Below are 41,036 nucleotides of genomic sequence, written 5' to 3'. Positions count from 1 at the left end.
AGTTGCAACTTTTCTAAAAAGCTCGAAAATCATTTTAAAGCCTTTGATTTGACTTTCTTTTACCTTAATAACGGATTTGTTTAACGCTAGCATACTTTTTGAAACACCACCGATTTTCTCGTAGGTAATCTTTCGCACTTACTTTAATACAATATGTAATATTTCATAATCATGAAGGTTTAAATCTACTTACTTCGTCAAGAAAAATAACTCATGTGATTTTTTTAAATATACAAATTTAATATTCATTCAATTAAAATCTCATGTTAATTAGCCAGGTATTAAATATAATGAATTTATATCTATTTTTTTAAATTTTAGTTATATAAATAACTACGTCATTTGACCAGATTTTTAGAAACCCACTACCATGAGTATAAAAAAATCACTCATTATTACTTATTGATTTTCCTCAACCCGATTTAACAAGCCATCTTTTACCTGATAAACCTGCCCATAACCAAAATCAACTTGTTGTTTTTCTCCCTGAATGGCAGGAAATCCAGCAATATTTTCTAATTGGGGAGAACGCTGGAATTGATGAGTTTTAGGATTATACATCCAGTAAATAAAGCGCTTATCTTCAATTTTCCGTTCATTTGACGTGTCTGAAAGCACGATGTCATAGTAGCCATCTAGATTAATATCCATATAACCAATACTTTTGGGATAAGCTGTAAATCCTGTCAGACTTTGAACGACTGTATTGGTGGTTTTATTCCACACATCCACTTGTTTTAAGGCTCTTCCATAAGGCTGTTGGGCATTTTCAAGACCATAAAATTTAAATATGAACAGCGGCTTTTCTACTGCTGTAAATGCAGGCCCAAACTGAATTGGAATACTTTCATTATTCTTTGCTGTAATTAAAACTGATGACATCTGTCCTGTATTGGCATTCAAGTTTCCATTTAACTGATATTGTTCAGATGTAGTTGCTTCCCCATTGACACTGACCGATTTAAGATTCAGCTGATCGCCCTTTTGCAAACCTTTAAAAGCAATCGTTTTTTGCGCATTCAAATCATGAAGTTTACCGTGTGGATTCCAGATCCCTGCATATAAATCCAGAAAATAGCGTCCATCGTCTGAGCGTAGCATTCGCTGCATAGACACCCGAACATTTGTGAAAGGTTTAAGATGGTCCGTCCTGGTTACAGGCACTATTTCTGCAAAACTTAAGCATGCAAAAGATAAAGTGGTAAGACATAGTAGGATTTGAGTTTTCATTGCTCAGCCACACTTAACAATAAATTATGTCTACTCTATCACACTTAAAATTACATCTAATCTATCTCCAACCGCTGTGTTTTGTTGCGAATTATTAATAGACTGATCTTCATAAAAAAACGAAAAATACTTTTTGCAATAAAAAACCCACTCAAATGAGTGGGTTTTCGCATTCAAATCAATTGATTCGAAAAATTAGTTTTTCTCTTTATCAACGATTTTGTTCGCTTGGATCCAAGGCACAAAAAGGGATGAAAGCACTGCTTTCATCCCTTTGAGGCACGAAGTTTTTAACCATTAAAAAGCCCCTGTTAAAAATAAGGGCTTTTTGACTTAGAAATTAGAACTTAGTTCTTTTCTTTGTCTACGATTTTGTTCGCTTGAATCCAAGGTACGAAAAAAATGGGAAAGCACTGCTTTCCCAATTTTTAAGGCACGTAACGCAACCTTAGTTCTTTTCTTTATCTACGATCTTGTTCGCTTGGATCCAAGGCATCATTGCACGCAACTTGTTACCAGTTACTTCGATACCGTGAGCCGCGTTTTGACGACGACGAGCAGTCATAGATGGGTAGTTCAATGCACCTTCCTGGATGAACATCTTCGCATATTCACCAGACTGGATACGTTTAAGTGCATTACGCATAGCTTCACGAGACTGTTCGTTGATCACTTCAACACCAGTTACGTATTCGCCATATTCAGCATTGTTCGATACTGAATAGTTCATGTCCGCGATACCGCCTTCAAACATCAAGTCAACGATCAATTTAAGCTCGTGCAAGCATTCGAAGTAAGCCATTTCAGGCGCATAACCCGCTTCAACAAGAGTTTCAAAGCCCATTTTAACCAGTTCAACAGCACCACCACAAAGAACTGCTTGCTCACCGAATAGGTCAGTTTCAGTTTCTTCACGGAATGAAGTTTCGATGATACCTGTACGGCCACCACCTACGCCTGAAGCGTAAGAAAGTGCTACGTTACGCGCGTTACCAGAAGCATCTTGGTGAATCGCGATTAAGTCAGGCACACCTGAACCACGCTGGAATTCAGAACGTACAGTGTGACCTGGCGCTTTAGGTGCAACCATGATTACGTCAAGGTCAGCACGTGGCACAACTTGGTTATAAAGAACAGAGAAACCGTGAGCAAATGCTAGAGTCGCGCCTTGCTTGATGTTTGGCTCAATCACGTCACGGTAAAGTTGAGATTGGAACTCGTCTGGAGTCAAAATCATGACCAAGTCAGCTTGAGCAACAGCAGCAGGAACTTCTGAAACTTTAAGACCAGCATTTTCAGCTTTTTTCCAAGAAGTCGAACCAGCACGTAAACCTACAGTTACGTCAACGCCAGAGTCTTTAAGGTTAAGCGCATGCGCGTGACCTTGTGAACCATAACCAATGATCGCTACTTTCTTAGATTGGATGATCGATAAGTCTGCGTCTTTATCGTAAAAAATTTGCATTGCTGTCTCCGCTTAAATGCTTATGTTTCCTTTTATCCAGGTCAATGATGTTATTGGTATTCATTGACCTGGATACTCATCTTAACAATGAGTAGAATGTGTTAAAAAAATTAGACTGTTAAAACTTTTTCGCCACGCGCGATGCCCGATACACCAGAACGCACCACTTCAAGAATGGTATTTTCTGCAAGTGCATCAATGAAACCGTCGAGCTTTTCAGTTGTACCGGCAATTTGAATGGTATAAGTCGTTGGTGTTACATCCACAATTTGCGCACGGAAAATGTCAGCGGTACGCTTGATTTCGGCACGTGCCGATCCAAGTGATTTCACTTTAATCAGCATCAGTTCGCGCTCGATATGTGCACCTTCAGACAAATCAACCACTTTCACCACTTCAACCAGTTTGTTCAACTGCTTGGTGATTTGTTCAATTTTATGGTCATCACCATACGTGGTCAGCGTCAAACGCGACATGGTCGGATCTTCAGTTGGCGCAACGTTCAAAGTCTCAATGTTATAACCACGTTGAGAAAACAATCCAACCAAACGTGAAAGTGCACCCGCTTCGTTTTCTACGAGAACAGAGATGATATGTCTCATTGAGTGCGCTCCCCTTTTCCTAACCACATATCTTGCATAGACTGACCGGCAACCAGCATTGGATATACATGCTCGCTACGGTCAACCATTACGTTAATAAATACGCATTTATCATTGATTGCCATGGCTTCTGCAAGCTTGGATTCAAGCTCATCGGCATGGTTAATCTGGATGCCAACATGACCATAAGCTTCCATCAACTTGGCAAAGTCAGGCAATGATTCAACATAAGAGCTTGAATGGCGACCTTCGTAGTTCATATCCTGCCACTGTTTCACCATACCCAAGGCACGGTTGTTGAGGCAAAGAATTTTCACATTTAAGCCATATTGCTTACATGTTGATAATTCCTGGATACACATCTGAATCGATGCTTCACCAGTAATACATACTACTTGCTGGTCCGGGAACGCGAGTTTTGCAGCCATGGCATAAGGCAGGCCTACACCCATGGTTCCCAAGCCACCTGAGTTAATCCATTGACGTGGACGCGTGTATTTGTAATACAACGCACCAAACATCTGATGCTGACCAACATCAGACGTAATAATGGCCTGGCTATTGGTGATTTTATCTAAAGCGGCAACGACTTGTTGTGGCTTCATAGAGCCATCAGTTGGTGCTACAACTTTTAAGCCGTGTGCTGCACGCCACTCATCAATCTGTTTCCACCATGCTGCAATATCTTCCGGATTCGGTTTTGAAACATTCATTTGTTTCAACTGTACCAGCATCTCCTGAAGTACCGGCTCAACCGCACCCACAATTGGAATGTGCGCCATGATGGTTTTAGAAATGGTTGCCGGGTCAATATCAATATGAATAACCTTGGCATTTGGACAGAACTTAGCCGGATTATTGGTCACACGGTCATCAAAACGTGCGCCTACACACAGGATCAAGTCCGCATTATGCATACTCATGTTGGCTTCATAGGTACCATGCATACCGAGCATCCCCAAAAATTGAGGATCGTTACCCGGGAATGCACCCAAGCCCATCAAGGTATTGGTTACCGGATAGCCCAACAAGTGCGCAAGTTCAGTCAATAATGCTGATGCATTACCCTGCACTACACCACCGCCCGTATAAATCACTGGACGTTTGGCACTGATCAATTCGTCAATTGCTTTACGAATCTGGCCTGAGTGACCACGATGCGGTGGCTGATAAGAGCGCATCTTCACTTTTTCAGGATATTCGTAAGCAAATTTTTCTGCAGGATTAGTCGCATCTTTAGGAATATCGACAACCACAGGACCTGGACGGCCTGAAGAAGCAATATAGAATGCCTTTTTAATAATCGCAGGAATTTCGCTGGCATGACGCACTTGGAAACTGTGTTTTACGATTGGACGAGAAATACCGACCATATCGGTTTCCTGGAACGCATCCTCACCGATTAAATGGCTTGCAACCTGACCAGACAAAATCACCATTGGGATTGAGTCCATATAAGCCGTTGCGATTGGCGTTACGGTATTTGTCGCGCCTGGACCTGATGTGACGAGTACCACACCAGTTTTACCTGTTACACGCGAATAAGCATCTGCCATATGACCGGCAGCCTGTTCATGACGTACAAGGTAATGATTGATTTTGTCTTGTTGAAAGAGCGCATCGTAAATATGCAATACTGCGCCGCCTGGATATCCAAAAACATGTTCAACGCCTTCGTCCGCCAATGCGCGAACAAGCATTTCACCACCAGATAAAAGTTCCAACGTGATTCACCCTAATCTTTTTTCACGCACAAATGGAGGGCATTTGTGGTGATTCATTCATTCACTGTGCGCTCTGTTATAGCACACAAATTTCATAGTTTTCATAGCAATAAGAAAAAAATCTGACCTGGTTGCCGTTTAAGCAATATGAGGTCTAAAACATGTTGGGATAAACATATTTTGTTGGCTTTGTTCAGCTTCTCGGCTAGAGAAGAAGTCCATTGCTAAAAGGCTCTTATTCGAAGGGTGATCGATCTAAGGCATATAAAACTAAAGCAGCATTTTTGTGGTTTCGAGTATTAAAGTCAAGTTTAAAAATTAGCTTTTTATAGCTTAATTTTAAATTATTCATTTTTTATTCATCTGTTTTGTCTTTCACTGTGCATGCAACCCTCACAAAAAAATATAATATTATTATTTTTCAATAAATTAAAAATATTTTCATAAAAAATAAATATAAAAATTATAATAAAATGGAATGAATATTTATTTTATCAAAAAATGTTTTTATTAATTTCATTCTATTTTTCATCCTCTGATTTTGTATCTTGATATATTTTTATATTCAGATTCACGCTACCGCACCTGCTCAGGGAGAATTCTTTCTGATTAAATGAAGATCAAAGAGTACAATTGCCTAACTACAGTTTATCTGCGTTTTGGGACAGTTTATCTTTTTTCTCTGCAAAACGATCAAGATCATATAAAATACTGAAGCAATCAGGAGCTCTATTTCTCCCCCACCCTATCCAACTGATTATGACAATAAGGACTTGATTATTATGGCATCATCTTTCATCAAAATTGGATTTATAGCGACTGGCTTAATCTTAAGTTTAAGTTCAACCACAAGCTTTGCCAAAGAATATTACAAATGGGTGGATGCCAAAGGGTCTACGCATTACACCACCACGCCCCCACCGAAATCGGCAAAGAAAAAAGGGAAAGTGGACACTTATGGCACGGCACGTTCTGCTAGTCTTGCATCTCAGGACAATAATAATGCCGCGAAAGAAGCCAAGGATACCGCTCAAGAAAACAAGCCTGTTAATCCAACAATTCCCGCAATTCCAGAAGGCAGCATTCCTGCAACACCTAAAGTTCAATAATATTATATTGTGAGCAAGAGTGATTACGCACCGGGTAATCACTCTTGGTAATCTAAAAAACTATAAAGATGAAAAGAGAAGCAACAAAGCCCATATAGTCACCTTAGAAAAATCGTGGCAAGTGTTTACCTTTATTCGCTATGGTAAATAAATGAATTTTTTCTTTTTATTTAGCTATCCAGTATTGAGCCTCATATTATTATCTCCCATCCAATCATGCTGAAGATATAAAGGAGTAGATACCAAGGATTCAACACATGCTAGCAACGCATCTCCGCTGAACAAGCATAGAGACCAGACTTATATCAACCTTTCAGCATAAAACTGAACAAGCTGAAAAATCAGCATTGTCCAGACGACATATAACAAAGATTGAATTAACAACAGCAAAACGAACTGCAATTAAAGTGAAAGTTAAGCAGCAACTTCAAGAAAATAAGAAAAATCCTGTATGCAAGCATGGTTGGTGCAGGCACAGACCAAGACCTCCGCTTATCATTAGAATTAGCTTATTTACAAAACAAAGAGAAACTCGCAAATTTAAAGGCATCCCTGCATTAAATGACATTTCCAAAAATTTCATTTCTAATGACCAGGAAGATAAAATCCTGATCTGGAAACTGACATTGCATAGCATTTTGCGCTATGCTGTGTGCTAAATTTTTTAACCGTTCTCTTGTATTACGTATATGACTACTCACATTGACTCAGAATACCAAGCCAGTGCGATTGAGCCTCAAGTCCAACAGGACTGGGAATCTCGCAAAGCCTTTAAAGTTGCCGACACTGTAGAAGGTCCACATCGTTATATCCTCTCGATGTTCCCTTACCCAAGTGGCAAACTGCATATGGGTCATGTGCGTAACTATACGATTGGTGACGTGATCAGCCGTTTCCACCGTTTAAAAGGTGAAACTGTGCTACAACCAATGGGTTGGGATGCCTTCGGTCTTCCTGCTGAAAACGCAGCGATTGCGCATCAGGTTGCGCCTGCAAAATGGACCTTTGAAAACATTGATTACATGCGTAATCAGTTGAAAAAGCTTGGGCTGTCTATTGATTGGGATCGTGAATTTGCTACCTGTACACCAGAATACTATCGCTGGGAACAATGGTTATTTGTTCAGCTTTATAAAAAAGGCCTGATCTACCGTAAACTTTCAACCGTAAACTGGGATCCAGTCGATCAAACCGTACTTGCCAATGAACAGGTTGAAAACGGTCGCGGCTGGCGTTCAGGTGCATTGGTCGAAAAACGCGATATTCCAATGTACTACTTCCGCATCACGGATTATGCGCAAGAATTATTGGACGACCTAGACACGCTTAAAGACGGTTGGCCACAACAAGTCTTGACCATGCAACGTAACTGGATTGGTCGCTCACAGGGTATGGAAATTACCTTCCCTTCAGCGAACCCTGACGTTTATGCAGACGGTTTAACGGTATTTACAACTCGTGCTGACACCTTAATGGGTGTGACCTATGTTGCCGTTGCAGCAGAACATCCAATGGCGCTGAAAGCTGCGGAAAATAACCCAGAACTTCAAGCATTCATTGAAGAATGCCGTATGGGTTCGGTGGCAGAAGCGGATCTTGCGACTGCTGAGAAAAAAGGCATGGCAACAGGTCTTTCTGTGAAGCACCCTGTAACAGGTGAAGAAGTTCCTGTTTGGATCGCAAACTATGTATTGATGTCTTACGGTTCAGGTGCGGTGATGGCGGTGCCTTCACACGATGAACGTGACTTCGAATTTGCCAACAAATATGGTCTGACTATCAAACAGGTGATTGATGCCAAAGGCGCAGACGATGCTGACTTTGACTCAACTCAATGGCAAGAATGGTACGGTTCAAAAGAAGGTAAACTGGTTAATTCAGGTGAATTTGATGGTTTAGACTTCCAGGGTGCATTTGATGCATTCCTTGCAAAACTTGAACCACAAGGTCTTGCCAATGTAAAAGTTCAATTCCGTTTACGTGACTGGGGTGTTTCTCGTCAGCGTTATTGGGGTTGTCCAATTCCAATGATCAACTGTGACACCTGTGGTCAAGTGCCAGTGCCTGAAGACCAACTTCCTGTTGTTCTTCCAACGGATGTCGTTCCAGATGGTTCAGGCAATCCATTGAACAAAATGCCTGAGTTCTATGAAACGAAATGTCCATGCTGTGGTGGCGACGCACGTCGTGAAACAGACACGCTAGATACCTTCGTAGAATCATCTTGGTACTATGCGCGTTATGCATCACCTGACTTTACTGATGGCATGGTGAAACCTGAAGCAGGTCAAACCTGGCTGCCTGTAAACCAGTACATCGGTGGCGTTGAACACGCGATTCTGCACTTGTTATACGCACGTTTCTTCCACAAATTGATGCGTGATGAAGGCGTAGTACAAGGTAACGAACCATTCACCAACCTTCTTACTCAAGGTATGGTGCTTGCAGATACCTATTACCGTGAAGCGGAATCTGGTAAGAAAGCATGGTTTAACCCTGCAGATATCGAACTTGAACGTGACGAAAAAGGTCGTATTCTTTCTGCCAAATACAAAGGTGATGGTCAAGAAGTCATTGTTGGCGGTCAGGAAAAAATGTCGAAATCGAAAAACAACGGTATCGACCCGCAAGCGATTATTGACCAGTACGGCGCAGACACTGCACGTGTCTTCATGATGTTCGCTGCTCCACCTGATCAATCTTTAGAGTGGTCTGATGCGGGTGTGGAAGGTGCAAACCGCTTCTTGAAACGTGTATGGCGTTTGGCGACAGGTTTCCTTGAACAAGGCAATGCTGCTGCAAACATCGACAAAGCGACACTTTCAACTGCTGCGCAAGACTTACGTCGTAAGACACACGAAACCATCCAAAAAGTGGGTGATGATATCGAACGTCGTCACGCCTTTAACACTGCTATTGCAGCGATGATGGAATTATTAAACGCAAACAATAAGTTTGAAGTGAAAGATGACAATGACGTTGCTGTTGCACGTGAGTCGATCACCACACTTCTGACATTGCTTGCCCCATTTGCACCGCACTTAAGCCAGACTTTATTGGCTCAGTTCGGTATTGAATTGACTCAAGCTCAATTCCCACAAGTGGATGAGTCTGCATTAACACGTAATACGCAAACCATCGTGGTTCAGGTAAATGGTAAGCTTCGTGGTAAGTTAGAAGTCTCTGTTGATGCATCTAAAGATGACATCTTGGCACAAGCCAAAGCATTGCCTGAAATTCAGCAATTCCTGACCGGTCCAACCAAGAAAGAAATTGTGGTGCCGAATAAGTTAGTGAACTTGGTGGTTTAATCTCCTTTAAGCCCCCCTTTACAAAGGGAGGTTTGGAGGGATTTCATAAAAGGAATCTCCCCTAACCCCTCTTTAAAAAAGAGGGGGACATAAGGATTTCACAATTCCCAAACAAAGCCCGTTGCCAGTCAACGGGCTTTGCACATACAATCACTACATATTTTTAGATCTTCCTTTTTTGCTTTGAAGAACAATACAGAGGACAACACATGCATTTGGGCAAACGTTTAGCAGCAATTGTTTTAACTTGTGGTCTAAGTGCAGGCTTAGTGGGCTGTGGCTTTCATTTAAAAGGCACCAATCCGGCGACGGCTCCTGTGGCTTACTCTAAAATGACATTGGCATTGCCGGATAATGCAGGACAATTGCATGAAAAACTTGCAATTTATTTGGGCGCAACAGGCATTCAGCTGAGCAATAGTCCCGATGCTTATGTGTTGCGTGTACTGGATTACACTCCACAGCGTCATGAATTAAATGGCAAACTGGTCGAAACCTTGCTGCGCTTAACCGTGACTTTCCGTATTGACGATGTGCAAGGTAATCCTGTAACTGAACCGCGTACCATCACCGCTTCACGCAGCTATCAATATGACGTGGCCACGGTCAACACGGATGACCAGGAACAGAAGTATCTTAATCAGGTGATTGTTGATGATGTGGCACAGCAAATTGTGCGTCAGATTTCATCCAACCGTTTACCCCAAGTCGTGACCAAACCAGCGGCTTCTACAACCCAACCTTAAATATAGAAAATCGCGCGATGAAACTTGACTATCCCCAAGCACTCAAACGTGTTGATGAAGCTCGCGGTGCCTGGATTATGTATGGTCAGGAACCCCTGCTCGAACAAAATTTACTCGATGCTTTCCGGCAGAGTTGGCAAAAGCAGGAAATTGAACGTCAGCGTTATGACATTGGCAATGTCAGTGACTGGAAAAATGTGTTTAATGCTTTAAATAGCCTGTCCTTATTTTCCACGCAACTGGCTGTTGAAGTGCATGGCAATATCAAGCCAGATGCCAACGGCATCAAGCAACTGAAAAGCTATATCCAGCACAATGAACAAAACCTGCTGCTGGTGGTAATGCCCAAACAGGACAGCAGCAGTCTGAAATCCAGTTTTTTCCAGGTGGTGGATGCCAATGGGGTCACTGTGCCGCTTACGGCCAATTATCCGCAAGACCGGCAGCGGATTTTAAGCATTGAGGCAGAAAAGCTGGGCATTAAACTGGCGAATGATGCCTGGGCCTGGCTGGAACAGCACCATGAACACAACTTGCTGGCAGCCAAAAACAGTTTAATGCGTGTCAGCGATACTTTTGCCGATGTGGAGATCATCCAGATTGAACATTTGTATTCATGTCTACAAGACCAGTCGCGCTATACTACATATGACTTAAATGATGCCCTGCTTGCAGGAAATCTGGCTCAGGCAATTAAAATTTTCCAGTATTTAATTGCTTCGGGTGAACCGATGAGCCTGATCTTGTGGAGCATCAGCAAAGAAATGCGCTTACTGATGCAACTGTTTGAACAGCCACAGAATGCCTTACAGCTGGGCATCTGGAAAAATAAAGTCAGCCAATATCAGCAGGCTTTAAGACGGCTCAATCCGAACTGTTTTCTTAGCTGGCCGTCACTTTTGTTGCGCATTGACGCTTCAATAAAAGGTTTAGGCAAAGAAAACCCTGAACATCTGGTTCTGCAAGCCATTAGCAGCATGTGCGGTCAAACCTTATTTTTATCGCCAAGCGTTTAACTAAAGAAACGTGCAAACCAGCCTTTGCCTTTTTTCTGTTCTTGTTTACGTAGATAGCTCAACATATTGTCTCGCACTGCATCGACATAGTCCTGATCATCATGCTGAATATGGTTGATCAGCCACTTGGACAGCAGACGATACAAGTCGTTTTCAATGGCTTCACCTTTTTCAAATTTCAGGCGGTAATCATTCAGACGCTTTACAAATAATTCATGGATGCCACGATGTGATGGTAAATATTGATAACTGACCTGCTCCAGCAAATTTTCTTCAAAGCTAAAATGCGACTGGGTGTAGTCAATTAAATCCTCCAAAACCTCTTTAATTTTATCGCGCTGCCCGGTGTTTTTTACCTGCTCCAAAGCATTAATGTAATCCAAGATCTGACGATGCTGATTATCAATCACATCAATCCCAATGTTATAAGTTTCATTCCATTCCATCATTCTACCCCTTACAAATTTTCATATTAAAGTTATGATCTTTTTCGCATAATCATGGGGATTAATGCTTTTATTATTAAACCCATAATTATTTTATGGATTTAATACTACAAACTTTTTTTATTTAAATCTAGAGATAAAACAAAGATTTTTAAAATTATGTCTACCAGTTGGAAACTCAGGGGGCGGAGAGAAAAAAGAAAACCACACCTCGATCATAAAAAATTATTTAAATAAAAATCATTAAATAAATCCATTATCATCAGGCTAAAATCAAATACATCTTGATAGCCCGGATCAGTGAAAAAAAGTTCTGTTTTCTCAGCAGTGTTTTGAAAAAACTCAATCATCAGGCTAAACATCATCTTTCAGAAAATTGATGGAATTAAAATTGAATAACATGTCTATCCTCTATTAAGTCATGCTAAAAAGTTTGTTAAAAATGACTTCATCCTCTGTCTAGAAAATTTTTCAAGACAACCTAAAAAGAAAATAATTCTCATTTGTTTTTAAAAAGTTCACGTTTTATCCTTATTTAGCTTTTATAATTGCTGCAATTTTCCTCATTTATCAGCTCACTATGCCAAAAATAAAACCGTCCAGAATAGTTGTCGCCATAGTCAGTATTCTTGCTATTGCAGTCACCGCCTGGTTCTTTTTAAAACCCAAAGAGCAAGCACCGCAATACATTAGCAGTGAAGTCACGCGTGGTGATATTGAAGACTCAGTTCTTGCAACCGGTGTGCTGGAAGCCACCAAAATGGTTAGCGTCGGTGCACAGGTTTCAGGTCAGGTGAAAAAGATGTATGTACAATTGGGAGACCAGGTGAAACAGGGTCAGCTGATTGCGCAAATTGATTCGATCCGTCAGGAAAATGATCTGAAAACGGCTGAAGCGAGTATTAAAAACCAGCAGGCTCAACTGGCAGTCAAGCAGGCAAACTTGGCGAAAGTCCAAGCTGAATATCAACGCCAGCAAGCCATGTATGCGCAAGATGCGACTTCGCGTGCAGAACTTGAGGCTGCATTGGCCAGCTATAAAACTGCACAGGCGGAAATTTTGGCGATTAATGCCCAAATTGAACAGTCCCGTTTAACCCTGGCAACAGCCAAAGAAGATTTGGGCTATACCCGGATTGTTGCGCCTATGGATGGCACCATTGTGGCCATTGTGACTGAAGAAGGCCAAACCGTAAATGCCAACCAAAGCGCACCGACCATTGTCAAACTGGCCAAGCTCGACAACATGACCATTAAAGCTGAAATTTCAGAAGCTGACGTGATGAAAGTCGAAGAAGGCCAAACCGTGTATTTCACTACCTTGGGCAATAGCGACAAAAAACATTATGCCAAACTACGCCAGGTAGAACCGGCACCGAATTCCATCAATACGGAAAGTAATAATTCATCCACTTCGTCTTCAAGCACGGCGGTGTATTACAACGCCCTGTTTGATGTCCCCAATGAAGATGGCAAACTGCGTATTGATATGACTGCGCAGGTTTATATTGTGCTGGCTGAAGCAAAAAATGTATTGACTGTCCCTGCAGCAGCCTTGCAAAGTTCAAACCGTCCGCAAGGCAAACGTGCTGATCGTAATGCAGACCAGGCAAAACAACAAAATCCGACTGATCATGATCAAGCGCAAACTGAGCGTCCAAAACGCTTGCAACTGTCTACCGAAGAAAAAGCACTGATTGAACAAGGTAAAGCCTCTATGTCGATGGTTCGCGTAATTCAGGCAGATGGTACAGCCAAACCGCAACCGGTCCTGGTCGGCTTGAACAATCGTGTCACTGCTCAAGTGATTAAGGGCTTAAAACAGGGTGACAAGGTGGTCATTGCCGATGCTTCGGATACCTCAAATGATGCTGCCAAACGCAGTAACCGTGTAGGTGGTGGTGCCGGTCCAGTGAGAATGTAATCATGAGCCAAGATCAACAGCCTTTGCTCAAGGTCACAGATCTGACCCGTGAATTCCCCGCCGGGGAAAGCACCATTCAGATTTTAAAGGGCATTAATCTGGAGATTTACCCGGGAGAACTGGTCGCGATTGTCGGGCAGTCCGGTTCGGGAAAATCCACCCTGATGAATATTTTGGGATGTCTGGATCAGCCAAGCTCAGGAAGCTATCAGGTCAAAGGGCGTGAAACACGTCAATTGGAAGCGGATGAACTGGCTCAACTGCGCCGTGAATATTTCGGCTTTATTTTCCAGCGCTATCACCTGTTGGGCGATTTAAGCGCGGCAGGTAATGTTGAAGTTCCGGCCATTTATGCAGGTGTCGATGCTTCCGCCCGTCAACAGCGCTCGACCCAGCTGCTTTCGGACCTGGGTTTGGCTGAAAAGACCCAGAACCGTCCCAGCCAGCTTTCCGGTGGCCAGCAGCAGCGTGTATCGATTGCCCGTGCTTTGATGAACGGCGGCGACGTGATTCTGGCCGATGAACCAACCGGTGCACTGGATAAAAACAGCGGCATTGAGGTGATGCGTATCTTGCGCGAGCTGAATGCCAAAGGCCATACCATCATCCTGGTTACCCACGATCATAACGTTGCCAAAAATGCCTCGCGTATTATTGAAATTAGTGATGGCAACATTATTTCAGATAAACCGAATGTGCCTGAAGTTGCCGCAGATGAGGTTTTAGAAAAACAGACCTTAGAACAAACCGCACAGAAAAAAACGCCTTCCTGGCGCTCTGCTGCGGACCGGCTAGGCGAAGCTTTCCGTATGGCGCTGCTGGCCATGAACGCCCACCGCATGCGGACCTTCCTGACCATGCTCGGGATTATTATCGGGATTGCCTCGGTGGTGTCTGTAGTGGCTTTAGGTAACGGTTCACAGAAACAGATTCTGGAAAATATCAGCAGCCTCGGAACCAATACCATTACCGTCTATCAAGGCCGTGGCTTTGGCGACAATTCCAAAACAGCCCAGGTCAAAACACTGGTTCCTGCCGATGCGGATGCCCTGGCAGAACAGCCCTATGTTGATGGGGTCAGTCCATCGGTCACCAGCAACATCACCGCACGTTTTAAGGATACCGAAGCATCTGCAACGGTGAATGGCGTCAGTGAAGACTTCTTCTATGTTCGAGGGATGAACTTTGCTTCAGGACAGCCTTTTGACAAAGAAGGCGTGACTGAACGTGCCCAAGACGTGGTGATTGATGACAATACCAAAAAGACATTTTTTAGTGATGGTACCAACCCTGTCGGTCAGGTCATTCTGTTGGGCAGTGTTCCCAGTCGTATTATTGGGGTAGTTGAAGCACAAAAATCGATGATGGGTAATTCAGACAGCCTGAATGTTTACCTACCCTACTCTACGGTGATGAGCCGCATGTTAGGCCAGGCGAATGTACGCAGCATCATTGTCCGGGTCAAAGACGAATACCCAAGTGCGGCAGCTGAAAATGCCATTTTAAATTTATTGGTACAACGCCACGGCACACAAGATGTGTTTACCCAGAATGCAGACAGTATTCGTGAAACCATTCAGCAAACCACGCAAACCATGACCCTGTTAGTCTCTGCGATTGCGGTGATTTCCCTGATTGTCGGCGGTATTGGGGTGATGAACATCATGCTGGTCTCTGTGACTGAACGTACTCAGGAAATTGGCGTGCGTATGGCCGTCGGTGCCCGGCAAAGTGACATCTTGCAGCAGTTCCTGATTGAGGCGGTACTGGTCTGTATTTTAGGCGGGATCCTGGGGGTGCTTCTATCTTTAGGCATTGGCCAGCTGATTAGCCATTTTGCCAGTGGTACCTTCCAGATGGCCTATTCAACCACTTCGATTATTGCAGCCTTTGTCTGCTCAAGCATGATCGGGATTATCTTCGGCTTTATCCCTGCCCGTAATGCAGCACAGCTTAACCCTGTGGATGCACTTTCTCGCGAATAAGGATAAATAGAATGCAAATGAATTTTACCAAGCTTATTGCTAGCCTTATTTTAACTGGCTCACTGGCCGGTTGTGCTGCGGTGGTTAAAACACCGTACGAACAGCCTGCCGTGAATATTCCAGGCAGCTTCCAGAATAGCAAAGCACTCAGTCAGCAGGTGCATGCCGATGTCTATGCCGATCAATGGTGGACCTTGTTTGGTGATGCGCAGCTGAACCAGCTGGTCAATCAGGTTCTGGCCAGCAATCCCGATCTGGCTGTTGCAGGGATTAATTTGCAGCAGGCACGTTTACAGGCTGGTTTGACAAAAAACCAGCAAGGTCCACGGGTCAGCTCAAGTGTTTCCGCTGGACATACCGTTGATCTGAATTCCGGTGATGATGCTTCGCGTGGCCTGTCTTTAAGTAGCGGCGTGAGTTATGAACTGGACTTGTTCGGAAAGCTGGCTCGACAAACTGAAGCCAGCCGATGGGAAGCCTTAGCAACTGAACAGGACTTGCAAGCCACTGCACAAAGCCTGATTGCCACTACGGCAAATTTATATTGGCAGTTGGGTTACTTGAATGAACGCTATCAAATTGCCAGTCAAAACCTGGCCAGCACACAAAAAGTCTTTGAGCTGGTCCGCAGCCAATATCGTGCCGGTGCGGTTTCCGGTCTGGACTTAACCTCAGCGGAACAATCTGTACAAAGCCAAAGAGCGACATTAAGCCAGATTGAGCAGCAGAAAGTCGAAACCCGAACAGCATTGGCAGCGCTGATGCATCAACCTCTACAGCAACTGAACATTCAGGAGCCTTCTCGTTTACCGCGTATTGCCCTGCCGGCAATTTCTGCAGGTTTGCCGGCAGAGCTGTTGTCACGCCGTCCGGATTTACAGGCCAGTGAACTGCGTTTACGCAAGGCCCTTGCCACTAAAGATGCAACCAAGGCTAGTTATTATCCTTCCATTAACCTGACCGGAAACCTGGGCTCTTCCAGCACATCTTTAACCAGTCTATTGCAAAACCCGGTATTAACTTTAGGTGCCAATCTCAGCCTGCCATTCCTGCAATATAACGACATGAAAAAAGATCTGGCGATCAGTGACCTGGATTATGAAAAAGCGATTGTGCAGTATCGTCAAACCCTGTATCAGGCCTTTGCCGATGTGGAAAATGCCTTATCTGCCCGTACCGAATTAAACAAACAGGTGGCCCTGCAAGAACGCAATGTACAACTTGCAGAGAAAACCGAGCGTCTAACTGAAGTACGTTACCGTAACGGGGCCATTGCCCTAAAAAACCTGCTGGATGCGCAGGAAACCACGCGTAACGCCCGTTTGTCTTTGGTTCAAACCAAACAGAGCCAGTACAATGCCTATGTCACTTTGATGCAGGCTTTAGGCGGCAGTCCAGTCAAACAGCTGCCTTAAGTTAAAGGTAAAATAAAAAAGATGCCATTTCGGCATCTTTTTTTATTTCAGAAAAATTCCTGAGAAAATGTTCTGTTTGGCTATTTTTAACTTTTTAAAGGTTAAAAACTCGGACGGTAATATTTATAGGTCAGGCCTTTTTCATTATAAACATCATAACTTTTTTGCTTAAAGTCAGAGACCCATTGCTTGCCGTTAAATCCGGCAATGTGGCCATACACATGCTTGCCGGTTCGATCAATAATATAAATATCACCTTCTTTAGGTGCATCGAACTTGGGATTAATTTGTCGATAACCAATTTTCGTCAGGGTATTTCCCCAGTCTGCCGCAGCAACGGGATGACTTTGAAACCTTGCACCCGCCGATTCCAGAGCAAGTCGGATACTTTTGGCACATTTTTGTGTACTGCTGGTTGAAGAAACCGCCTGCAAGAAATCGGTAAATTTACTGATATCAATTCGCTGTCCATTCTTTGCCAGCATATTCTTTTTGGGTATTGCCTGATCAGCCTGAAATTCCGAAGATTTTTTTGAATTTTTACCCGATTGGGAACGAATTATGATGTTTGCCTGAACAGGAGCGTGAACTTCACTCATGTTTACATTATGATCATAAACCATTCTTTAACCAACACTCCTAAGCTTAAGACTAACAGCTTTTCAATCATTTCGACGGCAAGATGGTAACCTCTAAAATGTGATTTTTCATATAACAAATGTAATTAAATATAAATAAATTATCGATAAGTGAGTTAACTGACTATTTTTTGTTGATTTTTATAACCAGCTACGACTAAAAATTTATTTCATACGTACCCAATCAATAAAAGTCATCATTGGTTTTCAGGCCAAACCCTAATGGAATGAAAATGAACAGCAAAGGGCAAGATCTGCTCTTGACTGCATTTTGTAAATCTCTCTTAAACCATGCTTATTTCAGCAGGATCACAACCCCTATTTTTAGTCTTTGATACTGGCAGACCTATAAAGTTTTTTGGATGTTAAAAAAATGCATTCAATAAAATGCGATCCATTTTCCTTCTACCTATCATTTCTAACCAAACCCCATCAAGATTAAGCCTTATGATTTACATGGCTTTAAAATAATCAACAAAATATATATAAATCATTTATTTATAAAAATTATCACCAGGATTTAGACTTACTTTCACCTTTAATGGATACAGTTCCCTCCCCGGTAAAAAAAGGCTAATATGTGCCACAAGAAATTCACAATATTATGAGAGAGACATGCGTCAATACTTAGACCTTTTACAACACATCCTTGACAACGGTGGCGATAAAGGCGACCGCACAGGCACAGGTACTCGTTCAGTATTCGGTCATCAAATGCGCTTTGATCTTTCTCAAGGATTTCCTTTATTGACCACTAAAAAAGTACATTTCCGTTCCATCGTGATTGAACTGTTGTGGTTTTTAAAAGGTGATACCAACGTCAAATATCTGCAGGACAACAAAGTCACGATTTGGGATGAGTGGTCCACTGCAGAACAAACGGCGCGTTTTGGTCGTCCTGAAGGCGAATTGGGTCCGGTTTATGGTCATCAGTGGCGTAATTTTGGCGCAACCAAAAAAGAAAATGGACTCTATGAGCAGGATGGTTTTGACCAGATCACCTGGCTGATCAACGAAATTAAAACCAATCCCAATTCACGCCGTTTAATTGTGTCGGGCTGGAACCCTAAAGAAGCAGGAACGGTTGCCCTGCCACCCTGCCATACCCTGTTCCAGTTTTTTGTACAGGATGACAAACTTTCTTGCCAGCTTTATCAACGTAGTGCTGACGTGTTCCTGGGCGTTCCCTTTAACATTGCCAGCTATGCCCTGCTCACGCACATGATTGCGCAAGTTTGCGGTTTGGGTGTCGGCGACTTTGTCTGGACCGGTGGCGACACGCACTTATATGTGAACCACTTTGAACAGGCTCAATTGCAACTCAGCCGTCAGCCTCTACCTCTATGTCAGCTTAAATTAAACCCTGAAATCAAAGATATATTTGATTTTAAATTTGAAGATATTGAAATTATCGGCTATGAATCGCATCCCGGCATTAAAGCGCCAGTAGCGGTTTAATTTTCCTTTTTAGAGTTCCCTCTCCTGAAGAATTGTTTAAGCACTGCTTTAAACAATTCTGTCAGTGAGGGTTAGGGAGAGGTAAATTACCCCTCATCCTCTTACGGAATATATTCCCATCCCTGAGCCATATATGGCGCAAGAGAAGGAATTGGAAATCAAAACTTTAAATCCCTCTTCCCTCCTTTACTAAAATGGAAAAATTGTAGGAAGGATTTTGGAATTATTCACAAGGATTAAATAAATGAGCTTCCAAAATTTAGAAGTTGTGCATGTTGTGGCCATGGATCAACAGCGCTGCATTGGTAAAAATAATGACCTGCCTTGGCACATTTCAGCTGACCTGAAACACTTTAAGGAAATCACCCAAGGCGGTGTGGTGGTCATGGGACGCAAGACCTTGGAGTCTATGGGCCGCACTTTGCCAAAACGGGTCAACTGGGTGATTACCCGGGACAAGGACTGGTCGTTTGACGGCACCAAAGTAGCCTACTCGATTGAAGATGCCTTGGCTCAAGCCATTGCCGATGTTAAGGCATCAGAAAAACCCGAAGCAATCTTTGTGATTGGCGGTGGTGAAATTTTTAAACAGACCATGAACATTGCCGACCGCCTGGAACTGACCCATGTTGAACTGGATGTTCAAGGCGATGCCTACTATCCGGAAATTCCGGCTGAATTTAAAAAGGTCGCCTCAGAACAACATATTGACGACAAAACCGGGATTGCTTTTGAGTTCGCAACTTACCGAAAATAAAGGTAATAATTACTTATAACAGTCAAATATGCATAATACTGGAACAAGAGAATTCCTTCTTGCTTTGGGCATGGTATTAGTCCATACCGTGTTCGGCCTGTTCGTTATTATGTCCTCTATTTGGCTGTGTCTGGCCTTATGGTTTCAGGAACCTTTGGGCAGCTTTGGCACCCGCATACTGATCGGCCTCTGGATCGCTTTTGCCTTAAGCATCCTCGGCATTTACCTCACCCAATATATCTTGAACCGTCAGACCGATGTGCTGATCTATGTTCTGTTTTTTCTTGTCGGCTTATTCTGGTATTTTAGCCTAGAAGCCCGGCAAGATCGCGAGTGGAATCCGGAAGTTGCCCAAGTGCTGTCTTATCGGCAGCACGGCGATCAAGTGACATTAAACAATGTACGCAATTTTAACTGGCATGCAGATGGCAGTTATGATGAACGTTGGGAAACCCGTCAGTTTGATTTAAACCAGATCACGGGGGTAAATATTATTACTTCCTACTGGATGGGACCACGCATTGCGCATACCCTGGTCAGTTTTGATTTTGCCAACAGCCCTCCGCTGACCTTCTCAATTGAAATTCGCAAACAAAAAAATGAAGAATTTTCCACTTATGGCGGATTTTTCAGAAAATACGAACTCAGCCTGATTGCAGCAGATGAAAAGGACCTGATCTATACGCGCAGCAATATTCGTAGTGAACAGGTCTATTTCTTCCCTATTAACATGTCGAAAAGCGAAAGACGTGCCCTGTTTGAAGAATATCTGCACAAAGCCAACGAATTAAGGCAGCAGCCGAGATGGTACAACAGCCTGACCAGCAACTGTACCACGCTGGTATTTGATATGGTGCAGACCATATCAAAAAGGCCTTTCCCGGCAGATTACCGCCTGCTCGCTTCTGGCTATTTGCCGAATTATCTCTATGACTTAAATGCCATTTCACATGATTTAAGCATCACACAATGGTACAACATTGCTTATATCAACCCGCGCGTGAGTCAATTTAAGCATCTTTCCAGTAGCCAATATTCAACCCTGATTCGCCACGGCATCCCCCAGCCAATAACGGATGAATTAACTGAATTTTAAAAGTAAAAATATAAAAACATCCCATTTAATCCTAGTGAAAAGCCTATTTTTTTGTTTATATAGACTCTAAGTTAAACCAAGAATGAGAACTCAAATATGTTAAAAAAAATGTTTGCTGTCGGCATACTGGGCGCTGCAATTGCTTTTACCGGTTGTCAAACCACACCGAATGCCGCATCTCCTATTGAGGCTGCAAACTTGGTACAACTGCAAAACCGTACCTGGATTGCCACCCATATTGGCAATACCGAAATCAAGACAGCACCGACCGCCCATAATATTCCGAGCTTGCAGTTTGATGCTGCCAGCAAACGGGTCAGCGGTGCCGATGGTTGCAATCGCATTATGGGCAGCTATGAAGCAGGGCGAGATACGCTCGTGCTCGGTCAAATGGCGGGCACCAAGATGGCCTGTCTGGATAGCAACAATGTAGCGCCACAATTTAATGAAGCCTTGGCGAAAGTCGCAAACTATCAGGTGTTTGGAAAAACGCTAAAACTGCTGGATCGTCATGGCAATGTAGTGCTGCAATTTACAAGCCCCTTGCAACCACGTTAATTGTTTAAATAAAAGCCTGAAATCTCAGGCTTTTGTGTTTAAAATGTATAAATTCATTGTCGCTTCATAGAAAGCCCCTATATTAAAAATAATAAGCAAATACAGGATAAGATCATGCAACAAGCATTATTGGGTGGTGGATGTTTCTGGTGTGTCGAAGCCGTTTTTTTACAGTTAAAAGGTGTGGAAAAAGTGGTCAGCGGTTATGCTGGCGGTCATACTGAACATCCCAGTTATGAGGATATTTGCCGTGGTGACACCCAGCATGCGGAAGTGATTCTGATTGATTATGACGAAACGCAAATTAGCTTTGCCCAGCTTTTGGATGTATTTTTTACCACCCATGATCCAACGACCTTAAACCGTCAAGGTAATGACATCGGCACTCAATATCGTTCAGTCATTTATTATTTTAATGATGAACAGCAGCAGCAGGCAGAACAGACTATTGAGCATTTAAAAGCGCAAGGTTTAAATATTGTGACCGAGCTGAGCCCTGCACCGCAGTTCTACCCTGCGGAAGAATATCACCAGAATTTCTTTGCCCGCAACCCTTCCCAAGGCTACTGCAATTTCACCATTCCACCGAAGCTAATGAAATTGCGCAGCAAGTTTCAGGACTTGCTGAAATCTGAATAATCTGGTCCAGCCAATATTAGACATAAAAAAAGCGACCATTAAGGTCGCTTTTTTTAAAAGATCAGATTAGTTATCGGTTGCAAAAGCAATATCGCTGAGCCCGGCTTCACTCGCACGAGACATCACTTGAGCAACAGTGTCATAACGTGATTCTTTATCTGCTTTCAGTACAATTGTCGGTTGGCGTTCTTCTTGACCAGCTTCGTTAAATTTTGTCTGTAACTCATCAAGCGTGAGCACCTTGCCATTCCAGGCAACTTCCCCACCTGCATTAATACTGATGGTGACGTTTTTAGGTGGCAAATCCATAATATCTGCCGTGGTTTTAGGTAAGGTTAATGGAATTGATGGGTTAGCAACGGTTGCTGTCACCAGGAAGATGATCATCAATACCAACATAATATCGATCAGTGGAATGAGATTCATCTCATTCATACCTACATCGTTGTCTTCACCCAATTGAAAGCCCATTAAGCTTGACCTCCAACCAGATTGTTTGTTGTTGCTTGAGTCGCTACCTGAGCTGCACTGTCCTGTTGCAACATGGTGTCAATCAACAGACTGTGTGCCTGATCTTGTAACTCATGTGCCAAACCACGGTTCACACGGGTACAAATGTTATAAGCCAGTACTGCAGGAATCGCGACAGCCAAACCCAGACCGGTCATAATCAGGGCTTCACCCACCGGTGTTGCCACTTGTGCCAGACCAGCCTGACCACTTTTACCGACCGCAACCAGCGCGTGGAAAATACCCCAGACCGTACCAAACAAACCGACAAACGGTGCCAGTGAAGCAATGGTACCCAACACTGCAACACCTTTTTCAGCATTGGCTTTTTCAGCTGAGATTTGACGCAACAAAGCCTGTTCTGCAACAGCTTTACGCTGTTCAAAATTTAAAGGCGCAAATTTTGCCTTTAACTTGCTTAACGCTTGAGAGAGTTGAGCATAAGCTTGTTGCTTCAGTTGGCGAGTCCCCATTATACGTAAAACGAAGATGGTCCATGTCGCAATCGACATTGCCAATAACACGAAATACAGGGTTTTACTCACTGCATCTGCATGTTGCCAATAAACTGAAAAGTTCATACTCGAACTCCTAATAAATGTTAGCCGCGTGGATTCACTGTCAATTCCAATGGTAGGTTAGCCTTGATTGGATAAGCCACGCCATTTTCTTTGTACGGTTTGAATTTGGAACTACGCACTGAGCGTAAAATCTTTTCATCTAAAGCAGGAACACCGGTCGAACGGACCATACGTACTGAAGTAATTACACCTTTTTCATTCGCTTCAATATACACCATGGCAGTACGCGTTTGGCCTTCCAAGTCGCTGTTGCTATAGGATGGCTTTGGCGAACGGCTCCATTGTACTCCTGAACCACCAATAGAAACATTTTTTGGTGATGGCGGCGCAGGAGGTGCTACCGGAGCTGGTGGTGCAGGCGGAGTTGGCGCAGGGGGTAGAGTCACCGGAGCAGGCTTCACCACTCTCGTTTCAGAAATCGTCGTGCTCACTGTAGGTTTAGGCGGTGCTTCCACCGGTTTGATCACGGGTTTCGGTACTTCTGCTTTTTTAACTTGTTGAACCTTTTCTACCTTCTTCGGTGGTGGTGGAAGCTGTTTTTTTACAATTTCAACCTGTTTCACTTCTTTCGGTTTTGGTGGTTCTTTTTTGGGTTCCGCTTTAGGCTTCGGTGGTAACGGTTTTGGTGGTTCTTGAATTTTTACAAAACGTACCTTTAACGGTTCTTTTTCAATCGGTTTGAGTTCCGGGGCTTTCATTTGCCCTACCGCCCACAACACACCCATGTGACCCACCACCACCGCAAGCAAGGCAGTGATCACTTTCTTTTTCATTGGATTGGGAGTTTGCATATTTAGAGCGGAAGATTGACTCATTAAAATCAGTTACCTAATTTAAGCGATTGTAGATCTATAAAGATTTTAGCAATCAGGCTCATCGGTTAGTACAATTAAAGCACGCCAATAATAAATGAGAAGTGTTTTCATTTGCAACTATTAAAATGCCCGTTTTGATGAGTTTTTTGAATCAAAAACGAAAAAGGCATGCCTGAAACATGCCTTTTTAATCGGTATAAATGACAATACTTATTGAAAAACAACCGTTTTGTTGCCATCCACAATAATACGGTCTTCCAGATGCCATTTCACGGCACGGGCCAAAACATTTCGTTCCACATCTTGTCCGAGTTCACGCAGCTGCTCAACGGTGAAATCATGATTCACACGTTCCACATCCTGTTCAATAATCGGTCCCTGATCGAGGTCAGCAGTCACATAATGTGCTGTTGCACCAATCAGTTTCACCCCTTTGTCATATGCCTGTTGATACGGGTTTGCACCAACAAAGGCTGGCAGGAAGGAATGATGGATGTTGATGATTTTCATTTCCCACTTTTGCACGAATTCTTCGTCCAGAATCTGCATGTAACGCGCGAGGATCAGTAAATCGTTGCCCTGCATGATTTCATCAATTTTGGCATAGGCTTCACGTTTATTTTCTTTATTCACCGGTACCACTTCAAATGGAATGCCGAAGTTTTCTACCGCTTCACGCAAAGTTTCATGGTTGGAAACCACTTTGGTAATTTCACACGGTAAGCCGCCACGCGCATGACGCCATAACAGCTCAAGCAATGCATGATCCACTTTAGAAACCAGAATCCCGACTTTTTTCACATCACTGACCAGTGCCAGACGCCAGTGCATGTCATAGCGTTCTGCCACATTGCTGGCAAACGTCTGGGTTAAACTTTCTTTACGGCTTTGCAAGTTGTCCAGTTCAAATTCAACACGCATGAAATAGCGCCCGCCCTGAGCTTCAGTCGCGTATTGATCAAGTGCGGTAATATTTGCTCCCTGATGATACAAAAAGCTCGAAACAGCCTGCACGATACCTGGTTTATCTGCACAAGTAATCAGTAAACGTGCTGTGTTAGCAGTGGACATATTCATGTTGGTTAATATCACTAATCAGTTAAATTGAAAAACAAGCCGAGTATTCTAACGCTTTTTTCAGGCTTTCTAAATAGGCTAGCCCGCATCGTGTTTTTTACTGGACGATAAACTTTCAAAAAGCTCTGAAGGGCCGAGCGTTTCAAGTAAATGTTCATAGGTTTGACGGCTTTCACCACGCAGGTAAGCCCCTTCCAGGAAAACCATCTGGCGCAATGCCTGCCAGACCCATTTTTCTTCCAGATGGTTCGAATCGGTAATATGACCCGACATGTACAGGAAGTTAGTCCAGTTGGTCAAAACAATCCACAAGTTAATAATCAGGGCTTCAATTTCTGAATCTGTCATTTCCATTAAGCCTGCATTCACGAAAGCTTTATAGATTTTTTGCCCCTGCTGCATCACCTGTCCGGCAAAACGCGGATACATTTTGCGAAAATCTTCATTATTTTCAACAAGATGATAAACATCACGATGCAAAAAGCGATACGCCCAAAGCTGGCTGCTCAGCACCTGAAAATAACGAATTTTATCGTTAGCATCAAGCGGACGATCATCAGGCAATGCCAGCATCTCCAGAGTTTCGCCTTGATACTGCTCCATCAACTCTTTGATGATTTCGTTCTTATTGCGAAAGTGGTAATACAAATTACCTGGACTCATATTCAGTTCAGCTGCAATATGATTGGTTGTTACAGAACGCTCACCGCGCTCATTAAATAACTGTAAGCTGAGCTGTAAAATACGTTCTTTGGTTTTCACCGTTTTGGAGTGAGACATCCTAAAGTAACCATTCATTCAATAGGTTAGCGAGCTAACACATAAAGTAACTTGACTATTTAGAGCTTTTACTCTAAAAATTAAATTAATCGCTTTTTATTTAATGGTAGCAGGTCATGAACAGTCAAACAAAAACAACTTCAATGACACCACATTCGTTTAATATTCAGCACTTATACGACGTGCTAGAACAGCAAAAGCACGCTTATCTACGTCATTCTTTTCCATCGGCAAAAGAACGTATTGACCGTTTAGCGCGTCTCAAGCGTATCTTAGTTAAATATCAAGATCAATTTGCCGAGGCAATTAATCAAGACTATGGTAACCGTTCTGTGGGTGAAACCAAAATCGGCGAACTGCTCACCTGTCTTGAACAGATTAAATATTATAGCAAGCATTTGACCGGTTGGATGAAACCATCGAAACGCCATGTTGGAATTATCCATCAGCCGGCAAAAGCCTGGGTGCAATGTCAGCCCTTGGGCGTGATCGGGATTATTGCCCCGTGGAACTATCCTTTATTATTGTCGGTGGGTCCGCTGATCTGTGCAATTGCAGCCGGCAACCATGCCATGATCAAAATCTCCAGTGCCTCCAGCCATTTTGGCCGTGCCTTGGAAAAAGCCCTAGGCGAAGCGTTTCCGACCGAACTGGTGGCCGTGATTAATGGCGGTGGACCCGTTTCCGATGCTTTTAGCCATTTAGCCTTTGATAAAATTGTTTTTACAGGTTCAACCGAAATTGGTAAAACCGTGATGGCGGCAGCTGCAGAAAACCTGGTGCCGGTAATTTTGGAGCTGGGGGGAAAATCACCGGTACTGGTTCATCCTTCTATTGATTTGCAAGATGTGGCACAGCGTCTGGCTGCAGGTAAACTCTGGAATTCAGGTCAAACCTGTGTGGCACCGGACTATATGTTCCTGCCTAAAGGTAAAACGGCCGAATTTATTGAACATTTTAAAGCCTGTGTAGAAGAGATGTATCCGAGTATTGAGTACAATCAGGATTACACCTCGATTATTAATGACAAACAATACAACCGCCTGCAGGGCTATCTGGAAGATGCCCGTACCCAAGGTGCTAAAATTATTGAATTAAATCCGGCACATGAAGATTTAAGCAAAGTTCGTAAAATTGCGCCAACCATCGTGACCGGTGTCACCACGGAAATGCGGATTATGAAAGAGGAAATTTTCGGCCCGATCCTTCCTATTCTGGAATATGATCAAATTGACGATGTAATTGACTTTATTAATAGCCGTCCTCGTCCACTTGCATTATACTATTTCGACTTTGATCAGGCGCGTGCCGACTATGTCGCACAGCATACTCATTCAGGGCATTTCGGGCAGAATATGGTATTGACCCATGTGGCACAGGATGACTTACCTTTTGGTGGAGTCGGTGCTTCAGGTATGGGCAAATATCATGGTCCAGAAGGTTTCTTCAGTTTGTCGCATGAACGGTCAGTGATGTCTAATCCAAAGCTGTATAGCTTAAAATTCATTCTCCCACCGTTTAACAAGCCGATTCACAAACTGATTTCCAAGACCCTTCTTCGATAACTGATCAAGGCATGATCTATTACACATGATCATGCCGCGTTTTTCTTAAATTCGCTTGTCTTTTAAGCGTATTTTTGGTATAAAACGCCCCTTGAATGATTTCATCCGTTTACTTTTAATGACTAGCCGCACAATCGGTGCTGTCTAGCAATGGAGTTCACCATGTCTAAGGTTTGCCAAGTTACCGGCAAGCGTCCAGTCGTTGGAAACAATGTCTCGCACGCCAATAACAAAACCAAACGCCGGTTCGAGCCGAACCTGCATCACCACCGTTTCTGGTTAGAAAGCGAAAAACGTTTCGTACGTCTTCGTTTAACCACTAAGGGTATGCGTATTATCGACAAATTGGGCATTGAAAAGGTTGTTGCTGATCTTCGTGCTCAAGGTCAAAAGATCTAAGGAGTCAGTACAATGCGTGATAAAATTCGCCTAGTTTCTTCAGCTGGTACAGGTTATTTCTATACTACGACTAAGAACAAACGTACTATGCCGGAAAAAATGGAAATCAAAAAATTTGATCCAAAAATCCGTCAACACGTAATCTTCAAAGAAGCTAAAATTAAATAATTTTGACTTCTTGAAAAAAGCGGCCCTCCGGGTCGTTTTTTTTTGCATTTTTTTTATTCGACTTGCTACACTTCTTGTTATTCTTTTTTTGGCATTTTTTGTGCTTATTCTTTTTTACCCTTAACTTTGGCTCAAGCTTAAGGAGTTTTTAGTGCCTCATGATGTAGATCTGATTATATTACTTGCCGTTGGCTTTGGACTGGCACTCATTTTTGGCTATATGGCTGCGCGTATTCGTCTCCCCCCTCTGATTGGCTATTTGGTCGCCGGTATTGTGATTAGCCCGAATACCCCCGGTATCGTAGGGGATATTCATCTTGCCAACCAGTTGGCTGAACTTGGGGTCATGTTCCTGATGTTTGGTGTCGGGATGCACTTTTCCCTAACCGACCTGATGCAGGTCCGCCGCATTGCCTTACCGGGTGCAGTACTGCAAATTGCGGTAGCAACCTTACTGGGCATAGGCGTTTCCATGATCTGGGGCTGGAACTTTGGCTCGGCCCTGGTGTTTGGCCTGAGCCTGTCCTGTGCCAGTACGGTGGTGTTACTCAAAGCTTTGGGTGACCGAGGCTTAATCAACTCCGTAAACGGTAAAATTGCGGTGGGCTGGTTATTGGTTGAAGATCTGGTCATGGTGCTGGTTTTGGTCCTTCTTCCTGCCACTGCTGTTTTACTGGGTGGAACAGCAATTTCCGGCTCAGACCCGAATGCCAATATCTGGATGACCTTAGCTGTCACACTATTGAAAGTGGCTGGCTTTATTGCCTTTATGCTGATTGTGGGTAAACGCCTGGTTCCCTGGATTATGCAGATCGTTGCCCGTCTGGGATCACGTGAACTGTTTACCTTGACCGTAGTGGCCGCTGCGGTTTCGATTGCCTTTGGTGCTTATAAGGTTTTTGGCGTGTCGATGGCGCTAGGCGCATTTTTCGCCGGGATGGTGGTCAAAGAATCCGATTTCAGCCACCGTGCAGAGGAAGAAACGCTCCCGCTACGCGAAATTTTTTCCATTTTATTCTTTGTCTCGGTGGGCATGCTGTTTGATCCCATGATCTTAGTGCAGCAGCCTTGGCATGTCCTGGCCGTGGTGGCGATTATTATGGTGGGGAAAACCATCGCAGCAATGGCACTGGTACTGTTCTTCCGTTATCCAATTAACACCGCTTTAACCGTGGGTGCCAGCCTTGCACAAATTGGCGAGTTTTCTTTTATTTTGGCGACCTTAGGCGTTTCACTACATCTCTTGTCTTTAGAAGGACAAAATCTGATTTTAGCCGGTGCACTTATCTCGATTACGCTAAATTCATTTGTGTTCTCTGCCATTGAACCGGTACAGAACTGGATTCGTGAACGCTCACATTTGGCCCGCTTGCTTGAACGTAGCGGTGACCCGCTGTCCATGTTGCCAGATGAAGTCTCTCAAGAATACTTGCGTGATCAAGTAGTGATTGTCGGTCATGGTGAAGTCGGTCGTCGCATTACCAAAGCCTTAATGAAGCAGGATATCAAGGTAGTGATTGCCGAAGAAAACCGCGAGATCGTTGAAAGTTTGCGTGACAAAGGCATTGCAGCGGTATCGGGACGTGCAACCGAAGCTGGGGTACTCATTCAGGCCCATATCCAGCATGCCCGCCTGCTGGTGCTGTCTCCGATGGATATTCTGGATATTCATAAAATTGTCGATATTGCCAAAACATTGAATCCACAGATCCAGGTTCTCGTCTGTGCCGAAAGCAAGGAAGAAGCTGAAGTGATTCGCCGTGAAAATATCGGTCAGGTTTATTTTGCCAAAGAAGAAATGGCCATCAACATGACCAATCATATTTTAAACCAGATCCAGATTGCACATCATCAGGCACCGACACACTGATCTTCATTGCATAAAAAAAGCGCACTTCAGTGCGCTTTTTTAGGTTCAAATAAGCTTAGCTCATATACTTCGGCTGTTCATCCACAATTTCAGCCTGCCATTCATTGACCTGCTTTTCCATCATGGCAAACAGAGCCGCCTGCATCATGTGCTGGGCAATCACCGGCGTTTGATCACCAAGTAACGCTTTGACCTGATCATTAAACTGAATCTTGACCAGCGGTTCTTTTTCAGAGCCTGCATTTCGCAATGCCAACTCACCACCTTCAAGTTGAACAAGTTCTAAAATCGCTTCTTGACTACCAAATAATTCTTTCAAATGTTCTATAGACATATATCCTCCATGTTCAACATGGTGGCAAAGGGCTGTTGCACTTTGCATTACTTAGACTATTTATATAAGGTCAATGACAGAAACTTCAAGAGCACTGGTCGTAAAGTTTAAAATTCAACCATTTCATTGCGAAAACCGTCAATTAACTGGGTCAGGTCACGATGCCATTCACGCAGGATTTTGGTATCCGGCAACCAGGCTTGAGGGGTTTGAGTTACTTTAATAATTAGGTTGGAAGAGGTTTCATCTTCAGGTTCTGGCGCACTTGGTTCTGGTGCATATTGACACATACGGTAGGCACGTTTTAGCTCGGCAATAAAGCCCTGTTTCGCTAACTGCTGCATTACAGTCACTTCAGGCGAGATCTGCCCTTTTTCTGCCATATGTTCTTCAATGGATTTCAGGGTCGGAGCAAAGTCATTTAAACGGTAGTAACGCACCAACTCTTGCAAAAATGCCAATACTGCACCATGCAAATGAAATACAGCCGCTTCACGATGTGCCTGAGCCTGCTGAATGTGATCGGTTTGTTCCGCTTGTTGACATGCAAGACGTGCAAAATACAGTTTTTGATTGGTACGATCGGCATGAAAGCGAGCAACACGAGACATGGTGATTTCCTAAGTTTTGGCGTGATTACACTGTTAAGATTAAACGGTCTTTCAGAAAAATGACAATAAAAATTATGGAAGATTAATTTCAATGCGTGAAAGATCTGCTGTCACTTCAATAATCATGGGTGATTTCAGCCAGAATAATTTACATCCTTCCAGATCAAGAGATGGGGATTCAATAGACCAATTCAACCTGATTCAAGCCTGGTTATTTTGTCCATAAAAAAAGGAGCCTTGCTCCTTTTAATCTTTAGTTTGCTGCTGGCTTGTCTTCTGCCTGTTTCACACGAATCCCTTGTCCATGCAAACGCAAAGTATTTAAGCCTTTAATCGCTTTCACCGCTTCACGGCCATGTGGCATTTCCACAAAAGCAAAGCCTTTTGATTTACCTGTTGCAGCATCTAAAACCAAAGTGCATGAATCTACCGTGCCATATTGCTTAAACAATTCCAGCAATTCAGCTTCTGTCACTGTACGTTCTAAATTACGAACTAAAATTTTCATCTGATGACCTTTAAATAGGCTAAAAAAACCAAAAAGCACTCGCCTACTTACTTTTTGCACTTCACTATTGAGATAGTTTAATCGAGATCGATACCAAAATCTAAATTAATCGCTTGCCGCTCAATCAAGGCACTTTTTACGGTTTGCTGACGCGGCTTGTAATGGGTCTCGGTCGTGCACAGGTTGCGAGTCAGGTCATTCAGGAAATAACTTTCAATTTTTCGTCCCTGTTCATCGACCTGATCGCGCGCCCAGAGATTCAGATTTTGCTTGGTTAAAATCAGTTCATTTTTGGCCCGGGTTAAAGCCACATATAATACCCGGCGCTCTTCTTCCACTTCGTCAAAATTGCCCTGCGCACGTGCATGCGGATACTGTCCCGCAGACACATTCGCGACATAGCAAATCTTCTGTTCTGTCCCTTTGGCAGAATGGATCGTAATCAGCGTCATCACATCATCTTCAGACTGGCGTTCAATTTCAGAAATCGAGACCGGATCGAGCACATATTCTTCCAGAAATTCACTCAGCTGATCATGCTTGGTGGCCAGCTGCTTGACCAGGTCAAAATCGCCCAGGCGTTTCGACCAGTCTTTCTTGGCGTAGTTTTCCTCCAGCTGCTCCAGCAGTGCTTCAATTCCCAAAGTCACACAAGCCTGCACCTGATCTTTTAATACTGACATCTGCTTCATGATCAGCAGCGTTTTTTCGGGAATTCGTCCGAATTTTTCCAGTTTCTCGAAAATCAGGTCTTGATCTGGCTGTTGCAATAATTGCTGCGCCAGCTTGCTGGCCCCGACATCTCCCACCCCATTCCATAAGGTCAGGAAACGCATCCAGGCAATATCATCCAGCGGATTGGCAATCACCCGCAATAAACTGAGCAGGTCTTTGACATGCGCAGTTTCCAGCAATTTCATACCGCCGATAAAACGGTAAGGCACATTGGCCTGAATAAAGGCCGCTTCGATGTGGCGTGCCGCAAAACTGGAACGCACCAGCACCATATGGTCATGCCACGGTGTGCCTTCCAGAAAATGCCGCTCTTTGATATCAATGGCAATCCATTTGGCTTCATCAAACTCGTTCGGGAAGATATGCAGTTTGGGTTTAATGCCCTCGCCACGATGTGCATCCAGACGCTTGTCATACTGAATAGGGCTTTGATAGAGCAACCAATTCGATAGGTCTAAAATTTCCTGAGTCGAACGATAGTTTTGTTCCAGTCTAAAAATCTGCGCATCCGGTACGCGCTCTTTAAAATGATGGATATTTTCAAAGTCCGCACCACGAAAACCGTAAATGGACTGGGCATCATCCCCGACACAGAACAGGCTGACTTTATCCTTTAAAGGTTCCAGCAAAGCCCATTGCAGAGGGTTGGTATCCTGCATTTCATCCACCAGCATGTGTTGGCAAATGGAGGCCACATAATCAGTAAGCCCTTCCGATTGCGCCAGTGCGGAAGCCACTACCGCCAAAATATCGTCATAATCCAGAAAGCTGCGGGCACGTTTTCGTGTTTCGTATTCTTTCATGATGTCCGCGATTTGATCTTTATATTCTAAAAATTCAGGCAGCTGTTTTTCTAAGGCAATACTCAGTTTTTGTCGGGTATTGCGGGCAAAGGAATACAGGTCACAAAGCTGCTGCGGCTTGGGCAGTGCATTCGGATTTTTTTTATCATCCTTGCCGCGAATTAAACGGAACATCATGAGCTGATCATCACGGTCGATAATCGAAAACTGTTCCAGACCAAAAGCTTTGGGAATTCGGCGCAGCAGATACATGCAAAAGGTATGAAAGGTTGAAGCACGCAAGCCTTTGGCTTGTTCGCCCAGCGCCAATTCGACCCGCGCCACAATTTCACTGGCTGCACGGCGAGTGAAGGTCAGAATCTGGATTTGATTGGCCGGCACACCTTGATCAATCAAGTAAGCTGCACGAGCCACAATGGTTTTGGTTTTGCCACAGCCTGCCCCTGCAAGTACCAGACTATGCTTTGCCTCGGTGGTGGCAGCCTGTTTTTGTTGCGGGTTTAATTCATTAATCAGGGTGGCTAAACTCATGGTGTCTCATCGTGTTTAATAGACGAATAGTTTAACAGAGCTGACCCTAGAAAACTTGATAAGCAAACATGAGTATATATTTTCAACGCAACGCAGAACTGCTTTGTTGCTGTCACGACTCATCTAAATTCACGACCAGGATGACATGGATGCCGTCAGTTGGATTGGGGTACAGGGAAATACCCTCAATCCAGCAAAGGATTTTTGTTACTTTTCATCCCTGAAAAGTAAAATTTGCCTACGCGTTAGTATTTACCTATTCACATCCTTTCGGGGCCGTGATGCTCTCCGCTTTTAGAATTTAGCATGATCACTTTTCAAGTTTGTTTAACACTGTAACTACTGTATCTTCCAAATGCCTTTCAGCATTTTTCATCGCATCTTCTAAATCAATATGAGGGGGATTAATCCCGATAATTTGACTAAAACCCAAGTCATATAGTTCCTCAATGCCATCGCCAACTACACCCGCAAAAGCAATCACAGGCTTATTCAGTCGCTTCGCGACCTGCGCCACCCCAAACGGGGTTTTGCCAAATTTGGTTTGAAAATCAATTTTGCCTTCACCCGTCAACACATAATCGGCTTGGGCAATTTTTTCAGCCAGATGAGTTTCTTCAATCACCAGTTCAACGCCGGATTGAATGGAAGCACGGGCAAAAGCCATCAGACCAAAACCCAGACCACCTGCCGCACCTGCTCCCGCAATATTTTGTTTACTGACGTTTAACTCTGCTTCAACCACATCGGCAAAATGTGCAAGGTTCTGATCCAACAACCTCACCATTTCAGGCGTAGCCCCTTTCTGTGGCCCAAAAATATATGATGCGCCATTTGCACCACATAAGGGATTATTCACATCAGAAGCAATCAGGATTTCAACCTGTGTTAATCTGGCATCCAAGCCTGAAAGATCAATCTTTTGAATCTGGTCAAGCTGACCACCACCTACAGCAACATCGCAGCCTGCAGCATCGAGAAATTTCACACCCAAGGCCTGTGCCATACCGGCACCGCCATCATTGGTCACGCTGCCGCCCAAACCGATCATGATTTTAGACACGCCTAAATCCAGTGCAGTTTTACTCATCTCCCCAGTACCCAAAGTGCTGGTGAATAAAGGATTACGCTGTGATTTGTCCAACAAATGAATGCCATTGGCTTTGGCCATTTCAATGACCGCCGTTTTACCTTGGTTCACCAGACCGAAATAGGTTTTTATTTTGTGCTCTGCTAAAGGGCCACTGACTTCACAATCAATCTTTTGTCCACCTTGTGCAGTAATCAAGGCATCCACGGTACCTTCACCCCCATCTGCCATGGGCACCGAAATACACATGGCATCTGGATATACTTTCCGAATGCCACGCTGCATGGCCTGACAGACCTGCTCGGCAGTCATACTTTCTTTAAAGGAATCGGGGGCAAGAACAAAGGTTTTAGGCATAATCTTGAAAAAGTGAAAGCAATAAATCTTTATACAATAAAAAAGAGCGCTCTATGCGCCCTTTTCTCCCAGTTCACTGTTATACATCTGCCGAACTTTGCGGTACTTCATGTTTGATATAAGACGCCAAGGTCAGATAATTAATTCCCTGGAACAAAATATCTATAGCAAGAAATAGTCCCAATACCCAGAAGGATGCATCCGGTGAGATTAAAATAATGATACCTGTAATCAGGGTCAGCAAGCCGGAAAATAAGATCCAGCCCCAACCTTGATAGACTTTAAAAATAATGGCACTAAAAATACGGATGATACCTGCCACAATTAATACAATGGCCAGCAGATTGGTCAGCACAACTGCGGTTTTTACCGGTGTGCTAAAAGCATAATAACCAGCGACCAGATACAGTACGCCAAATAATGCCCATAACCAGCGGGTGCCCCCTTCAAAAATTTTAAAAGCTGCAACAAAGTGCAGAATACCGCCAGTCATCATCAGTATGCCGAACAGGAACACCACAGAAAGCGTGGCAAAAGGCAGCGAAGCAAGCAATACAAGACCAAATAGGGTCAGCACAATACCCAGACCTAAATACCACTTTCGATTTTCATGCAGCTGATGTCGAACTAAATCATTTCCTACTGTTCTCATGTTTTTTCTCAAGTCTTTTGTTTAGGAACAGCTTTCGTTTTAGCTGATTTTCGGTCAAAAGTCTGTTATTTCTCTGCATTTTAATCCACAGCTCGATGCTCAGCTGTGGATAAAAGCATCGTTATCCCCAAGGATTATTTTTTCCAGCCCACTTCAATTGCGGTCATTTCATTAATCAAAGTCTGCTTCAATGAATCCGGCATTTTGCTTTTTTGTTCCGAAACCGGGATATATCCCGCCATCAGCTCGGCCTTGACTTGCGGAAATAAAGGCTGCTGCTTTGGATAGGCATAACCCAGTGGATAAATGGGCTGACCCGTCGTTAAATCATATTTGTCACTTGCACCAAAAGCATGGAGCAACTCATGTACCAGTACAATCTTGTTTTGTTCAGCCTGTTTTTTCGACGCAAATAAATTCACCGAGCCAATGCGGCCTTTTTGCAAGGCAGTGGAATGTTTCAACTCTTTAATTTTTTCGGGATCATAATAATTTAAATACAGGGTCACACTGGGTGAACCGTCAGCACGTTCATGCTGTTTCCATGCATAAAAACGGAATTTCAGACTCCATAAAATATTATCCAGCATGGTTGCCTGTTGCGGCACTTTCGGGGGCAATTGTTTCAGTTCACGTCCCAACTGAAAATAAATGACAATTGGCTGTCCGCGATACTGTGCCGACATCTGCTGGAGATATGCTTGTGCTCCATTCAGTTCAGACAAATTCAGCGATTGAATATAGCTTTGAGTCGCAGCTCGCCCATCTGCATTGACAGGATGCAGCATGACAATAATGGGTTTGGACCAGTCCTGGTTCTGGTCACGGTAGGCATTGACTGCAACAATCAACAGAATGATGAGTAAACACAGTATGCGAATGTTTTTCCACATGAAAAGACCACTTCTAAAATTTAAATATTCGTTATTGCATCTCTTTGAGTGTGCGAACAAATTTCTTATTTTTAATTTGTTTAACCTCTATCCAACCACTATGAATTGATTCAATTGCCTCTTCATAATTTCGTATATTTAGATCAGATTTCTTTAAACAAGAAATAACATCGTCTATATCAGCCCAATTATTTTTATCCGCATACTGGTTAATTGCCTTTTGTACTAATTTGATAAAAGTACTAAAACTACTTTTCCGTAAATACATTTGGCTACCTTGCATTTTCGTCTCAAACACATCTAATGCTTTTATTAAACCAGATAACTTATCATGACCATAATTTCGTGTATCAAAATCAGGCTTCACTGTATTTATATATGTTCCTACTAAACCAAGATATGCCCAACCACTATCATCTGAATTATCTTTAACAGCCTTATATATTAAATTTAAAGTAGCCTTATCTATTTGTTGCTTAATAGAATCTTTATCATTTAATTCAATTTTTATTGAGTCTTTCACCTCATTCTCTTTTTTAATTATTGAATTTTGTTTAATTTCCTCTTTTTCTTCAAAACTCAAATTTTCTACTGAAATAAATTTATCACATGCTTTTTTAAATGGTTCTGGCGTTGTTTTCCTCCCAAATCCATAAACTATCAAACCATTTTCACGAATACGTGAAGCCAAAGGAGTAAAATCACTATCACTTGATACAATACAAAAACCGTCTAATGCACCTGCATACAGTAAATCCATAGCATCAATAATTAAGATCATATCTGTGGCATCTTTGCCTTTTGTATAAGCAAATTGCTGAACAGGAGTTATTGCATGAGGCAGTAGAACATCTCTCCATTTTTTTAACGCTTCACTACTCCAATCTCCATACACTCTTTTTACACTTGCAATTCCATATTTAGCGACTTCTTCAAGTACAGATGAAATGGCGTTAATTGATGAATTATCTGCATCGATTAATACTGCAAACTTTTTTGTTTGAATTTCCACTCTTACCCCAATTAAAAATTTGATTCAGTTGTTATATAAATTATTTTGGCATAAAAAATGCCGACTTCCGTCAGCATTTTTTGCATTTCTTAAAACTTAAGCTTCAACCCATTTTCCATCATTGAAAACCAATGACCATTTGGTTTGCTTGCCTTCAGGCGTTTCCGAACCAATATATTGCGCCTGATTCTTACGACTGAATTTCACCAAGGTTGGGTTGCCTTCAGGGTCGACATCCGGTGCTTGCAAAATAAACTGGTATTTTGGATCCAGCTGCTCAGCCACGGTACGGAGTTCAGCCACTTTCGGTGCGCGGGTTTCACGCACTTTCGGGAACTTGCTGGCCGCCAGGAATAAACCTGCTGCGCCATCACGAAGGACAAAGAAGTCATCATGCTTGGTCGAACGCAGGTGTTCCATTTTAATTGGATCTACACGCGGAGGTGCAGGCTGACCATTCTTTAACACTTTACGGGTATTGTCACAACTGGTGCAGGCAAAGTAAGGTCCAAAACGACCGGTCTTGAGCTGCATCTCGCCATGACATTTATCACATGGAATGGTTGGACCATCATACCCCTTAATCTTGAACTCGCCTTCTTCCAGTTCAAAACCGGCACAGTCCGGATTGTTCCCGCATATATGCAGTTTACGGCCGCCATCAATTACATAGCTGTCCATGGCTGTACCACAAATCGGACAGCGTTTTTTCGACATCAAGTCAGCCGTTTCTGCTGCGTCGTCATCCGACAGCGCGGCCAGAGACTCAACCGGGGTTAAATTCAGCGTGCCTTTACAACGCTCTTTAGGCGGCAGGTTATAGCCTGAACATCCCAAAAATACGCCTGTGGTTCCAGTACGAATCTGCATTGGACGCGAACATTCAGGGCAATGTACCGCTTCCACTTCCACAGGCAGGTTACGGCGCATGCCGTGTTCGCCTTGTGCTGTGGTCAAGCGCTTCTTAAAGTCGCCGTAGAAATTATCCAGCAACTCTTTCCAGTTCCGCTGACCATCGGCCACTTTATCCAGCTGACCTTCAAGATCTGCGGTAAAGTCATAGTTCATCAGGTTATTGAAACTTTCATCCAGACGATCGGTCACAATTTCGCCCATCTTTTCGGCAAAAAGACGACGATTATCCAGCTTCACATAGCCACGATCCTGAATGGTAGAAATAATGGCTGCATAAGTCGAAGGACGGCCAATACCTTTTTTCTCTAATTCTTTTACCAGTGAGGCTTCAGTGAAACGTGCCGGCGGTTTGGTAAAGTGCTGTGATGGATCCAGTTTTTCCAGTTTCAGTATTTCACCCACTTTCACGGCAGGCAATAACACATCATCATCCGACTTGTTTTGTCCGCGCACTTTAGTGAAACCATCAAAGACCAGAGTACGGCCTTTGGCTTTCAGTTCCACCCCATTGGCATCGACCAAAATGGTCGAAGACAGATATTCTGCCGGAGTCATCTGACAGGCGACAAACTGGCGCCAGATCAGGTCATACAAACGCTGTGCATCACGTTCTACACCTGCAAGGCTGTCGCCTTTCAACGCCACATTTGAAGGACGAATGGCTTCATGGGCTTCTTGTGCACCCGCCTTGTTGCCATAACGGTTTGGCTTGGCAGGCAAATATTTTGCACCAAACTCCGACTCAATATGACCACGCACCATATTGACTGCATCATCGCTCAGGAAAGTCGAGTCGGTACGCATGTAGGTGATAAAACCCGCTTCATACAGACGCTGCGCCAGCATCATGGTTTTCTTTACAGAAAAGCCTAAACGTGTGCTTGCAGCCTGTTGCAGGGTTGAGGTGATATACGGGGCGCTTGGATTGACCTTGGTCGGTTTATCTTCACGACTGGCAACTTTATATTCAGCATCTTTAATCAGATTCAATAAGGCATCGGTTTCAGCCTTATTGTGCAGCTTGAGGGTTTTACCGCCCTGCTTCACCGCTTCAAGGCGGATATCATCTTTTTGAGATTTGGTATCTGCAAAAACCTGCCAGTATTCTTCAGGAATGAAGGCACGAATTTCACGTTCGCGTTCCACCACCAGTTTGACGGCAACCGACTGTACACGACCTGCTGACAAACCGCGGGCAATTTTTTCCCATAACAGTGGCGAGATCATGAAGCCCACAACACGGTCGAGGAATCGACGCGCTTGCTGGGCATTGACCTTATCGATATCCAGGCGTGCCGGCTGTTTAAAAGCTTCCTGGATGGCATTTTTGGTAATTTCGTTAAACACCACGCGCTGATAGCGTGAATCATCCCCACCAATCACTTCTTTTAAATGCCAGGCAATCGCTTCCCCTTCACGGTCCAAATCCGTTGCGAGATAAACTTCATCGACTTGCGATGCCAGTTTTTTCAGTTCTGCAACGACATTTTCTTTACCCGGAAGGACTTCATAATGTGCTTTCCAGCCGTGTTCAGGATCAACCCCCATACGGTTGACCAAAGCTAACTGTGCCTTTTCCGCTTTTTGTTCATCGGTCAGTTTGGCACGCGATACAGGCTTTTTTTCTGTACTTTTAGATCCGCCCGTCGGCAAGTCACGAACATGCCCCACCGATGATTTTACGATGTAATTTGGACCCAGATATTTGTTGATTGTTTTCGCTTTTGCAGGCGACTCCACAATCACTAAGGCACGTTTGTTCGCAGCACTCGGTGATTTTGCTGTGGTGCTTTTGGATGTGGACCGAGGAGCGTTCGCCATAGTTAATCGTTAATCCTGTTTGATTGGTTGATAAATTAAAGTTCAGCCAAAGATGTTAAATAAGCTTTGATGTCATCTAACTGTGTTGCTCGGAGGTCTGATTCTTCATCCCAATAGAGTCCTACACAGTTTGCCTGCATATCAATAGCATAAATGCCCTTTAATGCAATGGGCAAATCGTTAAACTTGTCATCACCTTGCACAACTTTGAGTTTCTGCTCTTCCACGCGTGCGCGCATCAATGGAAGTCTAGCATCTGGAATGAGAACACTGTAATAAGCCACCATGCTGGCACGGTTTTCCGTTGCCATTGGAATTTTGGTCCAATCGGGAGCTGCAACTAAACGCGGATGTAAAGCCATCTTGCGCGCTTTTTCACGCATCAGGCCTAATGCTTTTTCTCTTGGGCTGACACGTAGCCCAAAAATTGAGCCAAGCACAAACAGCACAATGAAGACTGTAATCCAAATTCCAGTATTTTCCATAGTACAACCTTATTATTCCTTTATTAGAGTTGCATAAGCTGAATGTAAAACGCAAGCATGCTTAATGAATTATGTTCGTTAACAATATTGGGTTATAACTAACTTGTCTTTTACTATTAACCTCAATTAAACCGTATTTTTTTAATAATTCTAACGAGTTAACAACTTCATTTTCAGGTAAACATCTCTTTAATACACTTGTAAAGCCAGTTAAAGATTTTGGTGGTGTATTATTATTTACGTCAATATGCGCTAACAATCTATTTCTTATCTCGGTTAATTTTTTTTCAATTTTTTCAGCAGTTTCAGCAGTTTCAGCAGTTTCAGCAGTTTCAGCAGTTTCAGCAGTTTCAGCAGTTTCAGCAGTTTCAGCAGTTTCAGCAGTTTCAGCAGTTTCAGCAGTTT

General features: G+C 43.4%; 38 protein-coding genes and 1 pseudogene. 17 read left to right on the top strand and 22 right to left on the bottom strand.

The window, feature by feature from the left end:
• Positions 1-84 (top strand): annotated as a pseudogene (locus ACPUEY_RS10690) (IS1 family transposase); the annotation flags it as partial.
• A 315-nt stretch (positions 85-399) separates the two neighbouring features.
• On the opposite strand, the gene ACPUEY_RS10685 reads toward ACPUEY_RS10690, so the two are convergent.
• From ACPUEY_RS10685 to ACPUEY_RS10670, 4 genes are all read right to left on the bottom strand, one after another.
• Positions 400-1,230: an XAC2610-related protein gene (locus tag ACPUEY_RS10685; RefSeq protein ID WP_425122063.1), complete on the bottom strand. Its 831-nt coding sequence runs from the start codon at positions 1,228-1,230 to the stop codon at positions 400-402.
• 448 nt (positions 1,231-1,678) lie between these two features.
• Positions 1,679-2,695 carry a ketol-acid reductoisomerase gene (gene ilvC, locus ACPUEY_RS10680; protein WP_425122062.1) on the bottom strand — a complete coding sequence of 339 codons (1,017 nt, stop codon included), beginning with the start codon at positions 2,693-2,695 and terminating at the stop codon, positions 1,679-1,681.
• A gap of 110 nt (positions 2,696-2,805) precedes the next feature.
• Positions 2,806-3,297, bottom strand: a complete 492-nt coding sequence (gene ilvN, locus ACPUEY_RS10675; protein WP_086195356.1) for an acetolactate synthase small subunit — start codon at positions 3,295-3,297, stop codon at positions 2,806-2,808.
• Positions 3,294-5,021, bottom strand: coding sequence for an acetolactate synthase 3 large subunit (locus tag ACPUEY_RS10670; RefSeq protein ID WP_131273943.1), 1,728 nt, complete (start codon positions 5,019-5,021; stop codon positions 3,294-3,296). The genes ilvN and ACPUEY_RS10670 overlap by 4 nt, the downstream gene beginning before the upstream one ends.
• 782 nt (positions 5,022-5,803) lie before the next feature.
• Between ACPUEY_RS10670 and ACPUEY_RS10665 the strand changes: the two genes are divergently transcribed.
• The 4 genes from ACPUEY_RS10665 (at position 5,804) to holA (ending at position 11,203) form a co-directional block, all read left to right on the top strand.
• Positions 5,804-6,130: a DUF4124 domain-containing protein gene (locus ACPUEY_RS10665; RefSeq protein WP_092819031.1), complete on the top strand. Its 327-nt coding sequence runs from the start codon at positions 5,804-5,806 to the stop codon at positions 6,128-6,130.
• A 689-nt stretch (positions 6,131-6,819) separates the two neighbouring features.
• Positions 6,820-9,441, top strand: a complete 2,622-nt coding sequence (leuS, locus tag ACPUEY_RS10660) for a leucine--tRNA ligase (protein WP_425122061.1) — start codon at positions 6,820-6,822, stop codon at positions 9,439-9,441.
• 209 nt (positions 9,442-9,650) lie between these two features.
• A complete protein-coding gene (gene lptE / locus ACPUEY_RS10655; protein ID WP_425122060.1) occupies positions 9,651-10,187 on the top strand; it encodes an LPS assembly lipoprotein LptE in 537 nt (178 codons plus the stop codon).
• A gap of 17 nt (positions 10,188-10,204) precedes the next feature.
• A complete protein-coding gene (gene holA, locus ACPUEY_RS10650) occupies positions 10,205-11,203 on the top strand; it encodes a DNA polymerase III subunit delta (protein ID WP_425122059.1) in 999 nt (332 codons plus the stop codon).
• On the opposite strand, the gene ACPUEY_RS10645 is transcribed toward holA, so the two are convergent.
• Entirely contained in the window at positions 11,200-11,649 is a 450-nt protein-coding gene (locus ACPUEY_RS10645) for a bacteriohemerythrin (protein ID WP_092819035.1), read from the bottom strand. The genes holA and ACPUEY_RS10645 overlap by 4 nt on opposite strands.
• 580 nt (positions 11,650-12,229) lie before the next feature.
• Here ACPUEY_RS10645 and ACPUEY_RS10640 point away from each other — a divergent pair.
• Genes ACPUEY_RS10640 through ACPUEY_RS10630 form a run of 3 tightly spaced genes read left to right on the top strand, consistent with a single transcriptional unit; the run spans position 12,230 to position 16,973 of the window.
• Positions 12,230-13,573, top strand: coding sequence for a MacA family efflux pump subunit (locus ACPUEY_RS10640; protein ID WP_425122058.1), 1,344 nt, complete (start codon positions 12,230-12,232; stop codon positions 13,571-13,573).
• Between the two features lie 2 nt (positions 13,574-13,575).
• Entirely contained in the window at positions 13,576-15,558 is a 1,983-nt protein-coding gene (locus tag ACPUEY_RS10635; protein WP_425122057.1) for a MacB family efflux pump subunit, read from the top strand.
• An 11-nt stretch (positions 15,559-15,569) separates the two neighbouring features.
• Complete coding sequence (locus tag ACPUEY_RS10630) at positions 15,570-16,973, top strand: efflux transporter outer membrane subunit (RefSeq protein WP_425122056.1); 1,404 nt, start codon at positions 15,570-15,572, stop codon at positions 16,971-16,973.
• A 101-nt stretch (positions 16,974-17,074) separates the two neighbouring features.
• Here the strand turns inward: ACPUEY_RS10630 and ACPUEY_RS10625 are convergent, their stop codons facing one another.
• Complete coding sequence (locus ACPUEY_RS10625; protein WP_425122055.1) at positions 17,075-17,596, bottom strand: CHAP domain-containing protein; 522 nt, start codon at positions 17,594-17,596, stop codon at positions 17,075-17,077.
• Between the two features lie 630 nt (positions 17,597-18,226).
• On the opposite strand from ACPUEY_RS10625, the gene thyA reads away from it, so the two are divergent.
• The 5 genes from thyA to msrA all read left to right on the top strand — a co-directional run bounded on the left by thyA (position 18,227) and on the right by msrA (position 22,119).
• Entirely contained in the window at positions 18,227-19,069 is an 843-nt protein-coding gene (gene thyA, locus ACPUEY_RS10620; RefSeq protein ID WP_425122054.1) for a thymidylate synthase, read from the top strand.
• Positions 19,070-19,313: 244 nt separating this feature from the next.
• The gene (locus tag ACPUEY_RS10615; protein WP_425122053.1) at positions 19,314-19,826 is read left to right on the top strand and encodes a dihydrofolate reductase; all 513 of its coding nucleotides are present in this window, start codon (positions 19,314-19,316) and stop codon (positions 19,824-19,826) included.
• 28 nt (positions 19,827-19,854) lie between these two features.
• On the top strand, positions 19,855-20,922 hold the full coding sequence (locus ACPUEY_RS10610) for a DUF4105 domain-containing protein (RefSeq protein WP_425122052.1): 1,068 nt from the start codon (positions 19,855-19,857) through the stop codon (positions 20,920-20,922).
• Between the two features lie 96 nt (positions 20,923-21,018).
• Entirely contained in the window at positions 21,019-21,480 is a 462-nt protein-coding gene (locus ACPUEY_RS10605) for an META domain-containing protein (protein WP_425122051.1), read from the top strand.
• A 114-nt stretch (positions 21,481-21,594) separates the two neighbouring features.
• Positions 21,595-22,119 (top strand): peptide-methionine (S)-S-oxide reductase MsrA, encoded by a 525-nt coding sequence (msrA, locus tag ACPUEY_RS10600; RefSeq protein WP_425122050.1) that lies wholly within the window; start codon positions 21,595-21,597, stop codon positions 22,117-22,119.
• Between the two features lie 66 nt (positions 22,120-22,185).
• Here msrA and ACPUEY_RS10595 read toward each other — a convergent pair whose 3' ends face one another.
• The 5 genes from ACPUEY_RS10595 to ACPUEY_RS10575 form a co-directional block, all read right to left on the bottom strand.
• The gene (locus ACPUEY_RS10595) at positions 22,186-22,590 is read right to left on the bottom strand and encodes an ExbD/TolR family protein (RefSeq protein ID WP_092819045.1); all 405 of its coding nucleotides are present in this window, start codon (positions 22,588-22,590) and stop codon (positions 22,186-22,188) included.
• Positions 22,590-23,210 carry a MotA/TolQ/ExbB proton channel family protein gene (locus ACPUEY_RS10590; protein ID WP_092819046.1) on the bottom strand — a complete coding sequence of 207 codons (621 nt, stop codon included), beginning with the start codon at positions 23,208-23,210 and terminating at the stop codon, positions 22,590-22,592. Before ACPUEY_RS10590 ends, ACPUEY_RS10595 begins: the two co-directional genes overlap by 1 nt.
• A 20-nt stretch (positions 23,211-23,230) precedes the next feature.
• Positions 23,231-24,025: an energy transducer TonB gene (locus ACPUEY_RS10585; protein WP_425122049.1), complete on the bottom strand. Its 795-nt coding sequence runs from the start codon at positions 24,023-24,025 to the stop codon at positions 23,231-23,233.
• Between the two features lie 210 nt (positions 24,026-24,235).
• Positions 24,236-25,102 (bottom strand): formyltetrahydrofolate deformylase, encoded by an 867-nt coding sequence (purU, locus tag ACPUEY_RS10580; protein WP_131272849.1) that lies wholly within the window; start codon positions 25,100-25,102, stop codon positions 24,236-24,238.
• Between the two features lie 78 nt (positions 25,103-25,180).
• Positions 25,181-25,882: a TetR/AcrR family transcriptional regulator gene (locus tag ACPUEY_RS10575; RefSeq protein WP_086195336.1), complete on the bottom strand. Its 702-nt coding sequence runs from the start codon at positions 25,880-25,882 to the stop codon at positions 25,181-25,183.
• 116 nt (positions 25,883-25,998) lie between these two features.
• Here ACPUEY_RS10575 and ACPUEY_RS10570 point away from each other — a divergent pair, with 116 nt between their 5' ends.
• The 4 genes from ACPUEY_RS10570 (at position 25,999) to ACPUEY_RS10555 (ending at position 29,884) form a co-directional block, all read left to right on the top strand.
• Positions 25,999-27,447, top strand: a complete 1,449-nt coding sequence (locus tag ACPUEY_RS10570) for a coniferyl aldehyde dehydrogenase (protein ID WP_092819049.1) — start codon at positions 25,999-26,001, stop codon at positions 27,445-27,447.
• A 162-nt stretch (positions 27,448-27,609) separates the two neighbouring features.
• On the top strand, positions 27,610-27,846 hold the full coding sequence (gene rpmB, locus ACPUEY_RS10565; protein ID WP_000048256.1) for a 50S ribosomal protein L28: 237 nt from the start codon (positions 27,610-27,612) through the stop codon (positions 27,844-27,846).
• A gap of 12 nt (positions 27,847-27,858) precedes the next feature.
• A complete protein-coding gene (gene rpmG, locus ACPUEY_RS10560; protein WP_001205031.1) occupies positions 27,859-28,014 on the top strand; it encodes a 50S ribosomal protein L33 in 156 nt (51 codons plus the stop codon).
• Positions 28,015-28,165: 151 nt separating this feature from the next.
• Positions 28,166-29,884 (top strand): cation:proton antiporter, encoded by a 1,719-nt coding sequence (locus ACPUEY_RS10555; RefSeq protein ID WP_425122048.1) that lies wholly within the window; start codon positions 28,166-28,168, stop codon positions 29,882-29,884.
• 55 nt (positions 29,885-29,939) lie between these two features.
• Here ACPUEY_RS10555 and ACPUEY_RS10550 read toward each other — a convergent pair whose 3' ends face one another.
• The 11 genes from ACPUEY_RS10550 to ACPUEY_RS10500 all read right to left on the bottom strand — a co-directional run.
• The gene (locus ACPUEY_RS10550; protein ID WP_092819051.1) at positions 29,940-30,218 is read right to left on the bottom strand and encodes a hypothetical protein; all 279 of its coding nucleotides are present in this window, start codon (positions 30,216-30,218) and stop codon (positions 29,940-29,942) included.
• A 107-nt stretch (positions 30,219-30,325) separates the two neighbouring features.
• Complete coding sequence (locus ACPUEY_RS10545) at positions 30,326-30,829, bottom strand: DUF6586 family protein (RefSeq protein WP_086195331.1); 504 nt, start codon at positions 30,827-30,829, stop codon at positions 30,326-30,328.
• A gap of 253 nt (positions 30,830-31,082) precedes the next feature.
• Complete coding sequence (locus tag ACPUEY_RS10540; protein WP_092819240.1) at positions 31,083-31,337, bottom strand: RNA recognition motif domain-containing protein; 255 nt, start codon at positions 31,335-31,337, stop codon at positions 31,083-31,085.
• Between the two features lie 77 nt (positions 31,338-31,414).
• Positions 31,415-33,406, bottom strand: a complete 1,992-nt coding sequence (locus ACPUEY_RS10535) for an ATP-dependent helicase (RefSeq protein ID WP_425122047.1) — start codon at positions 33,404-33,406, stop codon at positions 31,415-31,417.
• A 310-nt stretch (positions 33,407-33,716) separates the two neighbouring features.
• Positions 33,717-34,853 carry a glycerate kinase gene (locus ACPUEY_RS10530; protein WP_425122046.1) on the bottom strand — a complete coding sequence of 379 codons (1,137 nt, stop codon included), beginning with the start codon at positions 34,851-34,853 and terminating at the stop codon, positions 33,717-33,719.
• 79 nt (positions 34,854-34,932) lie between these two features.
• Positions 34,933-35,505, bottom strand: coding sequence for an HdeD family acid-resistance protein (locus ACPUEY_RS10525; protein WP_425122045.1), 573 nt, complete (start codon positions 35,503-35,505; stop codon positions 34,933-34,935).
• A 134-nt stretch (positions 35,506-35,639) separates the two neighbouring features.
• Positions 35,640-36,398: a hypothetical protein gene (locus ACPUEY_RS10520; RefSeq protein ID WP_425122044.1), complete on the bottom strand. Its 759-nt coding sequence runs from the start codon at positions 36,396-36,398 to the stop codon at positions 35,640-35,642.
• Positions 36,399-36,429: 31 nt separating this feature from the next.
• The gene (locus ACPUEY_RS10515) at positions 36,430-37,410 is read right to left on the bottom strand and encodes an NYN domain-containing protein (RefSeq protein WP_425122043.1); all 981 of its coding nucleotides are present in this window, start codon (positions 37,408-37,410) and stop codon (positions 36,430-36,432) included.
• Positions 37,411-37,506: 96 nt separating this feature from the next.
• Complete coding sequence (gene topA / locus ACPUEY_RS10510) at positions 37,507-40,146, bottom strand: type I DNA topoisomerase (RefSeq protein WP_425122041.1); 2,640 nt, start codon at positions 40,144-40,146, stop codon at positions 37,507-37,509.
• 35 nt (positions 40,147-40,181) lie between these two features.
• Positions 40,182-40,631 (bottom strand): ammonium transporter, encoded by a 450-nt coding sequence (locus ACPUEY_RS10505; protein WP_425122040.1) that lies wholly within the window; start codon positions 40,629-40,631, stop codon positions 40,182-40,184.
• 61 nt (positions 40,632-40,692) lie between these two features.
• A partial coding sequence (locus tag ACPUEY_RS10500; RefSeq protein ID WP_425122039.1) for a hypothetical protein occupies positions 40,693-41,036 on the bottom strand: 344 nt, incomplete at its 5' end.

It is taken from the genome of Acinetobacter sp. G11 (assembly GCF_049808495.1).
Classification (GTDB): Bacteria; Pseudomonadota; Gammaproteobacteria; order Pseudomonadales; family Moraxellaceae; genus Acinetobacter; species Acinetobacter kookii.
The sequence above is the reverse complement of the archived record's forward strand: the minus strand, read 5'-3'. Positions and strand labels throughout refer to the sequence as shown.

Coding starts and splice junctions, on each gene's coding strand:
- ACPUEY_RS10685 (WP_425122063.1), bottom strand. CDS start 1,230: ATGAAAACTCAAATCCTACTATGTCTTACCACTTTATCTTTTGCATGC.
- ilvC (WP_425122062.1), bottom strand. CDS start 2,695: ATGCAAATTTTTTACGATAAAGACGCAGACTTATCGATCATCCAATCT.
- ilvN (WP_086195356.1), bottom strand. CDS start 3,297: ATGAGACATATCATCTCTGTTCTCGTAGAAAACGAAGCGGGTGCACTT.
- ACPUEY_RS10665 (WP_092819031.1), top strand. CDS start 5,804: ATGGCATCATCTTTCATCAAAATTGGATTTATAGCGACTGGCTTAATC.
- leuS (WP_425122061.1), top strand. CDS start 6,820: ATGACTACTCACATTGACTCAGAATACCAAGCCAGTGCGATTGAGCCT.
- lptE (WP_425122060.1), top strand. CDS start 9,651: ATGCATTTGGGCAAACGTTTAGCAGCAATTGTTTTAACTTGTGGTCTA.
- holA (WP_425122059.1), top strand. CDS start 10,205: ATGAAACTTGACTATCCCCAAGCACTCAAACGTGTTGATGAAGCTCGC.
- ACPUEY_RS10645 (WP_092819035.1), bottom strand. CDS start 11,649: ATGGAATGGAATGAAACTTATAACATTGGGATTGATGTGATTGATAAT.
- ACPUEY_RS10640 (WP_425122058.1), top strand. CDS start 12,230: ATGCCAAAAATAAAACCGTCCAGAATAGTTGTCGCCATAGTCAGTATT.
- ACPUEY_RS10635 (WP_425122057.1), top strand. CDS start 13,576: ATGAGCCAAGATCAACAGCCTTTGCTCAAGGTCACAGATCTGACCCGT.
- ACPUEY_RS10630 (WP_425122056.1), top strand. CDS start 15,570: ATGCAAATGAATTTTACCAAGCTTATTGCTAGCCTTATTTTAACTGGC.
- ACPUEY_RS10625 (WP_425122055.1), bottom strand. CDS start 17,596: ATGGTTTATGATCATAATGTAAACATGAGTGAAGTTCACGCTCCTGTT.
- thyA (WP_425122054.1), top strand. CDS start 18,227: ATGCGTCAATACTTAGACCTTTTACAACACATCCTTGACAACGGTGGC.
- ACPUEY_RS10615 (WP_425122053.1), top strand. CDS start 19,314: ATGAGCTTCCAAAATTTAGAAGTTGTGCATGTTGTGGCCATGGATCAA.
- ACPUEY_RS10610 (WP_425122052.1), top strand. CDS start 19,855: ATGCATAATACTGGAACAAGAGAATTCCTTCTTGCTTTGGGCATGGTA.
- ACPUEY_RS10605 (WP_425122051.1), top strand. CDS start 21,019: ATGTTAAAAAAAATGTTTGCTGTCGGCATACTGGGCGCTGCAATTGCT.
- msrA (WP_425122050.1), top strand. CDS start 21,595: ATGCAACAAGCATTATTGGGTGGTGGATGTTTCTGGTGTGTCGAAGCC.
- ACPUEY_RS10595 (WP_092819045.1), bottom strand. CDS start 22,590: ATGGGCTTTCAATTGGGTGAAGACAACGATGTAGGTATGAATGAGATG.
- ACPUEY_RS10590 (WP_092819046.1), bottom strand. CDS start 23,210: ATGAACTTTTCAGTTTATTGGCAACATGCAGATGCAGTGAGTAAAACC.
- ACPUEY_RS10585 (WP_425122049.1), bottom strand. CDS start 24,025: ATGAGTCAATCTTCCGCTCTAAATATGCAAACTCCCAATCCAATGAAA.
- purU (WP_131272849.1), bottom strand. CDS start 25,102: ATGAATATGTCCACTGCTAACACAGCACGTTTACTGATTACTTGTGCA.
- ACPUEY_RS10575 (WP_086195336.1), bottom strand. CDS start 25,882: ATGTCTCACTCCAAAACGGTGAAAACCAAAGAACGTATTTTACAGCTC.
- ACPUEY_RS10570 (WP_092819049.1), top strand. CDS start 25,999: ATGAACAGTCAAACAAAAACAACTTCAATGACACCACATTCGTTTAAT.
- rpmB (WP_000048256.1), top strand. CDS start 27,610: ATGTCTAAGGTTTGCCAAGTTACCGGCAAGCGTCCAGTCGTTGGAAAC.
- rpmG (WP_001205031.1), top strand. CDS start 27,859: ATGCGTGATAAAATTCGCCTAGTTTCTTCAGCTGGTACAGGTTATTTC.
- ACPUEY_RS10550 (WP_092819051.1), bottom strand. CDS start 30,218: ATGTCTATAGAACATTTGAAAGAATTATTTGGTAGTCAAGAAGCGATT.
- ACPUEY_RS10545 (WP_086195331.1), bottom strand. CDS start 30,829: ATGTCTCGTGTTGCTCGCTTTCATGCCGATCGTACCAATCAAAAACTG.
- ACPUEY_RS10540 (WP_092819240.1), bottom strand. CDS start 31,337: ATGAAAATTTTAGTTCGTAATTTAGAACGTACAGTGACAGAAGCTGAA.
- ACPUEY_RS10535 (WP_425122047.1), bottom strand. CDS start 33,406: ATGAGTTTAGCCACCCTGATTAATGAATTAAACCCGCAACAAAAACAG.
- ACPUEY_RS10530 (WP_425122046.1), bottom strand. CDS start 34,853: ATGCCTAAAACCTTTGTTCTTGCCCCCGATTCCTTTAAAGAAAGTATG.
- ACPUEY_RS10525 (WP_425122045.1), bottom strand. CDS start 35,505: ATGAGAACAGTAGGAAATGATTTAGTTCGACATCAGCTGCATGAAAAT.
- ACPUEY_RS10520 (WP_425122044.1), bottom strand. CDS start 36,398: ATGTGGAAAAACATTCGCATACTGTGTTTACTCATCATTCTGTTGATT.
- topA (WP_425122041.1), bottom strand. CDS start 40,146: ATGGCGAACGCTCCTCGGTCCACATCCAAAAGCACCACAGCAAAATCA.
- ACPUEY_RS10505 (WP_425122040.1), bottom strand. CDS start 40,631: ATGGAAAATACTGGAATTTGGATTACAGTCTTCATTGTGCTGTTTGTG.